The organism is Gordonia phosphorivorans, from assembly GCF_042432625.1.
Taxonomy (GTDB): domain Bacteria; phylum Actinomycetota; class Actinomycetes; order Mycobacteriales; family Mycobacteriaceae; genus Gordonia; species Gordonia phosphorivorans.
In genome coordinates this window covers 1-56,316 of sequence record NZ_JBHLWV010000019.1, presented here as the reverse complement: position 1 = coordinate 56,316, position 56,316 = coordinate 1, and the positions used below count along the sequence as shown (strand labels likewise).

Below are 56,316 nucleotides of genomic sequence, written 5' to 3'. Positions count from 1 at the left end.
ATGCGACCGCCTTCGATCCGCTGCGCGGCTGGCGGGGCCGCACACCCCAGCAACGGCTGCGCGTGCCCATCGGTTACACGGCCGAGGGCACACCCGTCGACCTGGATCTGAAGGAGAGCGCGCACGGCGGCATGGGACCGCACGGGCTGTGCATCGGAGCCACCGGTAGCGGCAAGAGCGAATTCTTGCGGACCCTGGTGCTGGCGTTGATCGCGACGCATTCACCGGACGAGCTGAACCTGGTGCTCGTCGACTTCAAGGGCGGCGCCACGTTTTTGGGTCTGAACACCCGGCATGTGGCGGCGGTGATAACCAACCTCGAACAGGAACTGGCGATGGTCGACCGGATGGCCGACGCACTCTCCGGTGAACTCAACCGGCGCCAGGAATTGCTTAGGGCCGCAGGCAATTTCGCCAATGTCGGCGAGTACGAGCGGGCGCGCGAAGCGGGGGCGGCGCTGGCTCCGCTGCCCGCGCTGTTCATCGTCGTCGACGAGTTCTCCGAACTGCTGGCGCAGAAGCCCGAGTTCGCCGAGCTGTTCGTGGCCATCGGGCGGTTGGGCCGGTCGTTGCACATCCACCTGCTGTTGGCTTCGCAGCGACTGGACGAGGGGCGGCTGCGCGGCCTGGACAGCCACCTGTCGTATCGGATCGGACTGAAGACCTTCTCCGCCAACGAGTCTCGGACCGTGCTCGGCGTCCCGGACGCCTATCACCTGCCCAGCACTCCCGGTGCCGCGTACCTCAAGTGCGACTCCGGCGCGCCCGTCCGCTTCAGCACTTCGTTCGTCTCCGGCCCGTATCTACCGCCGCACAGCGGGCCGGTGGGGGCCGACGGGCTGCCGCGGGCTTCCGGGGAGGTGCTGCGGTTCACCGCCGAACGGGTGCCGTTGCCCGAGTTCGACGACGTCGAGGAGGTCCAGGCGCCGACGGGAACATCATCGCTGTTGGACACGCTGGTCGGGCGGGCCGCGGGTCACGGCAGCCTGCCGCATGCGGTGTGGTTGCCGCCGCTGGAATCGGCGGTGACCCTCGACGCGTTCGTCGCCGGCCACGCGGCGATCGGGGATCTGCGGATCCCGATGGGCGTGGTGGATCGGCCGTACGACCAACGTCGGGAAACCCTCTGGCTGGATCTGAGCGGAGCGGCGGGCAATGCCGCCGTCGTCGGAGGCCCGCAAGCGGGCAAGTCCACCGCCCTGCGCACGCTGATCTGTGCGGCCGCGGCCACGCACACACCGCAGCAGGTGAGCTTCTACTGCCTGGACTTCGGCGGCGGCACCCTGGCGGCCTTGGCCGGCCTGCCGCACGTGGCCGGTGTGGCCACGAAGAGTCGCCGCGACGCCGTGCGGCGCACCCTGGCCGAGGTCCGCGCGATCCTGGCCGCGCGGGAGGAGCTGTTCGCCACGGAGGGGCTGGAGTCGATGCGCGAATACCGGGCGGCGCGGCACGCGGGCCGGTTCGCCGAGGATCCGCACGGCGACGTGTTCCTGGTGATCGACGGGCTGACCACGCTGCGCAGCGATTTCGAGACCGTCGAGGACGACGTCAACACCCTGGTGGGCCAAGGACTTTCGTTCGGGGTGCACGTGATCGTCGCGTCCGCACGGTGGGCGGACATCCGCCCGGCGATGAAGGATCTGCTGGGGACGCGACTGGAGCTGCGGCTGGGTGATCCGCTGGACTCGGAGATGGGGCGAAAAGTGGCCGCCACCGTTCCGACCGGACGCCCCGGGCGCGGTCTCACCGGGGAGGAGCTGCACTTCCTGGTGGCGCTGCCGCGGGCCGACGGCCGTGCGGAGGTCGAGAGCCTCCCGGAGGGCACCGCGGCGTTCGTCGCCGAGACCGCCGGCGTCTACGCCGACTGCCCTGCGCCGCGGGTGCGGCTGCTCGCGGACGACATCGACCTGGCGTCGATCACCGAATCGATGGCCGCGCACGGGGATTCGGCCCGAGAGGGGAAGCCGGTCCTCGGGCTGCGGGAATCGGACCTGGCGCCGGTGGTGATGGATTTCGCCGCGGAGCCGCACCTGTTGGTCTTCGGCGATGTGGAGTCGGGCAAGACCCAGACGCTGCGGACCCTGGTCACCGGTCTGGTGGCCGGCGGCGGCCCGGAGGTTTGCAAGCTGGTGCTCGTCGACTATCGCCGCACGCTGTTGGGAGCGGTCGCCGGGGAGCATCTGGCCGGCTATGCGAGTTCGGCGCAGACGGCGGCGCCGATGATGGCGGCGTTGGCCGACTATCTGCGGGCGCGCTTGCCCGGCGAGGATGTGACGGCCGATCAGTTGGCGTGCGGGGACTGGTGGTCCGGGCCCGTCGTCTATCTGGTGATCGACGACTACGACCTGGTGGCCACCGCGATGGGCAACCCGCTGACGCCGCTGGTGGAGTTGCTCGGGCACGCGCGGGACATCGGTCTGCGGGTGATCCTGGCGCGGCGTTCGGGGGGAATCGGGCGAGGGTTGTTCGATCCGCTGGTCGCCGGTCTGCGCGACCTGTCGTGCGATGTGCTGCTGCTGTCGGGTGACCCGGATGAGGGCTACATCGTCGGCCGGCACCGGATGCAGAAGCTCGGTGCCGGGCGGGGCGAGCTGATCTCCCGGGCCCGGCGCGCGGACATGGTGCAGGTGGCGCGATGACGGCACCGGCGGTGTCCGCAGCGGACCGTGTCCTGCGCATCGCGGCCAGCCACGCCGACGCGGCCGCGGAGACCTGCGTGGTGATCGAAGAACTGCTGGTGCCGGGCGAGCCCGCGGGCTGGGGCCCGCCGCTGTGGCGGGCGCTGGTGCTGAGAAGGCCGCACGGCGTGTGGCAGGTGGTGCGCAGCGCCGCCGATGAGCTGGGCACCGAGCTTCCCGAAGAGCTGTGCGAGCTGGGTCGGACCGCGGACCTGGTGCTGGTCGACGGTCCGCAGCCGACGGAGCTGACGGCGCAACTGGCGCGAGCGCTGCCGGGGCGGCGGGTGGCACAGGTCGATCCGGTGCTGGTGGCGCGGCACGGCGACCGCTACGTGCCGCGGACGAGTCTGGACTTCGGCTTCCCGCCGCCCCCGGAGCCGTCTCGGCGGCGAGGTCCGCGGCTGCTGGTGGCAGCGGTGGTCGTCGTCGTCGTGGCACTGGGGTTGGTGGGTGTGGTGGCGCGCTGGCCGCGGCAGGCCGCCGCCGACGTCGCCGCGGCCCGAGTCGGTCCGGTGGAGGTGACGGTGCCCGGGGGTTGGCGACGCACCGAACTGTCCGGCGATCGCCCCGATGACGGGCGGGGCCTGCGCGCGGTGTTCGCCGCTGGCGAGGACGGGCGACGCCTCATCGTGGTGGTGACGGCGCTGCGGGCCGGATCGGACCGGGCGGCAGTGGCTGCCAGCCTGGCCCACCGGATCGCCCAGCGCGGCGACGAGGTGGTGGTGGAGTTCGCGGCGTCGAGCACCTACGGCGGGCGGCAGGTGATCAGCTACCGCGAGGCGCCGGTGTCCGGGGCGGCGGTGCGCTGGTACGTGGTGGTCGACGGTGGATTGCAGATCAGTGTGGGTTGTCAGGAGGGGACCGGTGGCCACCGGATCGACGAAGCCTGCCGTCGTGCGGTGGGCAGTGCGCGCATCGTCGGCGGGTGATGGTGTCAGAATCAGAGGCGTTACCCCCACCAGAGGAGCGCGATGTCAGATCAAAGTGAGCAGCCCACTGGACTTTTCTGTCTCGAAGGCGAGTGGAGTGACTCTCTAACAGACGCAAAATCCGTGCGTCCATTGCTGGACCTGCTAGCGAGCACCGGCTCTGCTAGGTATATCCACCGCCGCATCGCTACGAGTACGGAGTTCTTCCATCAGCTCGACAAGTGGTTGGAGGGCGGGTGTGAAGGGGATCTCGACGACTACCTGACACTGATGATCGCCGCGCACGGGCTGGTCGGAGAAGTGGAGTTCGATGATAGGTCTGTCAGCCTGGAGGACCTGGGCAAGCACTTCGACGGCCGCGCTGGGGACTGTTTCGTCTATTTCGGCTCGTGCGCCACGCTGTCCGCGCCGGATTCGGAGCTGCTTCGGTTTCGTGCTCGTACCGGTGCGCGTGCGGTCTTCGGCTATACGCACGATGTGGACTGGCTGACGTCTGCCGCGTTCGAGGCGCTGCTCATCCACGAGATGACAAACAGTGCGAATGGTGCGCAGGTGTTCAGTCGCTTACATGCTCGGTACGGCAGCATGGTGGAAGAACTCGGCTTGACCGTCGTGACAAGCTCTGGGGTGCGGCGCGCCCATGCATAGGTCGATGCTGTAGAACTCCCCGTGCTCGGCGAACACGGAGGCCCACTGAGCGGACTCGCGGACGTCGAGCGTCACGGCCTGCGGGCGGCCGCCAGCCGTGGAGTGGTGTCGCCCTCCCGGTCGGGCAGGGTGAGCCGATAGAAGCGGAAGACCGAGAAGTCCCCGATGGGCAGCTGTTCGACCGCAGCGAATCCAGCCTGGATCGCGTAGCGCTCCAACACGGCCGGACGCATCACCGTGCCCGTCGCGGCCGACCCCGGCGTCGCCATGCTGTCCGGCAGACAGAGGAAGAGGCTGTAGGCGTACATGAGCCGCTCCAGCAGCTTCTCGTCGGGCGAGCCTGCTTCCGGATCGAAGGTCGCGGCCACCGCTTCGTCCATCACGACCACCGCGCCGTCGGGCTTCACCATGGTGCGCGCGGCACTGAGCACCTGAACCGGAAACGGCATGTCGTGCAACGCTTCGAAGATGAATACCGCGTCCTGGCTGTGCGCCGTGACGGGGTCGGCCCCGTCGGCGACGTAGAACTCGACGTTCGCGCTTGGGCCCCGGGCGTCGGCGTTGCCCCGCTCCGCCACGATGGACGGTTCATCGATGTCGATGCCCGTCACCTGCGACTGGGGGTAGGCGCGGGCAAGAGCCAGAGTGGACCACCCGAAGCCGCATGCCACGTCGGTGATGCGCGCACCCGGTCGCGACAGAACGCTGTGCAGTGACTCCACGGAGGCGAGCGCCTGCGGCAACTGTTCCAGGAACCAGGGCCGGTTTCCCTCGGCTTGCGCCTGCCTCGCTTCATCGCCGACCTGATCCCACGTGACACCCCCGCCGTGCTTGTACGCCTCCAGGAGCTCGGGCATGCCGGCAACCCCGGCCCGCAGCATCCGCACCATCGGCAGGAGTGCCGTCGTGGTACCGCGATGGACCAGAACCTCTGCGGCGCCGGCGGGGAGCCGGAAGCGCCGGGCGCCAGCGCCAGACGGCGCTGACGCCACGACCTCCACGAGACCGGCCATCGTCTGTTGTTCCAGCCACTCCTGGGCGTAGCGCGATTGCGTATCGGTGGCCAGCGCCAGGTCCGAGGCGGTGCGCCCGGCCTCTCCGGCAGCCGCGAGCTCCGCATACCAGCCGAGTCCGTCGCCCAGGACGATGCTCGCCGTTTCAGCGAATCCGAGGACGGCCTGAGTCACCCTGTCGCTATACGCCTCAACGGCTTCCCGCGTGCTTGCGTGAAACTCGCTGGTCATGCCGCCGTTGTCCGCGTGCGTCGAACGGAAAAGCAGGCACGACACCAGAAGTACGTGATTCTGCAATGCGCCCTCGACATGGCAGACGGTACGGCTCGTCGACGTGGACTAGAAGTTGCCCTTCGCGGCCCAGCCCCCGTCGACGGGGTAGATCTCGCCGGTGAGGAAGTCGCCCTCGCGCATGAGGTAGGCGACCATTGAGGCGATCTCGGAGGGCAGGCCGAGGCGACGGACGATGTGCGCGTTGGCGTTGGCCTGGCGCATCTCGTCGGTGATGTCGGCCAGAATCGGGGTGTCGATGGTGCCCGGTGCGATGGCGTTGATCAGTACGTTGTGCGGACCGTACTCGTAGGCGGCCTGTTTGGTGAGGCCCACGACGCCACCCTTGGCCGCCGAATAGGACGCCAGGTTGGGCAGGCCGCGCAGAGCCGCCATCGAGGAGATGTTGACGATGCGGCCGCCGCCGTTGTCGATCATGGACGAGATCACCGCCTGCATGCCGAGCCACACGCCCTTGAGGTCGGTGCCGATCACCTGGTCCCAGGCTTCCTCGGTGAGTCCGACCACCGAGTCCTCGCTGATCATGTTGACCACTCCGGCGATGTTCGCCAGGGCGTCGACGCGGCCGTGCTCGGCGAGCACCGGCTCCTACACGCTCTGGGATGTGCCGACGGCCGTCGACGAGCTGACCGCCCTGATCTCGGCCACCCCGCAGATCAAGGACGTGCACTTCTGGGCGCAGCTGCCGGGCGAGTGGGTGGAGAGCGGCAGCACGCGGATCCGGGTCCTCGCCGACCAGGTGGTGCCGGCAGTGCGCGAGCGACTGGCGGCCTGAGGTCGTCGCCGGTTGACGCTGTCGCTTTCCGTTCGCGCTGTCGGTCCAGACCGACAGCGCGAACGGAGTCGGGAGGCTTGTGGACGAAGCAGTGCCGGTTCGCCCGCGTCGCGGTCTATGGGGCGGGTGCGGTGGCCGAGATGGTCAGGCGCACGTCGTCGGCCACCTTCACCGTGCCCATCAGCAGTGAGAACTGTTTGATCTTGTAGTCGGTCTGGGTGATCGTCGTTTCGCACGAGAATCCGGTGCCGTCCCGTCGCACGGTGACCGGGTGGGGGCGGGTGACCCCGTGCAGGGTCAGCTCGCCGTCGACGGAGTAGACGTCGCCGTCGCGCACCACCCCGGTCGAGGCGTAGGTGATCGTCGGGTACTTCTTCACCTCCAACGACTTGAGGGCGTTGCTGCGGGCGATCCCCGGTTCGGCCCCGGTCCACGGGGCGATGCCGCCCTCGCCCTTGAGGACGGTGAGAGAATCGACGTCGACGGTCAGGGTCACCGCAACCGGATGGCCGTCGTCGACGGTTACCTGAGCGGTCCACCCCTTCATCTCGATGGTGAGCTTGTGGCCGGTGCGTGCGGCCCGGCCGGCGGTCCCGGTGTGCAGGAGGAGTTCACCGTCGTCGCCGGTCAGCGTCCATGAGTCGGTCATGCCACCACTGTGGCATCCGGCCCGTGCGGTCGCCGGGTTGTTGGACGGTTTTGACCCGCGGTGGCCGAGTCCAGTAAATTGGACCGCTGGTGCATGACCTCGTCGTCAGCCCCGGGTCTCTACCGGTCGCCGGGAATCAGCTGTGTCTATGCGCTTCGACCGGCAGAAGTACAACAACAGTGAGGACTACTGTGTCTACCTACAGCCCGAAGGCCGGTGACATCACGCGCACGTGGCATGTCATCGACGCCAGCGATGTGGTGCTCGGCCGCCTCGCCGTGGCGAGCGCGACCCTGCTCCGCGGCAAGCACAAGCCGACGTACGCCCCCCATATGGACACCGGCGACTACGTCATCATCATCAACGCCGAAAAGGTCGCGCTCAGCGGCAACAAGGCGGACAACAAGCGGATCTACCACCACTCGGGTCACCCGGGCGGCCTGAAGTCCCGCACCATGGGTGAGGTCCTCGCGACCCGTCCGGATCGTCTGGTGGAGAAGGCCGTCAAGGGCATGCTCCCGAAGAACAAGCTCGGCGATCAGATCGCCTCGAAGCTGAAGGTCTACGCAGGCCCGAACCACCCCCACGCGGCGCAGCACCCCGCCCCCTTCGAGATCAAGCAGGTGTCCCAGTGACCAACGAAGACGTGAACAACGAGGTCGAGGTCGTGGACGAGGAAATCGTCCTGGAAGACGGCGCCTACACCACTGAGTCCGACGACGTCGAGGCCACCGAGGTCGTTTCGCGCGGCCCGGTCGTCTTCGATCGCGCAGTGCAGACCGTCGGTCGCCGCAAGGAGGCCGTCGTCCGCGTGCGTGTCCTCCCCGGCAACGGTGAGTTCAAGCTCAACGGCCGCACCCTGGAGGAGTACTTCCCCAACAAGGTGCACCAGCAGCTGGTCAAGTCCCCGCTGGTGGCCGTCGAGCGCCCCGATGTCTTCGACATCCAGGCCAACCTCGTCGGCGGTGGCCCCTCGGGCCAGGCCGGCGCCATGCGTCTGGCGATCGCCCGCGCACTGATCGAGGTCAGCCCCGAGGATCGTCCGATCCTGAAGAAGGCCGGCTACCTCACGCGTGACCCGCGTGCTGTCGAGCGTAAGAAGTACGGCCTCAAGAAGGCCCGTAAGGCTTCGCAGTACAGCAAGCGCTAAGTGGCACGTCTTTTCGGCACCGACGGCGTCCGGGGCCGGGCCAACGATCAGCTCACTGCAGAGCTGGCGTTGGGCCTGGCCTCGGCCGCCGTTTGCGTTCTCGGTGCAGATGCCCTCGCTTCGCCCGATGCGCGTCGACCCCGCGTGGTGGTCGGTCGCGATCCGCGCGCGTCCGGGGAGTTCCTGGAAGCCGCTCTGTGCGCGGGTCTTGCCGCCGCCGGAGCCGACGCGATCCGGGTCGGCGTGGTGCCGACGCCCGCGGTCGCCTTCCTGACCGCCGACTATGCGGCGGACTTCGGCGTGATGATCTCCGCCTCCCACAATCCGATGCCCGATAACGGCATCAAGTTCTTCGGTGCCGGTGGGCACAAGCTCGGCGACGACGTCGAGGACGCCATCGAGGCGGCGATGGCCGCCGAGCAGCCGCGTCCCGTCGGCGCCGGCGTCGGCCGGTTGATCGACGCGCCGGACGCCGTCGACCGATACCTGGAGCACTTGGCCGCCTCCGGCGGTCGTCACCTCGACGGACTGACCCTCGTGGTGGACTGCGCCAACGGCGCCGCGGCGCGCGTGGGGCCGATGGCCTACGAAGCGGCCGGTGCGCGCGTCATCGCGATTCATGCCGAGCCCGACGGTCTCAACATCAACGACGGCTGCGGCTCCACCCACATGGAGAACCTGCAGCGCGCGGTCCTCGAGCACGGCGCCGACCTGGGCCTGGCGCACGACGGCGACGCCGACCGCTGCCTGGCCGTGGACTCCACCGGCGCGGTGGTCGACGGCGATCAGATCATGGCGATCCTGGCGTTGGCCATGCACGAGCGTGACGAACTCACCGACGGTGTGCTGGTCGCGACGGTGATGAGCAACCTGGGCCTGCATCTGGCGATGACGGAGGCCGGTATCGGTCTCAAGATCACCGGTGTGGGCGACCGCTACGTCCTGGAGGAACTGCGCGCCGGGGGCTATGCCCTGGGCGGCGAACAGTCCGGTCACATCGTGATTCCGTCGGCAGGAACCACCGGCGACGGTGTGCTCACCGGCCTGCTGCTGGCCCGCCGGGTGGCCGAGACCGGCCGCCGACTGGCCGATCTCGCCTCGGTGATGACGATCCTTCCGCAGGTGCTGATCAACGTGCCGGTGACCGACAAGCATCGCGTCGCCGTGGATCGGGCCGTCGAAGTGGCGGTGGCCGAGGCCGAGCTGGAACTGGAAGGCAACGGCCGAATCCTGCTGCGCCCGTCCGGTACCGAGCAGTTGGTGCGCGTCATGGTGGAGGCCACGACGGCCGACGCCGCGCAAGCCATCGCCGAACGCGTCGCGGACGTCGTCGCCACCGTCTGACCCACGATCTCCTCCCGGCGGGGCGTCTGTCGGCGTGTCGAGGGAACCGGAGCGTCCCCGCGCGCGTCTAACCAGACATGAGCGAAGATGTGCGGCTCGACGCCGCCGGCCTGGATCGACTCGTCGCACGGCAGCTGGCCGTGGCCGACGCCCTCACCGCGTGCGCGCAGCGGCTCACGCTGCCGCACGACTGGGTGCGGTCGCCGGCGCACCGGGAGGCCGCGGCGGCGCTGGATGCGCGGCTGGCGCATCTCTCCGAGCGGTTGACGGCGGCGGGTGCCGGGGTGGCCGGGCTCGCCGAGCGAATCGGCAGGCAAGCGGCCTCGGTGGTGGAGGCGGACCGAGAGTCGGCCGGTGAACGCGATTGAGATGTTTCTGGCGCTGCTGCGCCAGTGGCGCGACCGCGGCGCGGTGGCCTTCGACGACGACGACGTAGCCGCCCCACACGCGGCCGTGAACGCCTTCGATCTGGACTCCTTCGGGCGGATGGCCGACTCCCTGCGCGTTCAGTCCAGCGTGCTCGACGACGCCCTGGGCTCGCTGACCTCGGTGGGTGCGGACGTGCCGCAGAGCTGGAGCGGATCGGCGGCCGCTGCCCTGCAGACGGCGGCGGGCCGATTGGCCGTCGACCTGATTCCGGCCGCCGAGGCGCTGTCCCGCCACGCCGACTCGGCGGTCGCCGCCCGCGACGTCCTCGGCGAGGTGCTCGACGACTACCGGTCGACGATGGCGCAGGCCACCGATCCGCTGGCGGCCGGCCTCGCGCTGCCGGAGGCGAGCGTCGAACTGAGCGCCCGCCTGGAATTGGCGGCCGCCGCCGGTCGTGCGGCCTCGGCGGCGGTGGACGACGGCATCGCCGCGCTGGCCGACGAGTGGCGCTCGGCCGGCGAACTGGTGCTGGCCGGTGACCGGTGAGCACCCGCGCCCGGCTGGAACAGATCGGCGCCCGCGCCCGCGCGGAACTCGCGGCCGCCCGGGGCGCCTATCGCCGTGCCGTCCCGCCCGTCGCGGTCGTCGCCGACGAACCCGAATCCCTACCGCGCCTGATGGTGCCGGTGGAACTGGATAGGGTAGGACCGTGTTCGGGAAGAAGAAGGTCGTAGCGCCCCCGCCGGACGAGCTGATGAAGCTGCTGGCTCGCCGCGGACCGCACAAGGTCGATCGTGGCGATCTGGGCATCGTCGGGCTGTCCGGCCAGGTCTTCGCGCCCAGGGAAGGCAAGAACTTGCCCGCCGTCGCCTTCGGGCACGGCTGGTTGCGCAGTTCGCGCGCCTACCGTGACCTCCTGTTCCACCTGGCCTCGTGGGGCATCGTGGTGGCCGCGCCGGACTCCGAACGGGGACCGCTGGCCTCCGACATCGAGCTGGCCACCGATCTGCGGGCCGCGCTGACGGTGTGCGCGGGCGTGCAGCTGGGTGCCCCCGGCCGGCTCTCCGTCGACGCCGACCGCTTGGGCCTGGTGGGTCACGGGTTCGGGGCCGCAGCCGCCGTGCGCGCCGCCGCCGACCGCACCCTCCTGGGGCGCCCGCAGATTCCGGTGCGTGCCCTGGTGACGCTGTTCCCGGCGCCCACCGCCGCGGATCTGCGCGACGACGCCGCCAAGGTGACCGCTCCCGCGTTGATCCTGGCCGCGCCCACCGAGCTGGATTCGATGACCGGCAACGCCGTGACGTTGACCGAACTTCTCGGCGGCGAGGTGGTGTTGCGCACACTGGCCGGGGCCAGTGCGGGCGATCTCCTGGAGAACCCGACGGTGCGCGGCTTCCTCGGCGTCAACGGTGCCGAGCGCAAGGTGCACGCGGCGGTTCGCGCCCAGGTCACCGGGTATTTGCTTCATCGCTTGGCGGGTCGGGAGGAATACGCGGCCTTCGCCGAGCCGGAAACCACGATGGGGGCGGCGACCGTCGTCGCTGCGCCGGACATCCGGCGCGCCGACGCCGATCATTTGTCTCAGCTGCTGGGTAACCCGGCATACCGGGTCGACGACGAGAAGCGGAAGAAGAGGCTGCCCGCTCTCGGAAGGTAAACTCGCCCACCATGTGCGGAATCGTCGGATATGTGGGGCAGCGTCAGGCACTGGACATCGTGGTCGAGGCCCTGCGACGGATGGAGTACCGGGGCTACGATTCCGCGGGCGTGGCCATCGTCGACGGTGGGGGACACCTGGCGGTGGAGAAGAAGGCCGGTCGTCTGGAGAACCTCGAGAAGCTGATCGCCGAGGTGGGTCCGGAGAACCTGACCGGGACCACCGGCATGGGCCACACCCGCTGGGCCACGCACGGTAAGCCCACCGATCGCAACGCCCACCCGCACTGCAGCCTGGACGAGAAGTTCGCGGTGGTGCACAACGGAATCATCGAGAACTACGCGCCCCTGCGGGCCGAACTCGAAGAGGGCGGCGTCGAATTCGATTCCGACACCGACACCGAGACTGCGGTGCATCTGCTGCGCCGCGAATACACCTCCGGGCAGCACGCCGGCGATTTCGTGGCCAGCGCCTACGCCGCGCTGCGCCGCTTGGACGGCGCGTTCACCGTGGTCTTCGCCTCCGCGGACAACCCGGGTGTTCTGGTGGCCGCCCGCCGGTCGACCCCGCTGGTGGTCGGCGTGGGCGACGGCGAGATGTTCCTCGCCTCGGACGTAACGGCGTTCATCGAGCACACGCGCGAGGCGGTGGAACTGGGCCAGGACGAGGTGGTGGTGATCACCGCGGATTCGTACGAGGTGACCGACTTCGACGGCAATCCGACCGGCGGTACGCCCTTCCACATCGACTGGGATCTGGCCGCCGCCGAGAAGGGCGGCTACGAGTACTTCATGCTCAAGGAGATCGCCGAGCAGCCGGAGGCCCTGGCCAACACCCTGCTGGGTCACCTGGAGAACGGGCGGATCGTGCTCGACGAGCAGCGCCTGTCCGACCAGGATCTGCGCGACGTGGACAAGGTCTTCGTCGTCGCCTGCGGCACCGCCTACAACGCGGGGATGATCGCCAAGTACGCCATCGAGCACTGGACCCGTCTGCCCGTCGAGGTGGAGCTGGCCAGCGAGTTCCGCTACCGCGACCCGGTGCTGGACCGCTCGACGCTGGTGGTGGCGATCAGCCAGTCCGGCGAGACCGCCGACACCCTGGAGGCGGTCCGGCACGCCAAGGACCAGAAGGCCCGCGTGCTGGCCATCTGCAACACCAACGGCGCCCAGATTCCCCGTGAGTCCGATGCCGTGCTGTACACGCACGCCGGACCGGAGATCGGCGTCGCCTCGACCAAGTGTTTCCTCGCGCAGATCGCCGCCGCCTACATGGTGGGCCTGGCCCTGGCGCAGGCCGTCGGCACCAAGTACCCGGACGAGGTGGTCCGCGAGTTCCGCGCCCTCGAGGAGATTCCGGCGGCCGTCGAGAAGGTCCTCGAGCAGATGGAACCGGTGCGCGACCTGGCTCGCCAGTACGCGGGCAGCAACACCGTGCTGTTCCTGGGCCGGCACGTCGGCTACCCGGTGGCCCTGGAGGGCGCGCTCAAGCTCAAGGAACTGGCTTACATCCACGCGGAGGGCTTCGCCGCCGGCGAGCTCAAGCACGGGCCGATCGCGCTCATTGAGGACGGCCTGCCGGTGATCGTCGTGATGCCCTCGCCCGAGGGGCGCGCGGTGCTGCACTCCAAGATGATCAGCAATGTGCGCGAGATCCAGGCGCGCGGCGCCCGCACCATCATGATCGCCGAGCCCGGCGACGAGGCCTCCGCCGCCATCGCCGACCACTTCATCCCCATTCCGCACACCCCGACGCTGCTGCAACCGCTGGTGTCGACGGTGCCGCTGCAGGTCTTCGCGGCGACGGTGGCGCAGGAGCGCGGCTACGACGTCGACAAGCCGCGCAACCTCGCCAAATCCGTCACGGTGGAGTAGTCCCGTGCCGGTCTACTACTGCACCGCCGACGAGGTTCGGGAGGCCGAACGCGCGACCGGGGACCTGCTGACCTCCGGCACGCTGATGGCGCGCGCGGCGCACGGCGTGGCGCGCGCGGTACTCGGCGAGCTCACCCGTACCGGCGGGACCTACGGCCGGTCGGTGGGTCTGGTGATCGGTGCGGGCAACAACGGCGGCGACGCGCTGTACGCCGGGGCCGAACTCCGACGCCGGGGCGTCGCGGTCAGCGCGGTGCTGTTGGCCCCGGAGCAGACCCATGCCGCCGGGCTCGCCGCCCTGACCCGAGCGGGCGGCCGCATCGCCGACGAACTTCCGGTCGGCCTGGACGTGGTGGTCGACGGTGTGGTCGGGATCGGCGGCCGCGGTCCGCTGCGTCCGGCCGCCGCCGCGGCCTTCGCGGCGCTGTCGCCGCACACCACCGTGGTGGCCGTCGATCTGCCCTCCGGGGTGGACGCCGACACCGGCGCGGTCGGAGAGCCTGCGGTGCGGGCCGATGTCACGGTGACCTTCGGGGTGCGGCGTCGTGCCCATCTGCTGGCCGCCGAGCAGTGCGGCCGCGTGGACCTGGTCGACATCGGGCTCGGTGCCGCGGGGGACCGGACGGTGGCCGCGCTCACCGACGCCGAGGTGGCCGCGCACTGGCCGGTGCCCGGCCCGCACGACGACAAGTACACCCAGGGCGTGGTCGGCATCGTGGCCGGCTCCCCGCGGTACCCGGGCGCGGCGGTGCTGTGCACCGGCGGTGCGATCGCCGCGACCTCCGGCATGACCCGCTTCGTCGGCGCCGCGGCGCCGCAGGTGGTGGCGCACCGCCCCGAAGTGGTCGCCACCGAGGAATTCGACGACGCCGGCCGCGTGCAGGCCTGGGTGGTGGGCCCGGGCCTGGGCACCGACGCGCAGGCGGAGGCTCGGGTGGAACGGGTCCTCGCCGACGAGGTGCCGGTCCTGGTCGACGCCGACGGACTCACCGTGCTCGCGCGCCGACCCGACCTGTTGACCGGCCGGGCGGCGCCGGTGCTGCTGACCCCGCACGCGGGCGAGTTCGCTCGGCTGGCCGGCCATCCGGTCGGGCCCGACCGACTGGCCGCCACCCGGGCGCTGGCCGCGGACCTGGGGGTCACCGTGCTCCTCAAGGGGCGCATCACGCTGGTCGCCGATCCGCAGGGCCGGGTGTACGGGAACGACGCGGGCTCGTCGTGGGCGGCCACCGCCGGTGCCGGCGACGTGCTGTCGGGCATCGCCGGCGCCCTGCTGGCGGCGGGACGTTCGCCGCTGTGGGCGGGGGCGGCCGCGGCCCGCGTGCATGCGCGCGCGGCGCGCCTGGCCTCCGGCGGCGCCCCGATCGGAGCATCCGACCTGCTGGAAGCCGTGCCGAGCGCCCTGCGTGGATGGGGAGAGCTGGGACAGATGGGAGCCGAACAGAGATGACGACCGCTGACATGCCCGCGCTGGCCGCGACCGTGGACCTGGGGGCGATCGGGCACAACGTCCGCGTGGTGACCGAGCGCGCCGGTGCCCCGGTGATCGCGGTGGTCAAGGCCGACGGCTACGGACACGGTGCGGCGCCGGTGGCCCGCGCCGCGCTGGCCGCCGGAGCGGCCGAACTCGGCGTCGCGCACCTCACCGAGGCCCTGGCGCTGCGGTCCGCCGGAATCGACGCGCACATCACCTCGTGGCTGCACACGCCGAGCACCGACTTCGCGGCGGGAATCGCCGCCGACATCGACCTGGCCGTCTCCTCGCCGCGTCAGCTGGCCGCGGTGGTGGCCGCCGCCCGCGCGGCCGGGGTCACCGCCACCGTGACCGCCAAGGTCGACACCGGTCTCAACCGCAGCGGGATCGCCGCCGACGAGTGGGAGCACACCGCGCACCAGCTCGCCCAGGCGCAGGCCGAGGGCGCGGTGCGGCTGCGCGCGATGATGTGCCACCTGGCGTTCGGTGACGAACCGGACCATCCGATGAACTCGCAGCAGGCCGCGCACCTGGACTCGGCGGCCGCCGACCTGAAGCGGCGGGGCGTGATTCCGCAGGTGCTGCACCTGGCCAACTCGCCCGCCGCCCTCACCCGACCGGACCTGGCCCGCGACCTGGTGCGCCCCGGCCTGGCGCTGTACGGCTGCTCGCCGATTCCGTCGCGCGGGGACTTCGGCCTCATTCCTGCGATGACGCTCAGTGCCGAAGTGGCGCTGGTGAAGAAAGTCGCTGCCGGACAAGGGGTTTCGTACAACCACCGGTGGGTCGCTCCGAACGACACGATGGTCGCCGTGTTGCCTGCGGGCTACGCCGACGGCGTCCCCCGCCTGCTGTCCGAACGGTTCGAGGTCTCGATCAACGGTCGCCGGTTCCCCGGCGTGGGCCGCATCTGCATGGACCAGCTGGTGGTGAACCTGGGCCCCGACGGCGGCGGCGTGCGTGAAGGCGACCGCGCGGTGCTGTTCGGCGCGAACACCCCGGGTGAGCCCGCGGTGCCCAAGGCCGTCGACTGGGCCGACAGCGTCGACACCATCGACTACGAGATCATTTCCGGCATTCACGGACGTGCGCAGCGCCGCTACGTCGGTGACCCGGGCGGGGAGGTGCGATGAGCCGGTCCGAAGCAGACGATGTGCAGCCGGCGGCGCCGGCCGCCGGGAGCGGCAAGTCGGGGTGGGCCTCCGGTCTGCGCGACGTCGGGTCGCTCGGAGCGACCCTCGGTGGCAATGTGCGCCGCACTCGTCGCCGGAAGAAGTCCGGAACCGCCGTCGATCCGTACGCGGACGTCGACTTCAAGAGCATCTACACCGACGAATCGTCGACGGTGATCGCCGACGACGGGGTGGCGCTGGCCGTGCGCACCCACATCACCGGTCCCGCCGGTGACCTCGCGCCCGAACTGACCGTCATCTTTGTGCACGGCTTCACGCTGCGGATGGCGGGATGGCACTTCCAGCGCTACCAGCTGGCCGAACGCTGGGCGCAGCGCCGGGTGCGGATGGTGTTCTACGACCAGCGCGGACACGGGCGCAGCGACCCGGCCTCGGCGGCGAGTTCGTCGATCGCCCAGCTCGGGGAGGACCTGGCCTCGGTGATCCGGGCGACGGCCCCGACCGGACCGGTGGTGCTGGTGGGTCATTCCATGGGCGGGATGACGATCATGGCGCTCGCGCGCGCCCACCCCGACCTGTTCGGCTACAAGGGCCGGGTCACCGGGGTGGCCCTGGTGTCCACCGCGGCCCGCGGTATCACCGAGGCCGGTTTGGGCGGGGGCCTGAACAACCCGGTCGTCGACGCCCTACGCATCTCGGTCCGCTACTTCCCGCGGTTGGTGCAGGCCGGGCGCGGCATCACCCGGCAGGCAGTGGAACCGGTGCTGGTGGCGGCCAGTTTCGGCCCCGACTTCTACAGTCCCGCGGCCGGGCACGCGGTGGAGTCGATGATTCAGAACACGTCCATCTCGACGATGGTGAACTTTCTGCACGCGCTGGAGAGCCACGACGAGTCCACCGCGCTGCCGGTGCTGGCACAGGTGCCGTCGGTGGTGATGTGCGGCGACATCGACCGGCTGACGCCGCTGCCGAACTCGCTGCGCATGTTCACCGAACTCGGCGACGATTCGCGGCTGCGGATCGGGGAGGGGTGTGGCCACATGCTGCCGATGGAGATGCCGGAGCTGGTGACCGAGGGTATCGACAATCTGGTGCAGCGTTCCCGCCGGGCGCACGCGCGGCCCAAGATGCGCTGGTACTGGGGTGCGCGATGAACGTGGGAGAGCGGGGCGCAGCCGGTAGCTGCGAACTGCCCGAGGTGGACGACACCGAAGCCTTCGGGACGGCGCTGGCGGCGCTGCTGCGCGCCGGCGACCTGGTGATCCTGGACGGACCGCTCGGGGCGGGCAAGACCGCGCTGACGCGCGGGCTGGCGGCCGGGCTGGGCGTGGGCGGCCGGGTGTCCTCGCCCACCTTCATCATGGCGCGCGCGCATCCGCCCGGAGGTCCGGGTCGCCCCGGGCTGATTCACGTCGACGCCTACCGGCTCGGCGGCCTCGACGACCTCGACGCCCTCGACCTGGACACCGACCTGACCGACTCGGTGGTCGTGGTGGAATGGGGCGAGGGGATGGCCGAGCGACTGGTCGACGAGTATCTGCTGGTACGCCTGCGCCGCGAAGATCTGAGCGATGTACGACAGGTGAGCTGGGAATGGGTGCGCAATGACTGAGCCGGACAGACTGGTACTGGCGTTGGACACCGCCACCCCCGCCGTGGTGGTCGGCGTGGTGGCCGTAACCGCCGAAGGCCCGGTGACCCTGGCCGAGCAGGTGGTGCACGATCACCGTCGCCACGCCGAGATGCTCACCACCCTGATGAAGCAGGTACTCGCCGAAAGCGGTTGCCGCGGTGAGCAACTCACCGACGTGGTGGTGGGTTGCGGCCCGGGACCGTTCACCGGGCTGCGGGTCGGGATGGCCACGGCGGCGGCCTACGCCGACGCCCTCGCCATCCCCGCGTACGGCGTCTGCTCCCTGGACGCCATCGCCGACGCGGCCGCCCGGGAGGGCGCGCGGGGCGAGGTGCTGGTGGTGACCGACGCCCGACGCCGCGAGGTGTACTGGGCGCGTTATCGCGACGGCGTGCGGCTGATCGGTCCCGAGGTGACCGCCCCCGACGAGGTGCAGGTGGGTGCGGCGACCGTCGTCGCCGGAACACCCGGCTTCATTGACCGCTACGGAGCGGCGCTGTCGGCGGCGACGGTGCCGACCGCGTCCGCGCTGGTGTCCGTCGCCGAGCTCGGGGCGCCCCCGGCGGCGTTGACGCCGCTGTACCTGCGGCGTCCGGACGCCGTCGAACTGAAGGACCAGCGGCGCAAGTCGCTGCTGGGATGATCGTCGACGCGCTGACGCCGCGCGATCTGCCGCGATGCGCCGAACTGGAAGCCGAGCTGTTCGCCGGTGATTCGCCGTGGCCGCTGAGCGGCTTCGTCAACGAACTGGCCGCCGCGCACAACCACTACTTCGCGTTGCGGCAGCACGAAGGCGGCCCGGTGCTCGGCTACGCCGGCCTCGCGGTGCTGGGGTCGCCCGGCGGGTACGAGTGCGAGGTGCACACCATCGCCGTCGATCCCGAGTACCGCGGGCAGGGGTCCGGTCGGGCCCTGCTGGACGCGCTGCTGCGAGTTGCCGACGCGGTGGCCGCGCCGGTATTCCTGGAGGTGCGCACCGACAACGCCGTGGCCGTCTCGCTGTACGAACGCAGCGGCTTCGCCGTGGCCGGCGTGCGCCGCAACTACTATCAGCCCTCCGGCGCCGACGCCTTCACCATGGTGCGGCCCGCGGCTGCGGAGGTGAACCAGTCGTGATCGTGATGGGCATCGAGAGCTCCTGCGACGAGACCGGCGTCGGCATCGTCTCCTGGGACGGGCAGTCGGCCACCCTGCTGGCCGACGAGGTGGCTTCCAGTCAGGCCGAGCACGCCCGATACGGCGGCGTGGTCCCGGAGGTCGCCTCGCGGGCGCACCTGGAGGCCATGGTGCCGACGATGACCCGGGCGCGGGAAGCGGCGGGCATCGATCGCCCGGATGCGATCGCGGTGACCATCGGACCGGGCCTGGCCGGCGCGCTCCTGGTGGGGGTGGCCGCGGCCAAGGCGTACGCGTTGGCCTGGGACGTCCCGCTGTACGCCGTGAACCATCTGGGCGGGCACGTCGCCGTCGACACCCTCGAGCACGGGCCGATGCCGTCGGCGGTGGCGCTGCTGGTGTCCGGCGGGCACACCCACCTGCTCGGCATCGACGAGCTGGCCAAGCCGATCGACGAACTCGGCACCACGATCGACGACGCGGCCGGCGAGGCCTTCGACAAGGTGGCCCGGCTCCTCGACATGGGCTACCCGGGCGGGCCCGCGATCGACATCGCGGCGCGCGAGGGCGACCCCACCGCCATCGCGTTCCCGCGCGGGCTCACCGGCCCACGCGATGCGCCCTACGACTTCTCCTTCAGCGGCCTCAAGACCGCCGTGGCCCGCTACGTGGAGGGCGAGGTGCGCGCGGGACGATCGGTGAGTGTTCCCGACGTCGCCGCGTCGTTCCAGGAGGCGGTGGCCGACGTGCTCACCGCGAAGGCGATGCGCGCCGTCGCCGAGCGGGGCGTGGACACCCTGGTGCTCGGGGGCGGGGCGACCGCGAACTCGCGGATCCGCTCGCTGGCGCGGGAACGCGCCGACGCCGCGGGCGTGCAGCTGCGCGTGCCCGCCCCGCGTCTGTGCACCGACAACGGCGTCATGGTCGCCACCCTCGGAGCGCACGTCATCGGCGGGGGAGCGTCGCCGTCGCCGCTGACGGTGGCCACCGACCCGGGGATGTCGGTGCAGATCAGCAAGCTCTGATCGCGAGTCGGGACGCGAGGACGCCAGGAGGGTTGAAGCGCTGGCACTCTCATGGGTAGAGTGCTAGTCGGTACCGGATCACCGCCGCGGCACCCGCGACGACGCGGCAACCGATCCGGCCGAACAATCTTCCGCAGTAAGACGAGACGAGAAGGACTGACATCGTGGCAGGCGTGAACATCAAGCCGCTTGAGGACAAGATCCTTATTCAGGCCATCGAGGCCGAGACGACCACCCCTTCGGGCCTGGTCATCCCGGATTCGGCGAAGGAGAAGCCCCAGGAGGGCAAGGTCATCGCAGTGGGCCCCGGCCGCTGGGACGAAGACGGCGACAAGCGTATCCCGCTCGACGTCGCTGAGGGTGACACCGTCATCTACAGCAAGTACGGCGGCACCGAGATCAGCTACAACGGTCAGGCCTACCTGATCCTGTCGGCGCGCGACATCCTCGCCGTCGTCAGCTGAGACTGACTCGCAGAAACCAACACCGCCCCGGCGGCCTCGCGGCCGCCGGGGCGGTGTTTTTCGTGGGCCGGTTCTCAGGAGGCCAGGTAGCGGGCGGGTTCGCGGCGGCGGATCAGGTTGCGTTCGTGCTCGGACAGCCCGCCCCAGATCCCGTAGATCTCGTCGACGGCCAAGGCGTGTGAACGGCACTGCTGGATCACCGGGCAGGCGGCGCAGATCTTCTTGGCCTGTCGTTCGCGCTGCAGTCGGGCATGGCCGCGCTCGCCTTCCGGATGGAAGAACACCGACGAGTCGAGGCCTCGGCACCCGCCTTCGCGCTGCCAATCCCAGAAGTCGGCGTTGGGCCCGGGCAGTCGGTCTGCGGTGATGGTCACGGCATTTCCTTCTCTCGAAGTGACTAGGTGCATCGCCCACGCTAGGGCGGCCGATTCCGGCCCGTCAAACCGCCGATAAACCCTGGATGAGCTGCATTTTTGCGATCAGGTGAACATCCGGTGCCGCTCCTGGGCTTTCGTCGCCGAGCGGTAACACCGGGTAAACATGACGTGGCATCGCGCCCGGGTTCGACGACCAGAAGTCACCGAGTGTTACCCGTGGAGAAACTGACGAGATGAGGATCATGAGACCCGAGCCGACCCCCGCACCGACTGGAGTGCAGGAGTGGCAACGTGCCGTCGATCTCGGGGCGCAGGGGCGTGCCGCGGCGGCGCGGCGGGTGCTGTCGACGCTCACCGCGGACCCGGCCGTCTCACCCTCGGTGGCCTCCCTGGCCCACAGCACCCGTGCCTCGCTGCTCCGGCAGGCCGGCGGTCACGGCCCGGCCCGCGTCGGTGACGGACGGGCCTGCCTGCTCGCCGTCGGCGCGACGCGGACATGCTCCGGAGCCGACGGCGCCGCGGACGCCGGATGGTTGTCCGCGGCCTGGCTCGACGGACTCGTCGGGTTGGCTGCGGACAATCTGGGGCTCGGGGACTTCGCGGCCTCCCGGCGCCTCCTCGACCGCGCGGCCGAGCACGCCGCGGCGTGCGCGGCGCTCGACTCGGCCGACTGGCGCACCGCGGCGCGGACGCGGCTGCGGCTGTCCTGGGTGCGCAGCGAATGGGGCCTCTACTCCGGCGATCTCGATACCGCGCGTGCGGCCGCGGCCGCATCGGCGGAGCTGGTGGACGCAGTGCCCTCGGACCGGCACCGCATCAAGACCGACCTGATCGGCGCCGCCGTCGCCGCGGCGAGCGGGGAGACCGAGGCGGCGGTCGCGGCCGGGCGCGGGGTCTTCGAGCGAGCCGCGGCGGGCGGTCTGCTGCCGCTCCAGTGGGCGGCCGCCGCGCTGCTCTCCGGGGTGGACAGTGCCGCCGAATATGCCTCGGACGTGGTGTTTCTCCGCGATCGTCTGGCTCGGCGAGGAATGCCCCTCGCGCCCCTGTCCCCGCTGGAACGGCACGGCCGATAGGGTGACTTGGTGACCTGTCGACCCGTGCTACCCGCGACCGCGCGGCGGGCACGGATCGACGATGTAACACTTCGAGCACAACATGACGATGAAACTGACAGGTGAGGCGCTGGACCGCAAGGTCCGTGAAGCGGTGGCTGGGGACCGCGCGGCGCTGAGCTCAGTGCTCGAAAGCGTGCGGGATCCGGTCCTGCGCTACTGCCGGGCACGGGTGGGTGCCGGCGAACGGCACCTATTCTCCGCTGACGACGTTGCGCAGGAGGTGTTGATGGCAGTCATGACCGCGGTGCCCAAGTATGAGGACCAGGGCCGGCCCTTCATGGCCTTCGTCTACGGCATCGCCTCGCACAAGGTGGCCGATGCCATGCGCTCGGCCGCACGCGTCAAAGCCGATCCCGTCGACGTCATTCCCGAGGTGGTGGACTTCTCCACCGGACCCGAGCAGCAGGCCGTCGACAACGACGCCAGCCGCCGGATGGCCGAACTCCTCGAGCAGCTCCCCGAGAAGCAGCGCGAGATCCTCGTGCTGCGTCTGGTGGTGGGCCTGTCCGCAGAGGAGACCGCCGACATGGTCGGCAGCACGCCCGGCGCCGTGCGCGTGGCCCAGCATCGGGCCTTGACCAAGTTGAAGAAGCTCATAGCTGCAGGAGGTGGCCGATGAACGAGCAGGACCCATCGGTCGATATCGGGGCCGTTCACCACGACGACGAGTTCCTCCAGGCCCTCGCCGACGGCACCGCGTTGCCGTCCGGCGACGGCCCGGTGGACCCGGCAGAGGCCGAACTCGGCGCGCTGCTGTTCGCCTGGCGCACCGAGGCGCTCGCCGCGCCCGCACCGACCTCGCCCACCCTCGAAGAGGTGGAGCGGGCCATCGTCGCGGCCGACTCCGACCGCAAACGCCAGGCGATGTCGCGCCACCTGCGGATGATCTCCGGCGCCGCCGCGATCACCGCGGTCGCAGCGGCCGGACTGCTGGTGCTGTCGGAGAATTCGCAGCCAGGCGATCCCCTGTGGAACGTGAAGAAGGTCGTCTTCGCCGAGGAGGCGCAGCAGACGCAGTCCACCTACGACGTGCAGAACGGTCTGGAACGGGCCGAAACCGCGCTGTCGGAGGGGGAGACCGCGCGTGCGGCCGCGCTCCTCGACCGCGCCGAACGCGAACTCGAGCCGGTCCAGGATGCCGATACCCAGCAGCGCATGCGGCAGTGGATCGCTCGTCTGCGCAGCAGCGAGGCCCTGGCCAAGGATCCGACCACCTCGCCGGTGCCGTCCGTCTCGAGCAGCGACCCGGCAACGCCACCGGCGGAGGCTTCGGATTCGATGTCGGTGACCGTCACGGTGACCCCGTCGGTGCCGCCGACCTCATCGGTGCCGCCGACCTCCTCGCAGGCCCCGTCGACGACGCCGTCGGCATCCGGTTCCTCGTCGACGTCCGAGAAGTCGAGCTCGTCGAGTAGCAGTAGCAGCAGCCAGTCTGCCGCCCCGGAGAACTGACGGGCGCGCAGAACTGACGGGCCCCGAGAACTGACGGGCCCGGGCACTCGAGGAAGCGGGCCTAGCGGCCGTCGCGGAAGATGGCGTGCGCGTCGGCGAAGCCGCGGCAGTAGTCCCAGGTGACGTAATCCTCCGGGCGCGGATCCAGCGCGGGTTCGTGCGGACGCACCGAACCGTCGAGCAGTAATTGGTGCAGGCTGGCGCGCAGCATGTCCCAGTCGTGGAAGTGATCTTCGCGACAGTCCTCGCAGATCACCACGAGGCCGCGGATGCCGCGGGGAGCGAGAAGTCGTTCGTAGATTTCCAGGTCGACCAGATCCTCGCGGACCGCCTCGCGCTCGTGATCATCAAGCGGTACACCGGGTTCGAGCGCGTCGAGCGCTGCGGCCGGGTCGCTTGGGTCATCGGCGAACGGGTCCGGCGGCATGCCGGGAGGGAAGTGGTCGTGCACGCCTCCACCGTAGCCGATCGCGACCGGTCGGTGCTCCTTCCGTGGTGTCCCCGGTCACCGGCGGGCGCCGGATTCGGTGCGGGTCGATACGATAGAGCGATGACGCCCGTACGCACTGGTGGAGATGATCCCAACAAGGTCGCGATGCTCGGCCTGACCTTCGACGATGTCCTGTTGTTGCCTGCCGCTTCGGACGTGGTCCCGAACAAGGTCGACACGTCCTCGAAACTCACCCGCGAGATCACGCTGCGCGTGCCGCTGGTCAGTTCGGCCATGGACACCGTGACCGAGTCGCGGATGGCCATCGCGATGGCCCGCGCCGGCGGCATGGGCGTCCTGCACCGCAACCTGTCGATCGAGGCGCAGGCAGCCTCGGTGGAGACGGTCAAGCGGTCGGAGGCGGGCATGGTGACCGATCCGGTGACCTGCAGTCCCGACAACACCCTCGCCGAGGTGGACGCCATGTGCGCGCGGTTCCGGATCTCCGGACTGCCCGTGGTCGACGACGCCGGTGCGCTGATCGGCATCATCACCAACCGGGACATGCGCTTCGAGCACGATCAGTCGCGCCCGGTGTCCGAGGTGATGACCCCCGCGCCGCTGGTGACCGCGCAGGAAGGCGTGTCAGCCGAGGCGGCACTGGGCCTGCTGCGCCGCCACAAGATCGAGAAGCTGCCGATCGTCGACGGCAACGGCCGCCTCACCGGTCTGATCACGGTCAAGGACTTCGTCAAGACCGAGCAGCACCCGAACGCCACCAAGGACGCCGACGGCCGCCTGCTGGTCGGCGCCGCGGTGGGTGCCGGCGACGAGGCGTGGACGCGTGCCATGGCCCTCGCCGACGCCGGCGTGGACGTGCTCGTGGTCGACAGCGCGCACGGCCATTCGCGCGGTGTGCTGGACATGATCGGCAAGCTCAAGGCCGAGATCGGCAGCCGAGTGCAGCTGATCGGCGGCAACGTCGCCACCCGCGGCGGCGCCCAGGCGTTGATCGACGCCGGGGTGGACGCGGTCAAGGTGGGTGTCGGACCGGGTTCGATCTGCACCACGCGCGTGGTCGCCGGTGTGGGCGCCCCGCAGATCACCGCGATCCTCGAGGCGTGCGCGGCGGCCAACGCCGCCGGTGTGCCGGTGGTGGCCGACGGCGGCCTGCAGTACTCCGGCGACGTCGCCAAGGCCCTCGCCGCCGGCGCGTCGACCGCCATGCTCGGATCGCTGCTGGCGGGCACCGCCGAGTCGCCGGGCGAGATGGTCCTGGTGAACGGCAAGCAGTTCAAGAGCTACCGCGGCATGGGCTCGCTCGGGGCCATGCAGGGCCGTGGCCAGGGCAAGTCGTACTCGAAGGACCGCTACTTCCAAGACGACGTGTTGGCCGAAGACAAGCTGGTGCCCGAGGGCATCGAGGGCCGGGTGCCCTTCCGCGGCCCGCTGAACCAGGTGATCCACCAGCTGACCGGCGGCCTGCGTGCGGCCATGGGCTACACCGGTGCTCAGACCATCGCCGAGTTGCAGCAGGCACAGTTCGTTCAAATCACCGCGGCCGGACTCAAGGAGTCCCACCCGCACGACATCACCCTCACGGCCGAAGCGCCGAATTACTACACTCGCTAAGCAGCGAAGAGAAAGGCGCCACTCGTGCGTGACCTCGTGGAATTCGGCATGGGCCGGACAGCTCGTCGGACTTATGAACTCGACGACATCTCGATCGTGCCCTCGCGGCGGACCCGTTCGTCCAAGGACGTGTCCACCGCGTGGCAGATCGATGCCTACCGGTTCGACATGCCGATCCTCAACCATCCGACCGACGCCATCGGCTCACCGGAGACGGTGATCGCGCTGGGTCGTCTCGGCGCGCTGGGCGTGCTCAACGGCGAGGGCCTGTGGGCCCGGCACGACGATGTCGACGCCAAGATCGCCGAGCTGCTGGAGATCGCCGATCGCAGCGACGACCCGTCGGCCGCGGTGGCCTTCCTGCAGGAGCTGCACCGGGCGCCGGTGCGGCAGGAGCTGCTCGCCGCCGCCGTCGCGCAGGTGCGTGCCGCCGGTGTCACCACCGCGGTCCGCGTCAGCCCGCAGCATGCGCCCGAGGTGACCCCGGCGCTGCTGGAGGCCGGAGTGGAGATCCTCGTGGTGCACGGCACCATCATCTCCGCCGAGCACGTGACGCTGGTCGATCGCGGCGCGGAGGAGGGGCTGGTGGCCGAGCCGCTGAACCTCAAGACCTTCATCTCCGACCTGGACATCCCGGTGATCGCCGGCGGCGTGCAGGACCACCGCACGGCGCTGCACCTGATGCGGACCGGTGCCGCCGGCGTGATCGTCGGCTACGGTTCCGCCGAGGGTGCGACGACCACCAACGAGGTGCTCGGCATCGGGGTGCCGATGGCCACCGCGATCGCCGACGCTGCCGCGGCGCGTCGGGACTATCTCGACGAGACCGGCGGGCGGTACGTGCACGTGATCGCCGACGGCGACCTGCACACCTCCGGCGACGTCGCGAAGGCCCTGGCCTGCGGCGCGGACGCGGTCTCGCTGGGCACCCCGTTGGCCGCGGCCGACGAGGCACCCGGCAAGGGCTGGTACTGGCCGTCGGCCGCCGCCCACCCGGACACCCCGCGCGGCGCGCTGCTGCAGGTGGCTCCGCCGGAAGACCGGGCGAGCCTGGAGCGCGTGCTCACCGGTCCGTCCGACGATCCGGACGGCCTGCTCAACGTGATCGGCGCGCTGCGTCGGTCGATGGCCAAGGCCGGCTACAGCGACCTGAAGGAATTCCAGAAGGTCGGGCTCTCCGTTCGCGGCTGATCCCACGCGCCCAGACCCCGCGGGGCACCCGCCCGCGGCTACAGTGAGCGCGTGGAAGAAGTGATGGACGACGTCTTTTCCGCCGTCGCCATGGGTTTCGAGATCCTCGGAGCCCTGGCGATGGTGGTCGGCACGCTTGTGGCGATCGTGCTGGGCCTGCGGGCCGCACAGCGCCGCGTCCCCGGTGAACAGGTCTTCGGGGTGGTGCGGCGCACGCTGGGCGGCGCGATCCTGCTCGGCCTGGAGGTGCTCGTGGCCGCCGATCTGGTCCGCACCATCACCTCCAAGCCGTCGATGGAGGACGCGCTGATCCTGGGCATCATCGTCCTGATCCGGACCGTGCTGTCGATCTCCATTCAGATCGAGATCGAGGGGACGCTGCCGTGGCGACGGGCGCTGCTGTCCAGCGGGGCCGGCGTCGTCGCCGCCGAAGTACGCCGCGACCGGGCCGCGGAAGCGACCCCTACCGACAAGTAAGGGCAGGCTTGCTACCTGAAATGTGACAACGGTCATTAGAATCGTGCACATGGCGAGCAGTGACTACGACGTCCTCATCATCGGTTCCGGATTCGGCGGCAGCGTCAGCGCGTTGCGGCTCGTGGAGAAGGGGTACCGGGTCGGCGTGATCGAAGCCGGTCGACGCTTCGAAGACGAGCAGTTCGCGAAGACCAGCTGGCGACTGCACAAGTGGCTGTGGGCGCCTCGCCTGGGCCTGTACGGCATCCAGCGCATCCACGCCCTCAAGGACGTGATGATCCTGGCCGGTGCCGGCGTCGGCGGCGGTTCGCTGAACTACGCCAACACCCTGTACAAGCCGCCGACCCCGTTCTTCACCGACCCGCAGTGGGCGCACATCACCGACTGGGAAGACGAGCTCACGCCGCACTACGAGCAGGCCCGCCGCATGCTCGGTGTGGTCACCAACCCGACCTTCACCAACTCCGACCGGGTGATAAAGCAGGTCGCCGAGGACATGGGGGTGGGGCACACCTTCGGTTCCACCCCGGTCGGGGTGTTCTTCGGCGCCAAGACCGGCGGTGAAGGCGCGCCGGGGCAGACCGTCGACGATCCCTACTTCGGCGGGGCCGGGCCGCGTCGTACCGCCTGCACCGAGTGCGGGGCGTGCATGACCGGCTGCCGGGTGGGCGCCAAGAACACCCTGATGAAGAACTACCTGGGACTGGCCGAGGCGAACGGCGCGCAGATCATCGACCGCACCACCGTGGACCGGCTGGAGCAGCGCAGCGACGGCAGCTGGGTGGTCTCCGCGCGAGGCTCGTCGGCGTGGGGCCCGTTCGGTGCGCGCCGCCGGCAGTACACGGCCGATCAGGTGATCATCGCCGCGGGCACCTTCAACACCCAGAAGATCATGTTCAACGCCAAGGACTCCACCCTGCCGAAGGTGTCCGACGCGCTGGGCGTGCTCACCCGGACCAACTCGGAATCGATCCTGGGTGCGCAGGCGGTCAAGGTGGATCCGGCCAGCGACTTCTCCGAGGGCGTGGCGATCACGTCGTCGTTCTACCCGGAAGCCAACACCCACGTCGAGCCGGTGCGGTACGGCAAGGGCAGTAACGCGATCGCCTTCCTGCAGACGTTGATGACGCAGGGCGGCAGTGTGCCGAACCGGGTGGGGCAGTTCCTGCGCCAGGCGATCAAGAATCCGTTCCTGCTGGTGCGCCTGCTGTGGGTGCGCAAGTGGAGCGAGCGGACCGTCATCGCCCTGGTGATGCAGAACTCGAACAACTCGCTGACCACCTTCCTGCGCAAGCGCGGCCCGCTGAAGTACGTCACCAGCAAGCAGGGCCACGGCGAGCCCAACCCCACCTGGATTCCCAAGGGCAACGAGGCCAATCAGCGGGCGGCCGACCTCCTGCCCGGCGGCCTGGCCGGCGGTACCTGGGGCGACATCTTCAACATGCCGCTGACCGCGCACTACCTGGGCGGATGTGTGATCTCCGACGATCCCGCCACCGGCGTCATCGATCCGTACCACCGGGTGTGGAACTACCCGACGCTGCACATCACCGACGGTGCGTCGATTTCGGCGAACCTGGGCGTGAACCCGTCGCTGTCGATCTGCGCGCAGGCCGAGCGTGCCGCGTCGCTGTGGCCCAACAAGGGCGAGCAGGATGCGCGCCCGGCGCAGGGTGACGGCTATGCCCGGATGGCGCCGGTGTCTCCGGTGGCACCGGTGGTGCCCGCCGAGGCGCCGGGGGCGCTGCGGCTGTCGATCACCCCGGTGCAGGCCACACGGGACTCGCAGCCGGAGGCGGTCCTCGACCAGAGCTAGCAAGCCTCATACGCAGGGCTGTCCACGCATCGTCGACGCGACAATGTGGACAGCCCTGCGACGTTTTGAGACGTAATGGGGCGGGTGCGACCGGCAACAGAGCACACGGCCGATCTGGCCGATACGGTGCACCCGAGTCCCATGCGCACTGACCTCACCGCTCTCGCACCGAGAGGGGTGGTGCCGACTCCTGGCCGGTGAGGACTAACCGCAGTGGCAGTGTTCGAAGTCGTCGTACAGATTCTGTTGTTCCTGCTGCCACTGGTGGTAGGCGCGAAGTACGGCCCGATGGCCCTCATCGGCGCCTCGGGCCTGTCGGTGTTCATCATGGTCGAGGTGATGCGGCTGGTGCCCGGGCAGCCGCCGATCTCGGCGATCTTCATCGTCCTGGCGGTGATCAGTGCGACGGCGGCGATGACCGCAGCGGGCGGCATGGCCTGGCTGGTGCAGAAGGCAGAGAGCGCGCTGCGCAAACACCCCGGCCGAATCCCGCTGGTCGGCCCGCTGCTGGTGTGGCTGTTCGCGATAATGTCGGGCACCGGCAACATCACTTTCGCACTGGTCCCGGTCCTGTACGAGGTCTCCTACGGCGCCAAGATCCGTCCCGAACGGGTGCTGGCCACCGCCAACGCGGTGTCCCAGCTGGCCCTGATGGCCAGTCCGGTGGCCGCCGTGACCTACGTCTTCATCAATCTGACCGAGACTGACGGCAATACGCTTGGCAAAACCCTCGCGGTGACCGTGCCGGCGTCGTTGATCGCCACCGTGCTGGCCTCGCTCGTCATGTCTCGCTACGGCAAGGAACTCGACGACGACCCCGAATACCAGCGACGGTTGGCAGCGGGCGAGATCGCGCCGCCCGCGCCGACGTCGGCCAGCGGTGAGCCGGTCGAACTGCGTCCGCGCGCGGCATGGAGCGTCTACTTCTTCTTGGCCGGAGTGGTGATCGGCTGCGTGCTCGGCCTGTTCCAGCGGCTTCGCCCGACCTATCCCAAGCTGCTGCCCGACGGCACGTATGCCGACGTCGCGGTATCGATGTCGTTCATGATCCCGATCGTGATGTTCGCCGTCACCGGAGCCATCATGATCTTCTGCCGCCTCAAGACCGCCGCGGTGATCTCCGAACCGATCATCGGCACCGGTCTGATCGCCGCGCTGCTGCTGCTGGCCGTGCCGGTCCTGGCAGGCACCATTCTCAATGCGCACATGGAGGCGGTCACCTCGTTCGTCGGCAGTGCGATCGGCGTGACGGTGATGCTGTTCGCACTGCTGCTGTTCCTGCTGGCCTCGCTCATTCAGAGTCAGGTGGCGTCGCTGACCATCCTGGTGCCGGCCGCGGCGGCCGCGGGGCTGGGTGCGGGTCCGATGACCGGCATGCTGGGCGCGGCCAGCGGCAACAACCTGCTGGCGTCGATGGGCGGTCTCGGTCAGGCGTGCATCATGACCGACAAGACCGGCTCCACCAAGCAGGGCTCGATTCTGATCAACGGCTCGTTCCTGGTGCCCATGTTGCTGTGCTCGGGATTCGCGATCGCGATTGGCCTGGGCCTGCAGTTGCTCGTTTACTGACTCGTCCGACGCGTCCTGCTCTGTCCTCGTTCGCCCTCGTCTCGATAGGAAACCGGCCTGCCATGTCTGCTCTCGCCGAGATCTACCTCGACCTGCATCAGCACCCCGAGCTCTCGGGTGCCGAAGTCCGAACCGCCGGTATCGCAGCGGCGGCGCTGGCCGAGGCCGGCTACACAGTCACTGAACGCGTCGGCGGCCACGGCGTCGTCGGCGTCCTGGTCAACGGCGACGGCCCCACCGTGTGGCTGCGGGCCGACATGGACGCCCTGCCGGTCCTGGAGGAGACCGGGCTGGACTACGCCAGCACCGTGACCGCCGTCGACGCCGACGGCGAGACCGTGCCGGTGGCACACGCCTGCGGACACGACATGCACACCACGGCCCTGATCGGGGCGGCGCAGCAGCTGGCGGCGACGACCGCCGACTGGGCAGGCACCGTCGTCGCGGTGTTCCAGCCCGCCGAGGAGGACCTCTCCGGTGCGCGCGCGATGGTCGACGACGGTCTGCTCGACCGAGTCCCGCACCCCACCGTGATCCTCGGCCAGCATGTGGCGCCGGGCCCGGCGGGCATGCTCTTCTACCATCCCGAATACACGCTGGCCGCCAGCGATGCCCTGGAGATCACGCTGTTCGGCCGGGGCGGGCACGGTTCGCGTCCGGAAGCCACCGTGGACCCGATCGTGATGGCCGCCGCGGTGATCCTGCGATTGCAGACCATCGTCGGTCGCGAGGTGGCCGCCACCGATCAGGCCGTGGTGACCGTGGGGGTGGTCGAAGCCGGCACCAAGAACAACATCATTCCGGAGACTGCCACCCTCAAGTTGTCGGTGCGAACCTTCGATCCGGTGGTACGCAGCAAGGTGCTGGCCGCCGTCGAGCGCATAGTGCGCGGTGAGGCGGCGGCCTCCGGGGCTCCGCGGGAGCCGGAGATCGTGACGCTCTACAGCGGTCCGGCCACCCACAACGACGCGGATGCCCTGGCAACGGTGCTGAGTGCATTCCACGCGCGGTTCGGCGGCCAGGTGATGGAGGTGCCCGCGGGCACCGGCTCAGAAGACTTCGGGCAGCTCGGGGCGGCCGCCGGCGCCCCGTCCGTGTACTGGTTTCTGGGCGGCGCCGATCCGCAGCTGTTCGCACCGCCAGCCGACCTGTTCCAGGTGCTCGCCGAGATCCCGTCGAACCATTCGCCCGAGTACGCGCCGGTGATCGAACCGACCCTCAGCATGGGTGTGGACGCACTGGTCACCGCGGCCCGCGCCTGGCTGGACCGGTAGGTCCCGCCGGAAGGCCTCATTCGGCCTGTACGAAGTCCTTGCTGCGGATCAGGGCGAAGGAGGCGAGCCCGCCGACGACGGCGACCACGCCGCTGATCAGCAGCAGGGTGTTGAGGCCGTCGGTGAAGGCGGTGGCGATGGTGTCGCTCGCACCGGCCCGCAGATCGGCGGGCACCTTCTCGACGAGAATCTTCTGGTCGCCCGCGGTGACCGCCTTGGCGATCTCCGGAACGTCGTCGCGCAGGCGGGTGTCGTCCAACGACTGCTCGAGGCTGCCGACGATCTTCGAGGAGAACAGGGTGCCGTACACGGCGATACCGACCGCGATGCCGACCTGGCGGAAGGTGTTGTTGATGCCCGACGCCATGCCGGAGCGGTCGACGCTCACCACGCCGACGGCAGTGGAGGCCAGCGGGGGATTGACCATACCGGCGCCGAGGCCGGCCACGATGAAGCCGGGGATCAGGTGGGTCCAGCTGCTCTGGGCGTCCAGGCCCATCATGGCGAACAGACCGATGCCGACCAGGAGGAGGCCGGGGCCGATCATCCAGCGGACGGGCACGCGCTCGGTGAGGCGGCCGGCGATGGTCGCGGCGACCATGGTCACCGCCGAGAACACCAGCAGACGCAGACCGGCCTCGAAGGCGTTGTAGCCCAACTGGTCCTGCAGGTACAGCACGAAGTACAGCAGCATGGCGAACATGGAGCCGTTCATGCAGAACGCGGCGATGGACCCGCCGAGGAACGTCGGGACGCGGAACAGATCCAGGTCGAACATCGGCTCGCGGAGCCGCCATTCGATGATGCCGAAGGCGATGAGGGCCGCCGCAGCGGCGCCGAAACACCACAGGACCGTGGTGTTGGTCCACGAGGTCTCACCGGCCTCGGTGAAGGCGTAGACGAGGGCGAACAGGCCGCCGGTGAAGGTGATCATGCCCGCCCAGTCGATCCGTCGGGCGTACGGTGCCTTCGACTCGCTCATCAGGATGAAGGTGAGGACGAGCGCGATCGCGCCGATGGGGACGTTGACGTAGAAGATACCGCGCCAATCGAGCCCGGTGGTGATGGCGCCGCCGAGGATCGGCCCCAGCGCGGTGGCGATACCGGTGACCGCGCCCCACACACCGAAGGCGATGCCGCGGTCCTTGCCGACGAAGGTGGCGGCGAGGATCGCCAGGGACGTCGCGAACAGCATGGCGCCGCCGATGCCCTGACCGGCGCGCGAGAGGATCAGCATCTCGGGGCTGGTGGCCGCGCCGCACAGGGCCGAGCCCGCGGTGAAGATGCCCAGGCCGATCGCGAAGATGAGGCGTCGCCCGAAGCGGTCCGACAGCGAGCCCGCGGTCAGCAGGAGCGCTGCCAGGGAGAGAGCGTAGGCGTCGGTGACCCACTGGAGCTGGGAGAACGAGGCGCCCAGGTCGCGCTCCATGTCGGGCAGCGCCACCATCACGATCGTGACGTCGAGCAACAGCATGAAGGTGCCGAGGCAGACGATCACCAGCGTCCACCACTTGTTTTTCGGCGTACTGTGCACCCGTTCTCCTTAGATTCGTGATCTCACCGAGCAGGCAATCACAGGCCAGCACTCCGCCCGCCGGGCTCGCCGGGATGTCGGCGAACCCCGGCGGGCGGGAGTCGGTCGGTCAGATGTACAGCGCGGGTTCGGCGTACGGGTCGATCACGTCCGGTCCCGGACGCGACTTCGCCGCCACGCCGATCGCGACGTAACCGTCGGGGACGTCGTGGACCACCACGGCGTTGGCGCCGATCTTCACGTCGTCGCCGAGCGTGATGGGGCCGAGGATCTTGGCGCCGGCGCCGATGAGGACGCGGTCGCCCACGGTCGGGTGGCGCTTGCCCTTGCTCATGCTGGTGCCACCGAGGGTGGAGCCGTGGAACATGAGGACGTCCTCGCCGATCTCGGAGGTCTCACCGATCACCACGCCCATGCCGTGGTCGATGAAGAAGCGCCGCCCGATCACCGCGGCCGGGTGGATCTCCACGCCGGTCATGAAGCGGGCGAACTGCGACAGCAGCCGGGCGGGCACCCGCAGCAGGCGATTCTTGTTCCACAGGGCGTGCGCGATGCGGTAGAGCCACAGCGCGTGGACGCCCGGGTACGCGATCGCCACGAGGAACCGGGAGGTGGCCGCGGGATCGCGGTCCCGAGCCACCTGCAGGTCCTCGCGGAGAACGGAGAGGAGGCCCGGATGATCGGGACGTGCCGGGCGCTCGGGCGTCACTAGTCCACGAGTCCTTCGAAGAGCGCCGTCGACAGGTAACGCTCGCCGAAGTCGGGGAGCACCACGACGATGGTCTTGCCGGCGAACTCGGGGCGCTGGGCCACCTGCACGGCGGCGGCCAGCGCGGCGCCGGAGGAGATGCCGACCAGCAGGCCCTCTTCGGTGGCGGCGCGACGAGCCCAGGCCAGCGAGGTCTCGGCGTTGATGTCGATCACCTCGTCGTAGACGTCGGTATCGAGCACCTCGGGCACGAAGTTCGCGCCCAGGCCCTGGATCTTGTGCGGGCCGGGGGCGCCGCCGTTGAGGATGGGCGACTCCTCGGGCTCGACGGCGAAGACCTTCACGTCGGCGTTCTGGCTCTTGAGGTAGCTGCCGGCGCCGGTGACGGTGCCGCCGGTGCCGATACCGGAGACGAGCGCGGCGACGGTGCCGTCGGTGTCGTTCCAGATCTCCGGCCCGGTGGTGGCGCGGTGGACCGCGGCGTTGGCCGGGTTGGCGAACTGGCGGGCCAGCACGGCGCCGGGGCGCTCGGCGGCGATCTCCTCGGAGCGGCGCACGGCACCGGCCATGCCCTCGGCACCCGGGGTCAGGATGAGTTCGGCGCCGAACGCGCGCAGCAGGGCGCGACGTTCCTTCGACATGGTCTCCGGCATGGCCAGCACCACGTTGTAGCCGCGGGCCGCGCCGACCATCGCCAGGGCGATGCCGGTGTTGCCGCTGGTGGCCTCGACGATGGTGCCGCCGGCGGGCAGCGTGCCGTCGGCTTCGGCGGCGTCGATGATGGCGACGGCGATGCGGTCCTTCACCGAGTTGGCGGGGTTGTAGTACTCGAGCTTGGCGAGCACGGTGGCACCGGCGCCGTCGGTGATCCGGTTGAGGCGGACGAGCGGGGTGCGACCGACCGCAGCGGTCACATCATCGAAGACATTCGACACAAGAATTCCTTTGACGTCGGGTGGGTAATGCGTCTGTAATCGAGACTAGTCCAGCCCGCGGGCGGCCAGAGTGTCGGCGAATCCGTCCGCGGTGTCCAGCGTCGCCAAGATGGCCGGCACGAAGAGTACGCGGGGCCCGGGCCGCAGGCCACGGGCTCGGCGGGCCTGATCGACCTGGGTGAAGACTTCCGCGATGAGCGGTATGGACCGAATTGTCAAGGCTAAAGCCATGGCAATTAAATCCGTCCGCACGCCGAAACGCTCGAGTGGCCGCAGGGCGCCGACGATGGTCGCGAGCAGGTCGGACGTGCGCGTGGTCAGCGTGACGACGGCCGCCAAGCCGATCGACGCCAGCAGGATCGCGGACACCACCACGGCCCGCTGCCAGTCGGTGATAAAGAGCTGGAAGCCGAAGATCAGGGCGACGACGAATAGCGGCCCGCGCATGAGCGGCCACGCGCGTACCGGTCCGATGCCGGCCGCCGCGAAGACCAGGACCGTGGCGCCGACGGCGACCGCCGCCCCGGTCGTCGTGGTGACCAGCACGCTCATCGCGATGATCGCGCCGATCAGTGCCAGCAGTTTGAACCCGGCGGGCAACCGGTGGATGGGGGAACGCCCGGGCACATAGGTGCCGAGCATGCTCACGGCGGCGTCACTGTTTCGCGTGTTCGACGTCGACCATCCAGCTCACGCCGAAACGGTCGACGCACATGCCGAAGCCCGCGGACCAGAACGTCGCGGTGACCGGCATAGACACCGTTCCGCCGTCGGCGAGCGCCGCGTGGACGGTGCGGGCCGCCTCGATGTCGGGGGTGCTGGTGGAGACGGCGAAGCCGGTCTTGGGGCCGTCGTCGCCGGTCGGGTCGTCCGAGCCGAGCAGCAGGCCGCCGTCGGGCAGGGTGAGCGACGCGTGCATCACGAAGTCGCCGCCGCCGGGCATCCGGTCGGCCTCCGGGACGTCGGAGTTGCGCATGATCTGCAGCTCGCCGCCGAAGATCTCGCGGTAGCGCTCGAACGCCTCGGTGCAGTTGCCGCTGAAGAAGAGGTAGGGGGTCACAGCCATGATCGATCACCGTTCCTGTTGTGCGTGTTCTGCGGACACTTCAGTATCTACCCGCTTGCGAGCGGTGACTACTCCATCAGCCCGCGGTAGTACGCGATGGCCGGGGCCGGGGCGTCGTCGGCGACGACGCGGCCGCCGTCGAGCACCAGCACGCGGTCGTAGTTCTCCAGCATGTCGAGGTGGTGGGTCAGGACGATGAGCTGTTCGTCGAGCCCGGCGAGGACCTCGCGCAGCATGTTGGCGTTGCGCAGGTCGAGCATGGTGGTGGGTTCGTCGGCGATCAGGATCGACGGCCCGATCACCATGATCGCGGCCAATGCGAGGAGCTGCTTCTGCCCGCCGGAGAGGGTGTGCGACGGCTGGTCGGCGTGGTCGGCGAGGCCGAACTTGGCGAGCGTGGCCATTGCCTGCTCGTGACGCTCGCGCTTGTCCTTGGTGACGCGGGTCAGGGAGAGGTCGATGTCTTCCAGGACCGTCGGCATGATGATCTGCCGGTCCGGGTCGGAGAAGATGAAACCAACCTGCTTGCGGACCTTGCGCTGATTCTTGGCGACGTTGAGGCCGTTGACGGTGACCGTGCCGGTGTCCGGGCGGACCAGGCCGTTCATCATGCGGGCCAGCGTCGACTTGCCGCTGCCGTTGGCGCCGATGATTCCGATGCGGTGTTCGGTGAGCGTGAGGTTGACGCCGGTGAGAACGGGACGGTCGCCGAAAGAGCGGCTGACGTCGTCGAACTCGATGGAGGTCATGGCCGGATCATTCCGCGGTCTGGGTGAACTGGCTGCGCCGGATGCGGAGGGGATGGATCAGGCCCGGGCGACCGCGGTGCACGGCGGCCGCGACCAGGGCCGCGAGCACGGCCTTGATGACGTCGCCGGCGACGAAGACGCCGTTCGAGGTGACCGCCGCGGTGAAGGAGATGTCGGTGCGCAGCATGAGGCCGGCGACGCCGCACGCGTAGATCACCAGCACGCCGCCGAGCAGGTTGATTCCGATGCCCAGCCACAGGTTGTAGCGCGGCATCATGAACGCGGTCAGCACGCCGATCACGATCACGCCGGGCAGGAAGCCCACGAAGTAGCCGGCGGTCGGGGAGCTCAGCGCCATGGTGCCGGTGCGGAAGCCGGCCAGGATCGGTAGGCCCGCGATCGCCAGCACCATGAAGAGGACCACGGCGGCGGTGCCCTTCTTGGGGCCCAGGATGGCGCCGGCCATCATCACGCCCATGGTCTGCAGGGTGATCGGGACGCCGCCGGCGAGGTTGAACTGACCGGGCAGGCCGAGGACCACGATCAGTGCGGCGAAGACCGCGGCCTGCGTGAGGTCGTTGATGGAGAACTTGAGGAAGCCTGGCACGTGAACAGGGTAAGTCGTGCGGTGGTGCCCCGGGCCGGTGGCCCTGCGGGTTCGTGCCAGACTGGGCCGGTGAAACTCGATTCGCGCCTTCCGCATCCGGGTCCCCGAGTTCCGCTGTTGGGGGACGTCTTCGGTGTCGACCGGAACAATCCGACGCAGCACGAGATGACTCTCGCGGAGCGCCTCGGGCCGATTTTCGAGCGCAAGCTGCTCGACGTCCGGCTGGTGCTGGTGGCCGGCGGCGAGCTCGCCGGGCAGTGCAACGACGAGGACAACTGGGCGCGGGCGCTGGCCGGACCCACGTTGAAGTTCCGCGGGATCACCGGTTCCGGGCTGTTCACCGCGAAGACCTCGGATCCGCTGTGGGGCCAGGCGCGGCGGGTGCTGGAGCCGGGCTTCGCGCAGTCGGCGTTGCGGACCTATCACGCGGCCATGCAGTCGGTGGCCGACGATCTTATCGAGTACTGGTCCGGCCGCGAGGTGGTCGACGTGCACACGGCGATGACCAACGCAACGCTGGAAGTGATTGCGCGCGCGGGCTTTTCGCGCAACCTCGGGTTGTTCACGCAGGAGGGCGCCGATCCGCAGGCGCAGACGCTGCTGGTGGCGCTCGACCAGGTGCTGACGTGGGCGTCGGAGTCGACCAACGATCTTCCCGTCGTGGGCCAGGTGCGCGGGCTGTTTCAGGAGCGGGCCTTCCAGGCGAACCTGGAGAAGACGCGGGCGTTCATCGACGGCATCGTCGCCGACCGGGTGAGCGGGAAGGAGCCCGCCAGCGACGACCTGCTCGGGCTGATGCTCGACACCGTCGACCCGGACACCGGCGAGAAGCTGCCGCACCAGAACGTGCGCGACCAGGTGCTGACCTTCCTCGTCGCCGGACACGAGACCACGGCGGCGCTGCTGGAGGTGACGCTCTGGTACCTCGCGGCCCGGCCCGGCCTCGCGCAGCAGGTGACCGACGAGGCGCGAACCCGCGGCTTCGACTACTCCGGGGTGGCCGGCATGCGGACCACCCGCAACATCCTGAACGAGTCGCTGCGGCTGTGGCCGCCGGTGCCCGGGATCTTCCGGGTCTCGCGCAAGGACCAGCAGTTGGGCGGGTACGACATCCCCGCAGGCTACGCGGTGTTCGTCCTGACGCTGGCCGCGCAGCGGGACCCCGAGGTGTGGGGTCCGACCGCCGCGGCCTTCGATCCGGAGCGTTGGGAGGCGAAGGCGCTGCGCGAGTACCCCGACCGCTACTTCACGCCGTTCGGCACCGGGCCGCGCAGCTGCATCGGCCGGGCCTTCGCCATGCAGGAGTCGGCGCTGCTGGTGTCGCGGATCTGCGACGCGTTCGAGCTGTCGTTGGCCGAGCCGGCCGCCGGGTCGGATCCGGAGATGACCGAGCGCGGCACCCTGCGCCCGGTCCCGTTCTCGGTGAAGCTCTCCGCCCGCGCTGCCGTGTAGTTCCTCGCGGGGTATTTCTTGTTCACCCGGCCGATGAAGTAGCGCTGCCGCGAGACTGTTGCGCTCGGTGTGCTGTGACCATCAAGTGCGTCGGTCTCGCGACCGCCCCCGTCAGGTGAACAGGGCAGTGGCCGCGGCGGAGTCGGCGGCGGCCTGCTGCACGCGGGCGCTCTCGTGGCGGTCGACCTCGGTCTCGACCATCTGCTCGAGGTCGTCGGAGGATTCCAGGCGAGCGCGGTAGCGCTGGTCGCGATGCATGGCCTGCACGCGGTCGACCATCTCCGCGAAGGAAGCCAGCGCGCTGACACGCTCGAGGAGCTGGTCGACGGCCTCGTCGATGAGGTCCGCCTTGCGGACGTAGAGGTCCACCACGTCGGGGTCTTCGCGGAGGTCGCCGCTCGGCGCGGGGCCGAGTTGGGCCTGCTGCGCGTTGAGTGCGCGAGCGCGGGCGCCGATGGCGGTCAGCTCGTCGACCAGGTCGAGGCGGACGGCGTGCTCGTCGAAGAAGTCGTGCTCCCACACCGGTCGCCCGGCGATCCGGTGGACGATCTGCGCCGCCACCCACGGGAACTGCCCGAGGCTGTGGTTCTGCAGCCGGCGCAGCGCGGTCTTGTCCTCGTCGGCGAGGACGTAGTCGTGCGCCAGGCGTGCGGGCAGGGAGTCGTCGGCCGGTCCGTCCTGACTGCTGAACCAGCCGGACGAGCGCACCGGGCGATCGGCGAACTCATTGCTGGTCCACTGATCCCACGCCAGCACCAGATAGCCGTGGGCCTTCTGGGGAGTGTCCTCGCGCGTCCACCGCCGGGCGCGGACGTCGGCAAGCAACTCGTCGCACTGTGCCTGCCGGTCGATGCGTCCGGCGCGGCGGCGGCGCTCCAACTGCGCCAGCGGGTGGGCGTCCTCGGCCCGGCGCCGTCGCCGCGCGATCCGCTGCTGTCGGCGCGCGGTTCCGTGCTGGAACGGAGCGAGGATCAGCGCAGCGAGCATGGCGCACAACGACCACAGGAGCGTCGCGGCAGCGGACACCGCGAAGACGCCCGCGACGAGGACGACGAGGATCAGTCCGAGCTTGACCATGGCGTCAGGAAAGCACGGGCCTACGACATGGCCAACGGATTATGAGTCCGCTGCGCCGCGCAGTCCGCGCCGCCGGCGTCGGGAACGCTCAGAGGTGGTTGGCGCGGAGTTCCTCGGGGGAGAGCGGGGAGAGGAGACCGGGGGCGATGTCGTACACGGTCTTGGCGCCGATGTCGCCGGCCTTGTTCAGGCGCGCGGCGGCGCGGGCGTAGGCCACGAGCACGCTGGCGGTGAACTCCGGATTGGACTCCAGGGTGAGGCTGTACTCGATGACCTGCTTGGTGCCCTCGGAGGTGGTGCCGCTGCGAATTACGAAGCCGCCGTGCGGCATTCCCTGGTGGTCGCGTTCCAGCTCCTCGGCGGTGATGAACTCGACGGTGGTGTCATAGGGCTCGAAGTAGTTCGGCATGTTCACGATCGCCGCGCGCACCGTGTCGGCGTCGGCGCCGTCGGCCAGCACCACGAAGCACTGGCGGGTGTGGCGCTCGCGCGTGGACAGCTCGGGGTTCTCGCCGGCGCGGACGCGCTCGATCGCGGTCTCCGACGGCAGCGTGTACTGCACGCCGCCGGCCACGCCGGGTACGCGGCGCAGCGCGTCGGAATGACCCTGGCTGAGGCCGCGGCCCCAGAACGTGTAGGTGCTGCCCTGGGCGAGCAGTGCCTCGCCGAATACGCGGTTCAGCGAGAACAGGCCCGGATCCCAGCCGGTGGAGATCACGGCGGTGGTGCCGGCCGGGCGGGCCGCGGCGTCGACCGCGGCGAAGTGCTCGGGGATCTTCGCGTGGTTGTCGTAGCTGTCGACGATGCAGTACTTGGCCGCGAGCGCCGGGCTCTGCTCGGGCAGGTCGGTGGCCGAGCCGCCGCACAGGACGAGGACGTCGATGTCGTCGCGCCCGGCCTCCAGGTCGCTCATCGCGAAGACCGGCGTCGAATCGCCAACCGTCGCAACGGTTTCCGGGGCGCGGCGGGTGAAGACGCCGACCAGGCTCATGTCCGGGTTGAGTCCGATGGCGGTCTCCACGCCGCGGCCGAGGTTGCCGTAGCCGACGATGCCGACCCGAATCTGCGTAGTCACTGCCTGGACCTCTCGTCGTACTACCCGCCGGACAAACCGGCATAACGGCGTCGAGTCTAGCGGCCGGACTCGACGCCGCCGATCACCGCATCGGCCGGTCAGGCCTCGGTGATCTCCGTTTCGAGGACGAACTCGGCGTTCATCGAATTGGCCACCAGGCACGACGTCTCGGTCTTGGCCAGGAGTTCCTCGAGCTTGGCGCGGTCGGCGCCGGTCGGGACCACCAGGTAAGCCTTTTGGACGACCTTGGTGAAGCGGGTGACACGCTCGACGCGATCCAGTTCGCCGGTGACGTCGACGCGCATGTCGATCCACTCGACACCGTTGTGCGCGGCGATGGCCCGCCACGTGAGGATGAAGCAGTTCGCGACCGCGCCCATCATCAGGGTCTCCGGCGACCACATCCCCTCCGGTCCGCCGAACTCGGGCGGCGTCTCGGTGGTGAGGGCGTCGAGACCGGGCGAGGAGACGGTGATCGCCTCGCCCGGCTCGCTGAGGGCGCAGGCGTCGTAGTGATGCGGTAGTTTCTGCATGCCTCTCACTATACCCCTAGGGGTATTAATCCCGGGTGGGATCGACGACGCCGTCCGCGGTCAGAGCGCCGACGCCACCGGCCAGGCGGTGTGAATGGCGCCCTGGATGTAGTCGACGGCACCGGCGTCGCCCACCACGTGCACCTCGGGGACCAGCGGTCGCAGCTGGTCGGCGAGGGGCGCGGCGGCTGAGACGCCGGAGGCCATGATGACCATCGCGGCGGGCGCGCTCATCGTCTTGGTCTCGGTCACCGTGCCGCGGCGGTCCACCACGTCCATCTCGAAGTCGACGGTGTCGCGGGTGATCCGCGTGACCCGGGTGTTCCGGTGGATGGTGACGCCGGCTTCCTTGGCGTGGCGCACCGCGGTCCACCGGCGGGGCAGCGCCATCGGCAGGCCGAGCTGCTGACCGTCGTGCAAGAGCGTCACGTGGCGGCCGCGTTCGCCGAGGAACTCGGCCAACTCCAGTCCCACCAGCGAGCCGCCGATCACCACCACGTTGCGGCCCACCGGCAGGATGGTGCGGGTGAGCTTGGCGATGCGCGCCGGGGTCTTGGTGAGCCCGGTCAGCTTGCCGAGCCGACCGGCGGCGCGCAGGTACCAGGCCTGACCGGAGGTGTCGCCGACGCCGGTCATCAGGGCGCGCATGGTGTCGCCGGTGTGCACGTGCGACAGGTCGCCGCCGGGCACCGTCGGCCGGTCGCGGACGGCGCCGGTGGCGATCACCACGGCGTCGGGCTTGAGCGCCGTGATCGACGACGCCGTCGCCTCGGTGTTCAGTCGGATGTCGACGCCCAGGCGCGCCGTCTCACCGGAAAGCCATTCCAGCAGTGGGTAATTCGCGGGGGTGGTGAGCGACGAGAACCACAGCGTGCCGCCGAGACGGTCCACCTTGTCGAGCACGGTGACGCGGTGGCCGCGCTGCGCCGCGACGCGCGCGGTCTCCAGCCCGGCGGGGCCGGCGCCGACCACCACGACGTGCTTGGACACGGCGGCTCGGACGCGGGTGAGCGGAGTCTTGTCCTCGTCGCCCAGGGCCGGGTTCACCGCGCAGATCGGGGTGTCGTCCCAGAAGTTCTCCTGCACGCAGACGTAGCAGTTGATGCACGGACGGACGCGCTCGGGCGTGCCGGCGGCGAGCTTGTTCACCAGGTCGGGGTCGGCCAGCAGCTGGCGGCCCATCGCGACGAAATCGGCCTTCCCCTCGGCGAGCGCGCGCTCGCCGACCTCGGGGAGCACCCGGCCGACGGTCATCACCGGAATGGTCACGGCGGCCTTCACCGCGGCGGCGGTGTCGACGAAGGCGCCGATCTTGTCCGGCAGCGGGCCGTCGGTGAAGTTGGAGAACGGATTGCGGCCCCAGCCGGTCACGTCGATCGCGTCGGCGCCGGCGGCCTCGAACAGTTTCGCGGCCATCGTCGCCTCGGGGGTGGTGAGGCAACCCTCCTCGCCGTATTCGCTGCCGGAGACGCGGACCAGGATCGCGAGGTCGTTCCCGACCACGTTCCGAACCGCGGTGATCACCTCGCAGGCGAAGCGGGCCCGATTCTCCATGGAGCCGCCGTACTGGTCGGTGCGGCGGTTGTCGGTGCGGGTGAGGAAGCCGCTGAGGAGATAGCCGTGGGCGCAGTGGATCTCCACGGCATCGGCGCCGGCATCGCGCACACGCCGGGCCGCGTCGGCGAACTGCGCGGTGATCTCGGCGATGTCGTCGAGCGTCACCGCGTGATAGCTGGGCGCCTTGCCGCCGGTCACCGCCGCCATCTTGGCGAGCTCGTCGGGGGTGTTGTCGGCGAGGGCGCTCAGGTCGTATTGGTCGCGGGGTTCGGAGACCACCTGCAGCGGACGGTCCTGAATGGTGTCGATGCGGGCGACCTTGCCGTGGTGCACCATCTGCACGCACAGCTTGGAGCCGGCCGCGTGCACACCGTCGGCCAACGCCTTCAACCCCGGGATGAAGTGGTCCGACGAGAGGCCGGGTTCCTTGGTGCTGGTGCTGCCCGCCGGATAGCCCACCGAGCAGCAGCCGGTGATGATCATGCCGGTGCCGCCGGCCGCGCGAGCGACGAAGTGGTCGACGTCGCCGGGTTCGATCACGCCGTCGGTGGACAGGTTCATGTCCATCGCCGACATGACGACGCGGTTGCTCAGCGTCATCGGGCCGATCTTGCCGGGGGCGAGCAGATGTGAATAAGAGTTAGTGGTGGGGGCCATGAGTCCACTGTATGTCCGGCGGCGGGACGTCGACCCGGGTTCTGCGGCGGATCGGCGTGGGCCATGCTGGAGGTATGACGCACACCGTTTCGGCCGACCTCGTCGCCACGCCGGCTCAGGATTCCTGCAGCGCGCCGACGTGGTTCATCGACTCCGACGATCCGCGGATCGTCGACTTCGCGACCGCCACGATCGCCGCCGCGGGCGCGCAGACCGACCGGGAGAAGGCGGTGGCGCTGTTCGAGGCCGTGCGCGACGGCTGGCGCTACGACCCGTACAGCGTGAACGACGACCCGGCGGCCTTCCGCGCCTCCGCGGTACTGGCCGGCGGCGCCAACTGGTGCGTTCCGAAGTCGGTTCTGCTGACCGCGGCCTGTCGTGCAGTGGGGATCCCCGCCGGACTCGGTTTCGCCGACGTGCGCAACCACCTGCAGAGCGAGAAGCTGCGCGCCCTGATGGGCACCGACCTGTTCGTCTACCACGGCTACAGCACCATCTGGATCGACGGCGAATGGCGCAAGGCGAGCCCCGCGTTCAACCGCGAGATGTGCGAGCGGTTCGGCACCAAGAGGCTCGAGTTCGACGGCCGGTCGGACGCGCTGATGCACTCGTACGACGTCGCCGGTCACCGGCACATGGAGTACCTGCGCGACCACGGCCAGTACACCGACCTGCCGTTCGACCAGATGTTGACGGCGATCCTCGCGGCCTACGGTCCGGCGATGACCGGCGGCGTCGACGCGATGTCCGACGTGGTGGACGAGGCTTTCCACGACTAGAAGTACTGCGAACCGCCGTCGACGCTGAGGTGTTCGGAGGTCATGAACTTGGAGTCGTCGGAGGCCAGGAAGGCCGCGACCGCGGCGATCTCCTCCGGTTCGGCGTAGGTCTGCTCGGTGAAGGTGGTGGCCATCAGGTTGAGCTTCGGATTGCTGGCGCCGGTGCGTTCGAGTTCGGCCACCATGTCACCGCCACCCATCGGGGTGGCGACGCCGCCGGGGTGAATGCTGTTGACGCGCACGTTGTACTGCCCGAGCTCGGCGGCGAAGGCGCGGGTCATGCCGGTGACCGCGTGCTTGCTGGTGGTGTACGGAACCATGAACGGCTGGACCTTCTTACCGGCGTACGAGCTGATCAGGATGATCGAGCCGCCGCCCGAGTCGATCACGTGCTGCGCTGAAGCCATCACCGTGTTCCAGACGCCGCGGACGTTCACGCCGATCACGTCGTCGAACAATTGCGGCGAGGTCTGGTCCCAGATCACCGGAATGCAGATGCCGGCATTGGCGATGACCGCCGTGAGTTTGCCGAGCTGGGCGACGCCGTCGTCGACGATGGCGCGCAGGGCGTCGAGGTCGCGGACGTCGGCCTGCGCGGTGATGATGGTGCGGCCGGTCTCTTCGACGAGGCGGCGGGTTTCGGCGAGGTCGTCGGGGGTGGCCGATTCGTAGGGGACCGCGTCGGGGAGCGGTGCGGCCAGGTCGACGGCGATGATGTCGGCGCCTTCGGAAGCCATGCGCAGGCAGTGCGCGCGTCCCTGTCCGCGTGCCGCACCGGTGACCAGTGCTACCTGTCCGTCGAGTCGTCCACCCATGATCTGCTCCTCAATCTCGTTGCGTACGTATCGCTTTGCAGTCAATCGCTGTTCGACGACGCTGTCCGGCGAATCGGACATGCGGGGACATTGGTCCTGATCGATGTCGGATGCGCCTGCGACTATGCACGTAGAGCGGTCCGCAAGGGGGCCTGCGTAGGAGGGGAGCGACGATGGTTGATTTCAAGAAGTGGCAGTTCTGGCGGATGCTCGACACCGACGGCAGCCTCGCGTGGGTCGCGGTGTCCCGGCCGGACGCGCACGCCCGGATCGACCGCGTGAAGTTCTGGACCCTGCTGCCCGGGCAGGAACGACTGATCGCCAACTGGTTCATCTCCGCCGACCACCAGCTGCCCGAGGGCGAGCGGCAGTGGGAGCACGACTCGATCGACGCCTGGGACTTCTGCGACGCCGCCGCCGCGGTGCCCGAGCCGTCGAAGGACGACGTCGCGTGGATCACCCGCCCCGAGCAGGTGCTGACCTTCGACCAGATCGACAGCATTCCGCTCGTCAAGGTCACCGGCAAGCGGGACCTGGAGAAGATCCTGCGCGCCCGCGCGAGCCGGTGACGTCGGGCAGCCGGCACGTCAGGTCGGGGCGAGGCCTGCCGCGGTGAGGCGGTCGAGAACGTAGGGCCACGGGATGCGTTCCTGCTCCAAACGGAGGGACGCGGCGCGGACGTCCGCCAGCGCCTGCTGTTCGGTAGCGGTCAGGATCGTCGGTGCTTCGGTCGCCGGCGCGGGCTCAGGAATCGCCAGGTGTGTCCACCGGTGGAACGTCGCCGGGTCCATCAGCAGGCTGCGCACGTGCGGGAGCCGGCGGCGCAGCCGATCCAAGATGACGAAGCCGTGCGTGTCGAGGTCACCCCAGTAGACGACGTCGGCGTCGGCGAGCCAGCCGAAGTGCGCCATGGACGTGACCGCGTTGCCGCCGCCGTGCAGCGCGATGGTGTCGGCGATGGGTGGCAGCGCGTGCACGCCCTCGCGGTTCTCCAAGATCACGACCCGCGACGGGGCCACCGGCAAGGCGGCGAGACTGTCGATGGTGGCGGCGAACACACGGGGCATGCCGGGCAGGATCGCGTCGTCGAGCAGCGCGATCTCGTAGAACGACGGAAGCGTGCGAATACCGAGGCCGGTGGATCCGGTGGCACCGAGGACCAGGCTGTCGACGAGGCCACGATGCGCGGCGAGCCATTTGGTGTCGACGCCTTCGATCGGCAACTGGCGGATCAACAGCCCCGACTCAGGGTGGGCGAGAAGCCAGGACGCCGTCGCGAGAAGTCTCGTGAAGTCGGTGTCGGACAACGACTCCCAACGCTTGACGTTCTTCGCGACGACGGCGGGGAAGTCCTCGGGTGCCGCCAGCGCGGCCAGCGCATCGCGCCGGGTCCGCAGCCGCTGCCAGCGCGCGCCCGCGCCCGCGGAGCGGCAGATCTCCTCGACGCCGGTCAGCCGCAGTCGCACGGGAACGTCCTGGGTGCCGAAGCTCGGCCAGCGTCGGGGCTCCCAGTCGACGACGCCGGGCCCGGTGTAGTTCTGCCACAACCGGACCCACGCGCGGGCGGCATCCGGGTCGACGGCGACGAGTCGTTCTGTCGGCGGGTGCAAGCCGATGCTGACCGAATCCGTCTGTGCCGCAATCGGATCGGTCAGCCACTGGCGGAGTCGGGACCGCACGGCAGTGCCGGCGCGGTCCGCGGTCTGGGCCGGGCTGAGCTGGCGACCCTCGGTGTTAGCCATCGGTCGACCATTCGACGAGGTCGATCTGGGAGTGCTTGCTGTCGCGAATGCTGATGGTGGCGGCGCCGCCGATGTAGTCCTCCAACGTCTGCAGCAGCTTCAGCGGAGTGGCCAGCACCAGGTGGAAGCCGAACTGGTCGAAGACGTCGAGAGCGCGCCGGGTGTAGGTGGCGTCGGCGCGGTCGAAGGCCTCATCCAGGATCACCGTTCCGTAGCGCGGGACGCCGCTGCCGTCAGGGCTCAGCTGGTAGCGCAGGGCGGCGGCCAGACAGAAGAACACGAGCTTCTGGGCCTGGCCGCCGGACAGCCCGGCCGAGGAATCGTGATAGTTGCGGATCTCGCCGTCGTCGTCGAACTCCTCACCGATGAAGCCGACGTGCAGGCGGGTGTCGAGGACCTGGAGCCGCCAGCGTCGGTCAGCGGGTTCCGAGGAACCGAGGCGGTCGAGCAGTTCGGACATCCGGAGGAAACGGGCCTCGGCGTCGGCCTTCGACTCCTGTGCCCAGGAGCCCGTCGAGGTGGCGGTCAGGGCGTCGAGGAACTCGGCGGCCCGCTGCGATCGGCGTTCGCGGACCTGGATGCGCAGCCAGCGGTCGGTGTCGAACGGGGAGGCGCGCAGGGAGTCGTTGACCGGATCGATCCGGTCGCGAATCTCGCCCGGTGCCCGTCGGATGGTCAGCGCGAGCCGACCGAGATTCTGTGTGGACTGCTCCTTGAGCATCTCGAAGAAGCGGTTCTCGTAGTTGGGCAGACCTTCGGCGCGCAGCCGATTCAGCACGGCCAGCGCGTCGTCGGCGAAGTCCGGTTCGGCGCGCAGTTCGCCGGTTCTGGCGGACCATTCACTGAGGTACTTCGCCAGGACGCGGACGATGCCGTCGTTGGCGCGACTGAGCTCTCGGCTCGCGCGCTGCTGCTCCGCGGTGATCGCCTTGCTCACCGTGTGCAACGCGGAATCGACGTTGCCGCTGGTGATGCGGCGGGCGACGGCCCGGTACCGCTCGTCGAGCCGGAAGGCGATCGCGTCGGGCACCGGCTCGTGGTCGGTGGCCGCACCCTTGGCGAGCAGGTCGGTGCGGCGCGTGATCTCGGCGTGGTGTGCCCGCTCCGCAGAGACGGCCGCGACGAGGGCAGCCGCGGACTGTTCGGCGACGGCGGCGGCCTCCTCGTAGCGATGGGTCAGCGCGGAGTGCTCGGGGTTCTCCTGCTGCCACTGCGCGATCCGGGTGTCGAGCGTGTCGAGCTCGGCCTGCGCGCTAGCGAGGTCGATCTCCGGCCACTGGGCGTCGAGCACGGTCTGCGCGGCACGATTTTGGGCCGCGATCTGCTGGTCGGCGCGATCGAGCTGATCCAACCGCGCGGTGAGGGTGGCGGCCTCGGCGTCCAGCTCGTCGATCCGACTGCGCAGGTCGTTCAGCTTGTCCTCGTTGTCGAAGCCGAGTACCCAGCGTCGTCGGTCATCGATGGCACGCCGGTCGTCCTTCTCGTGCCGTTCGACGGAGTGCTTGACCTGCCCGGCGCGGGTCACGGCGCGGTCGTGGGCGCCGAAGTCCCGGGAGTCGTCGATGCACGCGTAGTCGTACCGGTCGGCGAGGTGCTGTTGGAGCCATTCGGCCATCGGTCCGGGGGCGACGTCGACCTTCCGCACCAGCGAGGCGGGACCGGTTCGGCGCGGTGCCCGGTTGGTGTGCCGCGGGAGTCGTCGATAGACGAGGCGTGCGCCCATCCGGTTCTGGTCCACGGCGGCGGCGACTGCGCGATAGTGCTCGTCGGGCACCAGCAGCGTGCGCCCGAGCGGGCCCAGCACTCGCTCGATGGGGCCGATCCATTCGGACTGGTCGCTCTGGACCTGCAGCAGCTCACCGGCGAACGGGAGCAGATCTTCGGTCAACGATGTTGCTGCGCACAGGATCTCGCGTGCACGCAACAGTTCCGGGTCGAGGTTGGAGCGTCGCCGGGCGAGTGCTTCGCGGTCGGCGACGAGCGTGCGCGACTTCTCCTGCGCCTGAGCGCGTCGCGCGGAGAGTTCGTACAGCTCGCGGTGCCGGTCTTCGTGGCCGCGCGCGGAGTCGGTGAGCTGGTCTTCGAGCTGGCCCTGCAGGCGGGTGAAGGCCTCGATGTCGGACGGGACGCTACCGCCCCACGCGGTCACGGCGCGCTCGAGCTGGGTGCGCCGAGCCGTCACTCGGCGGACCGCCTCCTGCTGCTGCTCGCGCTGATTGTTCAGCACCGTCAAGCGGCCGCTGCCGAGCTGCTCGACGGCGACCTTCGCGTCGAGCACCGCGTCGCGGGCCTGCGTGTCGTCGGCGCGGGCCGCGGCGGTGGCTTCTTCGATGAGCGGGGTCTGCGAGGCGAGCTCGGTGAGTTCACCCCGCAGGATCTCGGCGGTGCGTTGCGCGTGGGCCGCGTCGAGCCAGGTGGCTTCCTCCTCGGTGGCGGTCGCCACGGCCAGCGACTCCTCCCGAGTGCGGGCCAGATCGGTGAGCGGGGCCAAGGCCTCGACTTGACGGCGGGCATCAACTACGACGCGGTGCGCCTCGCGCAGGTCTTGGAATTGCTCGACGGCCCGGTCGGCGAGGCCGAAGGTCTCCGGCGGGTCGAGCATGTAGTCGCGGAACAGCTGGTCGAGGCTGGCCAGGCTCTTGGCCGACAGGGTGCGGTGCAGAAGTCGCTGCGCGGACTCGGTGGAGATGCCGAGCCGGGACCGGAACTTGCGGGCGAACGGGGCGTAGGACGGATTGACGTCGGCTTCCGGCCAGCGCTTGCGGATGGCGCGGCGGTCGATCCCGTCGCTCATGAAGGGGAGGATGTCGGTGAGGTCGAGTTCGTCGTCGATCACGATGTGCAGGTGTGAGACGTCGGCGTTGGTGTTCTTCGCGCGGCCCAGATGCATCAGTTTGAGCAGGGTGACCGGCGGCTGGTCGTCGGCGGTTCGATAGGTGAGGGCGACGGCGCTGCGGGTGGCACCGGTGCGGAGGTAGCTGCTGACCAGCACGTCCGATTCGGCGTCGGTGTCCCGACGCCAGGCGCCGCGGATGTAGCTGACGAGGGTGCGGCCGGAGCGGTCGGATTCCTGCGCAGCGGCGTTGAACTGGACGCGGTCTCCGGACATCAGGACGGCGGAGATCGCGTCGAGCAGGGTCGACTTGCCGGAGCCGGAATTGCCGGTGATCAGGTAGCCGTCCCGGGAGATCGGGATCTGGTGGTAGCCGTCGAAGGTTCCCCAGTTGTGGATCTGGACGCGGGCCAGGCGGCGCTGGTCGGGCGCGGCGGTCATGACTGCTCCTGCTCGTCGTCGGTCGCGGCGAGAATGCGGTCGAACTCGGCGCCGACGAGTGCGACCTGCTCGGCGTCGAACAGTTGGCGGAGTACGGGGGAGATCTCCATGCGGTCTTCCGAGGTGGTCTTGTTCAGCAGGGAGTATTTGGTGAGCTTGCTCCACGACGAGTCGATCCGCTTGCGGTAGCCGGCCGGGTCGGTGTTGGTGTGGCGGCGGTACACCTCGAGCTGGTCGGCGATCTCGTCGCGATCGATGATCACGCGTTCGCCGGGTTGGGCGCGCAGCAGCAACTGGCGGAGCGCGAGCAGCATCACGGTGTCCATGAAGGTGAGTCGTTCGGTGCGCAGCACGCTCGGGGCGTCGACGGTCTCGCCGGTGTCGGCCGGCCGGGTGAAGGCGATCTCGTTCTCCTCGTCGATCACCAAGTCGAGGAAGACGTCCGCGAGGCGGGACCGGAGGAGGCGTTGATCGCTGATCACGGTGCGCCAGATCTCGGCGTGCTTCGTCGACGTGATCAGCGGGCCTTTGAGGAGCTGGATCAGGGCGCGACGGCTCGGCAGGGCCAGTTCGCCGGTGTCACCGGGGTAGCGCGCCGTCGTTGCGAGATCATCGGCCGAGGCGTCGTGGTCGGCGTCGGACGCAGGATCGTAGGGGCTCATCGTTGCAGCTCCGGGGCAGTCGGGTCGTATTGATGGCGGGCGATGACCGCCGAGCGCGGGGTGCCGCGGACCGACGTCCAGGTGATGTGTTCGGTGCCGTCGACGCGATGTCCGTGCCGGGTGGCCAGGACCAGGAGCCCGACGACGCTGGCCAGGCCCTGCGTCGCGGGGTGGTCGGCGAGCACGTCACCGACGGTAGCCTGGGCCTTGGTGGCGAGAATGTCGGCGACGTCGGCGGTGAGTTCGTCGAAGTCGATCTCGGATTCGCGGACCAGCGCGCGGAGATCGGCGAGGTCGGCCACCCCCGACTCGTGCACCACCACCTCGTCGGTGACGCGGTCGTCGGCCGGATTGTGCATGCGCAGCGAGGTGATCGATTCGATCGCCATGCCCACCCGGACCAGGTCGAGGTCGAGGACGTCGAACGGTCGCCGAACCTCAGCGACGGCGGTGGCCTTCTGCTGCGCCGATCGGATCAGCTGCTGAATGCGGCGGTGCTCCTCGTAGGCGCGGGACTGCACGAAGTGGCGCAGTGAGCGGGACAGCGACGTCATGATCTCGTGGACCTCGCCGGCGGCGACCTCCATGTCGGTGAGCAGTCGGCGCAGCTTGCGACGCTGGTCGGCGTCGAGCTCGGCGGCGAACGGTCGGTCCAGGACGGCGGTGATCGCATCGTCGATCTCGGCGGAGCGGGCCGGATCGAGGATGGTGTCGTAGAACGCGGCGAAGCTGCGGCCGGAGTCAGACTCGGCGATCAGGTCGACACCGCGGAAGACGTCGCCGAGGGTGTCGCCGCGGTCGTTCTCGTCGTCGAGAATCCGCGCGCGCAGACTGCGGTTCAGTTCGTCGAAATCGGTGCGGACCCGCGCGAAGTCGGCGGGCACCTCGGAAGCGAGGGCGAGGATCTCGCGGGTGCGTTCGAGCGCGCGGGCCCCGCTGAGGACCGGGAAGTCGCCGGATTCGACGGCGGCGATCCGGCGGTCGAGCGCGTCGCGCTCGGCGCGGAGTCGGGCGAGCCGGGACTCGGTGTCCGGATCGGAGTCCCGGGCCAGGGCGCTCAGCTGCGTCGACAGCGTCGACAAGCGGGACTCGGTGACCGATGTAACCGGTGTGCGCAGGGAGCCGACGAAGTCGAGGGCGGCGAAGGCGCCGTCGGTCGGCTCCAGCGATTCTTCGCGGGCGGCGGCGGAGGAGCGTCGCAGGAGGAATCCGGAGCGGACCCACTCGGCGCAGTAGCCCTGGCCGGTATTGGGCAGGTCTGCTCCGCTGTCACGGAGTTCTTCGAGGTCGGTGTCGAGGAGGGCGAATAATTCGGGGGCGGGGAGTCGTCGGACGCCGTCGCTGAAGTGCCGGCCGAGGAGCGCGAGGATCACCGGTGCGTTCTTTGCGCGCAGCAGGGCCCACGCTGCATCGTCGGAACGTAAAGCCGAGATGCGGTACACGTCGCCCACCACGGACATGACTTCCCCTCCGCTCTACCGGTCGACACCGGTTCTGAAGCTATGGAATCACGAGGCTCCGACAGTGGTTCGGAGACCGGCAGCATGGGGGCCTGTGGTGAGCAGGCCTGGTCTTGCGGCTTCCGCAAGGCCCAGCCGCCGTGCGGCAACGTAGGGTCGACGCGGAAAGATCGACGCGCACGACGCGAGTAGCTGAGGGGGACACGTGGCGACGAGGAGGACGAGCCCAGATTCGGCGCCGCCTACCGAATCGGTGCGGGGAGTTCTCGCCACGGACGGCGAACGTGTGCAGTGTCACGAGTGCGGCGGCTGGTATCGCTCGTTGTCGAGCCACCTGCCCGTGCACGACCTCACGTCCGAGCAGTACCGACACGAGTGGGATCTGCCGGCCACCATCCCGCTGGCGGCGGACGCCCATCGGAATCTGGCGCGGGCCAACGCTTTGCAGCGGATCGACCAGGCCGGCGAGATGGAGCTGCCGCGGTTTGTTGCCGCCACCTATCCCGACCGCGGTCCGGTGGGCGCCGAGTACGAGGTGCTGGCGGAGGAACTGTGGTCGAGGAGGCTCGCCGACGCGGGCTGGTCGTCGTGGCAGGCCGCCGTCGACTGGGCCATCGAGCACGACAAGGGGTGGGCGGATATCGCCCGCAAGCTGGACATCACCCACCAGCAGGCGCGTGCGGTCGGGTTGGCCGACGGCGTGGTGCTGCCGCCGCTGTGGAAGCGTCGGGCGCGTGCGGCGGCCGAGCACGCCGAGCGGCACGGCAGTCTGCTGAACACCCGGGGAGCGTTGTCGAGCTGGCTCACCCAGCTGCGCTACGAGAAGGCGGCCGGCAAGTTGCCGCGGCGGGCCGTCGCCGAGTTGGATCGGTTGGATCCGGACTGGTCGCTGGACCGGTCCGCCCGCAGCGCCGCCGCCCGCGAACGGAACATCGCTCGTGGCAAACAGCTGTCGTCGTTCGAGGACATGGCCGCGCGGGCGCGCGTGGCGGGTTTCACCGATCCCACCGACCTGCTGGCGCACGGCATCGTCGAACATCTGACGTCGACGGAGCTGGCTGAGCTGGTGCATATCCGTCGCGACACCCTCCTCAAGCGGATCAGCGTGGCCAACCCGCAGGACCCGTTCGCTGCCACCGCGCACTTGCGCACCAGCGTCACCGGGACGCTGGCCGATGACGGGCACCGGGTGCAGTGCCACGAATGCGGACTGTGGTTCGGGTCGTTGACGAGACACCTGACCGGGCACGTCGACGACGACGGTGACCGCCTGACCGAGGACGGGTATCGCACGCGCCACGGGCTTTCGGCGGAGCTGTCGCTGCGTAGTCGGGGCAATGTGCGCCGCGCCAAGGAGGACCTGTGGGGACCGCGGCTGGCTCAGGCCGGATATGCCTCGTGGGAGGAGGCGATCATCGCTGCGGCGGTTGAGCACTTCGGGTTGGCGGAGCTCGGTGAACAGTTGGGTGTGCGCAGCGATGCGTTGCCGACGGTGATCGCGAAATCGATCTCCGGCGACCCGTGGGCGGCCAACAAGCCGTACCGATTGAGCAGGCCCGGAGTACTCGCGCGGGACGAGGACTACTCGCAGTGCCATGAGTGCGGCCTGTGGTTCAGGCGGATGACGAAGCACATTCCGTCGCACATGGCGGACGGCCGGAAGCTGACGGTGCAGGCCTATCGCGAGCGGCACGGTCTGTCCGACGACCTGTGGGCGGCGGCCACGGCGCGGCCGACCGACCGCGAGCCCAAGAATCTGTGGACCGAGCGGTTGGCGGCGCACGGATACGGATCGTGGGAGGACGCGCTGGCGGATCTGGCGGCGCGGCACCTGAATCTGCGTGACTTCGCCGATCACATCGGCGTGAAGGATTCGGCTGTGATGACCGAGCTGCTGCGCATGCGCCCGGACGACACCTGGGCACCGACCGCGCCGTTCCGGCTGAGCCGGTACGGGGAGCTGTTCGACGACGGTGATCGTTCCCAGTGTCACGAATGCGGGCTGTGGTTCGCCAGCCTCGGACGGCACGCTCCCGCCCACCGCGCCGACGACGGCAGCCAACTGTCGTGGGCGCAGTATCAGGAGCGGCACGGCACTACCCGGCCGGCGAACTGGCGCAGGACGTAGTTCGGTGCCTCGGGCCGACCCGAATGGGTGATGCGGGCATGGCTCGTCGACCGGGGGAGGCCGAGCGCTCTCACGGTGCGGGGCCTCCCCGGATTTCTCCGGTTGTCGATATGAACTTCTCAAAGAACGCGCACCCTCCCTCGTGGAGGGGGAGAGCAGGCAGGGCTGTCGCCCTACTTACAGAGTAGGGCCATAATTCATGGGAACACATGTACGATTCTGCAAAGTTTCGATGGCATCTTTGTAGGGTTTTGAGGGAACCGTTTCGGGCCGACGCCAGGGCCGGAACGCACCCCGGCACCCAGGGTTCAACGGTTAACACCGCTTGACGGTGTCTTCTTCCACCCAGGTGATTTGGCCGTCGTCTTCGGCGACGAGGAATTGGAACTTGCCGAACGGGGCGTTGGCCTCCTCGATGAGGAGTTCTCCCTCCACGACGCGGTCCTGATCCTCGCCGGGCGGGACGGCTCCGGCGACGTCGTTGTGCCGGCCGTCGAAGTTCCACAGTCTTGCGCGGACCCGCCCGTTGCTGCCAAGTCGTCGTGGGGTCACCGGATTGCCGTCGTCGTCGATTGCCCACTCATAGCCGCAGCTACTGCACGCTCGGTCGGCCATGACCTCGGGGAGACAGCACCCTCCGAACGACACCCACGCAGGGCTGTTCTCGTAGGTCGCCTGGGTGGGCATGCCCCAGAAGAAGTGGGTCACTTCGCCGCTTCCGCACTTCGGGCAGGTGCCGCGTGGCTCGTCGTAGGCGAAGGGGTCGGAGGATTGGTTGGCGGGGTCTGGCGGCAGCATCATGCGAGGAGTGTGTCACCTGCCTACGACAATTCCGGTAGCTGGCGTTGGTCAGAATACGCAAACTACTCGCAGGCTAGACCAACGCGGAATGCCTTTGCTGTTGCCGCTGTAGTTATGAACGGCGAAGAGATCGGCGATCGTGATCTTGGCGCCGCCCATCGGCGTCGATGCTCGGAACGATTCTCAGACCTCAACTCCTCCGAGCATGAGGCAAGGGGTGGAACTTTGGCGGTCCATCGACCGGAAGTGAGTCGGGCTGACTGCCGGTTACAACTGCGAGCCATGACTCTTTCCGATCAGGATTGAAGTCGCCCGCAAATCCGAGTTCCTTGCGGACTGCTGATCGAAGTTCATCGATTGAGCCAGCGGTCCGCTCATCCGGCCCAAAACCAACGCAAGTCCTGAACGCGAACGCCACCTGCCGGCTCTTACAGGTCACGAGGAGCCTCGAATGTACACGGCGAACGTCTGCGGTGCAGGGAGGGGTCTGCCATTGCGGCTGGACCGTCTTTCCATCTGCGATGAAATCGATGTTGGCGAAAATTCCATCGACAACGTCCAACGCTTGAAGGCATGCATCACGGGTCTCTTTCCGCCGATCAATTTACTGGGCCTTGGTGATGTCTATCTTAAGTGAAATAAGCGCTGCGACACCGGTAGACCCGGCAAGTGAAGCTATGAGTGATACCAGAATCGTTTGCCAGGGTGTCACTATTCTCTTTCTGGGTCGGTTGGGGGGTGTGCGATTGGGGAAATGGCTGGCGACCGATTTCGGTAATACCGGTCCCGGCGCGAGCCCGATTCGGCGGGCGGAGACGGTGCCAGCAATGTGCGAGGAGTGGCTACCTGTGTACGACAATTCCTGGCCGCTCCCGGTCGCTCCCGGGGGCGAATCGGAGGACCTATCCGCAGGTCAGGTCCATGCGGAGTGCCTCGGCAATGGTCGGGGGCAGTGTCATCCGCTTCTCGACTCGGTCGGTCGTGAGCTCGTCGTCGACCACCTTTGCGCCCATCACGATGTCGAACCAGGAGGCTCGGTCCTTGACGGGCTCTTCGTATTTCAGAGTGCGTTGACTCGTTCGGTGAGCTGACCCGAGTGCAGTAGGGACCGCAAGATGTAGTGGTCGAGGTTGCGGAAGCCTTGCGCGA

55 protein-coding genes (1 of these 55 only partly in view) are annotated in these 56,316 nt (G+C 69.4%); 33 read left to right on the top strand and 22 right to left on the bottom strand.

Annotation, left to right across the window (positions count from 1 at the left end; genetic code table 11):
* The 3 genes in view from eccCa to ACFFJD_RS08715 are tightly spaced (at most 42 nt apart) and all read left to right on the top strand, a layout consistent with a single transcriptional unit that may run on beyond the window.
* Positions 1–2,639, top strand: the 3' portion of a protein-coding gene (eccCa, locus tag ACFFJD_RS08725; protein ID WP_382363174.1) for a type VII secretion protein EccCa. The gene continues 1,300 nt to the left of window position 1, outside the view; only the last 2,639 of its 3,939 coding nucleotides appear in the window; the start codon falls outside the window, past its left edge; it ends in the stop codon at positions 2,637–2,639.
* A complete protein-coding gene (locus ACFFJD_RS08720) occupies positions 2,636–3,607 on the top strand; it encodes a type VII secretion-associated protein (RefSeq protein ID WP_382363172.1) in 972 nt (323 codons plus the stop codon). The genes eccCa and ACFFJD_RS08720 overlap by 4 nt, the downstream gene beginning before the upstream one ends.
* Before the next feature lie 42 nt (positions 3,608–3,649).
* Positions 3,650–4,255, top strand: coding sequence for a DUF6642 family protein (locus ACFFJD_RS08715; RefSeq protein WP_382363170.1), 606 nt, complete (start codon positions 3,650–3,652; stop codon positions 4,253–4,255).
* A 71-nt stretch (positions 4,256–4,326) separates the two neighbouring features.
* Here ACFFJD_RS08715 and ACFFJD_RS08710 read toward each other — a convergent pair whose 3' ends face one another.
* Both ACFFJD_RS08710 and ACFFJD_RS08705 read right to left on the bottom strand, forming a co-directional pair.
* A complete protein-coding gene (locus ACFFJD_RS08710; RefSeq protein WP_382363168.1) occupies positions 4,327–5,499 on the bottom strand; it encodes a class I SAM-dependent methyltransferase in 1,173 nt (390 codons plus the stop codon).
* A 108-nt stretch (positions 5,500–5,607) separates the two neighbouring features.
* Positions 5,608–6,141 (bottom strand): SDR family NAD(P)-dependent oxidoreductase, encoded by a 534-nt coding sequence (locus ACFFJD_RS08705; protein ID WP_382363166.1) that lies wholly within the window; start codon positions 6,139–6,141, stop codon positions 5,608–5,610.
* A gap of 22 nt (positions 6,142–6,163) precedes the next feature.
* On the opposite strand from ACFFJD_RS08705, the gene ACFFJD_RS08700 reads away from it, so the two are divergent.
* Entirely contained in the window at positions 6,164–6,334 is a 171-nt protein-coding gene (locus ACFFJD_RS08700; RefSeq protein ID WP_382363164.1) for a hypothetical protein, read from the top strand.
* Between the two features lie 115 nt (positions 6,335–6,449).
* Here ACFFJD_RS08700 and ACFFJD_RS08695 read toward each other — a convergent pair whose 3' ends face one another.
* Positions 6,450–6,983: a YceI family protein gene (locus ACFFJD_RS08695; protein WP_382363162.1), complete on the bottom strand. Its 534-nt coding sequence runs from the start codon at positions 6,981–6,983 to the stop codon at positions 6,450–6,452.
* Between the two features lie 191 nt (positions 6,984–7,174).
* On the opposite strand from ACFFJD_RS08695, the gene rplM reads away from it, so the two are divergent.
* The 15 genes from rplM (at position 7,175) to groES (ending at position 20,222) form a co-directional block, all read left to right on the top strand.
* Positions 7,175–7,618 (top strand): 50S ribosomal protein L13, encoded by a 444-nt coding sequence (gene rplM, locus ACFFJD_RS08690; protein ID WP_382363160.1) that lies wholly within the window; start codon positions 7,175–7,177, stop codon positions 7,616–7,618.
* On the top strand, positions 7,615–8,133 hold the full coding sequence (gene rpsI, locus ACFFJD_RS08685; protein ID WP_382363158.1) for a 30S ribosomal protein S9: 519 nt from the start codon (positions 7,615–7,617) through the stop codon (positions 8,131–8,133). The genes rplM and rpsI overlap by 4 nt, the downstream gene beginning before the upstream one ends.
* Positions 8,134–9,477 (top strand): phosphoglucosamine mutase, encoded by a 1,344-nt coding sequence (glmM, locus tag ACFFJD_RS08680; protein ID WP_382363156.1) that lies wholly within the window; start codon positions 8,134–8,136, stop codon positions 9,475–9,477.
* Between the two features lie 77 nt (positions 9,478–9,554).
* Positions 9,555–9,845, top strand: coding sequence for a hypothetical protein (locus ACFFJD_RS08675; RefSeq protein WP_382363154.1), 291 nt, complete (start codon positions 9,555–9,557; stop codon positions 9,843–9,845).
* Positions 9,832–10,392 carry a hypothetical protein gene (locus tag ACFFJD_RS08670; protein WP_382363152.1) on the top strand — a complete coding sequence of 187 codons (561 nt, stop codon included), beginning with the start codon at positions 9,832–9,834 and terminating at the stop codon, positions 10,390–10,392. The genes ACFFJD_RS08675 and ACFFJD_RS08670 overlap by 14 nt, the downstream gene beginning before the upstream one ends.
* A 163-nt stretch (positions 10,393–10,555) precedes the next feature.
* The gene (locus ACFFJD_RS08665; RefSeq protein ID WP_382363149.1) at positions 10,556–11,503 is read left to right on the top strand and encodes a dienelactone hydrolase family protein; all 948 of its coding nucleotides are present in this window, start codon (positions 10,556–10,558) and stop codon (positions 11,501–11,503) included.
* Between the two features lie 11 nt (positions 11,504–11,514).
* On the top strand, positions 11,515–13,377 hold the full coding sequence (gene glmS, locus ACFFJD_RS08660) for a glutamine--fructose-6-phosphate transaminase (isomerizing) (RefSeq protein ID WP_382363146.1): 1,863 nt from the start codon (positions 11,515–11,517) through the stop codon (positions 13,375–13,377).
* Between the two features lie 4 nt (positions 13,378–13,381).
* Positions 13,382–14,827, top strand: a complete 1,446-nt coding sequence (locus tag ACFFJD_RS08655; RefSeq protein ID WP_382363144.1) for an NAD(P)H-hydrate dehydratase — start codon at positions 13,382–13,384, stop codon at positions 14,825–14,827.
* On the top strand, positions 14,824–15,984 hold the full coding sequence (alr, locus tag ACFFJD_RS08650) for an alanine racemase (RefSeq protein WP_382363142.1): 1,161 nt from the start codon (positions 14,824–14,826) through the stop codon (positions 15,982–15,984). Before ACFFJD_RS08655 ends, alr begins: the two co-directional genes overlap by 4 nt.
* Positions 15,981–17,138, top strand: coding sequence for an alpha/beta fold hydrolase (locus ACFFJD_RS08645; RefSeq protein ID WP_382363140.1), 1,158 nt, complete (start codon positions 15,981–15,983; stop codon positions 17,136–17,138). Before alr ends, ACFFJD_RS08645 begins: the two co-directional genes overlap by 4 nt.
* On the top strand, positions 17,135–17,596 hold the full coding sequence (gene tsaE / locus ACFFJD_RS08640; protein WP_382363138.1) for a tRNA (adenosine(37)-N6)-threonylcarbamoyltransferase complex ATPase subunit type 1 TsaE: 462 nt from the start codon (positions 17,135–17,137) through the stop codon (positions 17,594–17,596). Before ACFFJD_RS08645 ends, tsaE begins: the two co-directional genes overlap by 4 nt.
* Positions 17,589–18,260: a tRNA (adenosine(37)-N6)-threonylcarbamoyltransferase complex dimerization subunit type 1 TsaB gene (gene tsaB / locus ACFFJD_RS08635; RefSeq protein WP_382363136.1), complete on the top strand. Its 672-nt coding sequence runs from the start codon at positions 17,589–17,591 to the stop codon at positions 18,258–18,260. Before tsaE ends, tsaB begins: the two co-directional genes overlap by 8 nt.
* A complete protein-coding gene (rimI, locus tag ACFFJD_RS08630) occupies positions 18,257–18,733 on the top strand; it encodes a ribosomal protein S18-alanine N-acetyltransferase (RefSeq protein ID WP_382363134.1) in 477 nt (158 codons plus the stop codon). Before tsaB ends, rimI begins: the two co-directional genes overlap by 4 nt.
* Complete coding sequence (gene tsaD, locus ACFFJD_RS08625) at positions 18,730–19,758, top strand: tRNA (adenosine(37)-N6)-threonylcarbamoyltransferase complex transferase subunit TsaD (RefSeq protein WP_382363132.1); 1,029 nt, start codon at positions 18,730–18,732, stop codon at positions 19,756–19,758. The genes rimI and tsaD overlap by 4 nt, the downstream gene beginning before the upstream one ends.
* 164 nt (positions 19,759–19,922) lie before the next feature.
* Positions 19,923–20,222 (top strand): co-chaperone GroES, encoded by a 300-nt coding sequence (gene groES, locus ACFFJD_RS08620; protein WP_345314241.1) that lies wholly within the window; start codon positions 19,923–19,925, stop codon positions 20,220–20,222.
* 74 nt (positions 20,223–20,296) lie between these two features.
* Here groES and ACFFJD_RS08615 read toward each other — a convergent pair whose 3' ends face one another.
* The gene (locus tag ACFFJD_RS08615) at positions 20,297–20,596 is read right to left on the bottom strand and encodes a WhiB family transcriptional regulator (RefSeq protein WP_382363130.1); all 300 of its coding nucleotides are present in this window, start codon (positions 20,594–20,596) and stop codon (positions 20,297–20,299) included.
* 236 nt (positions 20,597–20,832) lie between these two features.
* Between ACFFJD_RS08615 and ACFFJD_RS08610 the strand changes: the two genes are divergently transcribed.
* The 3 genes from ACFFJD_RS08610 (at position 20,833) to ACFFJD_RS08600 (ending at position 23,166) form a co-directional block, all read left to right on the top strand.
* Positions 20,833–21,672: a hypothetical protein gene (locus tag ACFFJD_RS08610; RefSeq protein ID WP_382363128.1), complete on the top strand. Its 840-nt coding sequence runs from the start codon at positions 20,833–20,835 to the stop codon at positions 21,670–21,672.
* Between the two features lie 88 nt (positions 21,673–21,760).
* Positions 21,761–22,333: a sigma-70 family RNA polymerase sigma factor gene (locus ACFFJD_RS08605; RefSeq protein ID WP_382363126.1), complete on the top strand. Its 573-nt coding sequence runs from the start codon at positions 21,761–21,763 to the stop codon at positions 22,331–22,333.
* The gene (locus ACFFJD_RS08600; RefSeq protein ID WP_382363124.1) at positions 22,330–23,166 is read left to right on the top strand and encodes an anti-sigma-D factor RsdA; all 837 of its coding nucleotides are present in this window, start codon (positions 22,330–22,332) and stop codon (positions 23,164–23,166) included. The genes ACFFJD_RS08605 and ACFFJD_RS08600 overlap by 4 nt, the downstream gene beginning before the upstream one ends.
* A 61-nt stretch (positions 23,167–23,227) precedes the next feature.
* Here ACFFJD_RS08600 and ACFFJD_RS08595 read toward each other — a convergent pair whose 3' ends face one another.
* Positions 23,228–23,617 carry a DUF5319 domain-containing protein gene (locus tag ACFFJD_RS08595; RefSeq protein ID WP_382363122.1) on the bottom strand — a complete coding sequence of 130 codons (390 nt, stop codon included), beginning with the start codon at positions 23,615–23,617 and terminating at the stop codon, positions 23,228–23,230.
* 99 nt (positions 23,618–23,716) lie between these two features.
* On the opposite strand from ACFFJD_RS08595, the gene guaB reads away from it, so the two are divergent.
* The 6 genes from guaB to ACFFJD_RS08565 all read left to right on the top strand — a co-directional run bounded on the left by guaB (position 23,717) and on the right by ACFFJD_RS08565 (position 31,555).
* Positions 23,717–25,228 carry an IMP dehydrogenase gene (gene guaB, locus ACFFJD_RS08590; RefSeq protein ID WP_382363120.1) on the top strand — a complete coding sequence of 504 codons (1,512 nt, stop codon included), beginning with the start codon at positions 23,717–23,719 and terminating at the stop codon, positions 25,226–25,228.
* A gap of 24 nt (positions 25,229–25,252) precedes the next feature.
* Positions 25,253–26,419, top strand: a complete 1,167-nt coding sequence (locus ACFFJD_RS08585) for a GuaB3 family IMP dehydrogenase-related protein (protein ID WP_382363118.1) — start codon at positions 25,253–25,255, stop codon at positions 26,417–26,419.
* 63 nt (positions 26,420–26,482) lie between these two features.
* On the top strand, positions 26,483–26,896 hold the full coding sequence (locus tag ACFFJD_RS08580) for a DUF1622 domain-containing protein (protein ID WP_382363374.1): 414 nt from the start codon (positions 26,483–26,485) through the stop codon (positions 26,894–26,896).
* Positions 26,897–26,945: 49 nt separating this feature from the next.
* Entirely contained in the window at positions 26,946–28,712 is a 1,767-nt protein-coding gene (locus ACFFJD_RS08575) for a GMC family oxidoreductase N-terminal domain-containing protein (RefSeq protein ID WP_382363116.1), read from the top strand.
* 213 nt (positions 28,713–28,925) lie between these two features.
* Positions 28,926–30,281 carry an anaerobic C4-dicarboxylate transporter family protein gene (locus tag ACFFJD_RS08570; protein WP_382363114.1) on the top strand — a complete coding sequence of 452 codons (1,356 nt, stop codon included), beginning with the start codon at positions 28,926–28,928 and terminating at the stop codon, positions 30,279–30,281.
* 62 nt (positions 30,282–30,343) lie between these two features.
* A complete protein-coding gene (locus ACFFJD_RS08565; protein WP_382363112.1) occupies positions 30,344–31,555 on the top strand; it encodes an amidohydrolase in 1,212 nt (403 codons plus the stop codon).
* A gap of 16 nt (positions 31,556–31,571) precedes the next feature.
* Here ACFFJD_RS08565 and ACFFJD_RS08560 read toward each other — a convergent pair whose 3' ends face one another.
* From ACFFJD_RS08560 to ACFFJD_RS08530, 7 genes are all read right to left on the bottom strand, one after another.
* Entirely contained in the window at positions 31,572–33,029 is a 1,458-nt protein-coding gene (locus ACFFJD_RS08560) for an MFS transporter (protein WP_382363372.1), read from the bottom strand.
* A 169-nt stretch (positions 33,030–33,198) separates the two neighbouring features.
* Positions 33,199–33,798, bottom strand: coding sequence for a serine O-acetyltransferase (cysE, locus tag ACFFJD_RS08555; RefSeq protein WP_382363110.1), 600 nt, complete (start codon positions 33,796–33,798; stop codon positions 33,199–33,201).
* Positions 33,798–34,733 (bottom strand): cysteine synthase A, encoded by a 936-nt coding sequence (gene cysK / locus ACFFJD_RS08550; protein WP_382363108.1) that lies wholly within the window; start codon positions 34,731–34,733, stop codon positions 33,798–33,800. Before cysK ends, cysE begins: the two co-directional genes overlap by 1 nt.
* Positions 34,734–34,778: 45 nt before the next feature.
* On the bottom strand, positions 34,779–35,381 hold the full coding sequence (locus ACFFJD_RS08545; protein WP_345314232.1) for an energy-coupling factor transporter transmembrane component T family protein: 603 nt from the start codon (positions 35,379–35,381) through the stop codon (positions 34,779–34,781).
* Positions 35,382–35,388: 7 nt separating this feature from the next.
* Positions 35,389–35,799: a VOC family protein gene (locus tag ACFFJD_RS08540; protein WP_382363106.1), complete on the bottom strand. Its 411-nt coding sequence runs from the start codon at positions 35,797–35,799 to the stop codon at positions 35,389–35,391.
* Positions 35,800–35,867: 68 nt separating this feature from the next.
* A complete protein-coding gene (locus tag ACFFJD_RS08535; protein ID WP_382363104.1) occupies positions 35,868–36,548 on the bottom strand; it encodes an energy-coupling factor ABC transporter ATP-binding protein in 681 nt (226 codons plus the stop codon).
* A 7-nt stretch (positions 36,549–36,555) separates the two neighbouring features.
* Positions 36,556–37,155: a biotin transporter BioY gene (locus ACFFJD_RS08530; protein WP_382363102.1), complete on the bottom strand. Its 600-nt coding sequence runs from the start codon at positions 37,153–37,155 to the stop codon at positions 36,556–36,558.
* Between the two features lie 69 nt (positions 37,156–37,224).
* On the opposite strand from ACFFJD_RS08530, the gene ACFFJD_RS08525 reads away from it, so the two are divergent.
* Entirely contained in the window at positions 37,225–38,607 is a 1,383-nt protein-coding gene (locus ACFFJD_RS08525) for a cytochrome P450 (RefSeq protein WP_382363100.1), read from the top strand.
* 111 nt (positions 38,608–38,718) lie between these two features.
* On the opposite strand, the gene ACFFJD_RS08520 is transcribed toward ACFFJD_RS08525, so the two are convergent.
* The 4 genes from ACFFJD_RS08520 to ACFFJD_RS08505 form a co-directional block, all read right to left on the bottom strand.
* Positions 38,719–39,684, bottom strand: coding sequence for a hypothetical protein (locus ACFFJD_RS08520; protein WP_382363098.1), 966 nt, complete (start codon positions 39,682–39,684; stop codon positions 38,719–38,721).
* Positions 39,685–39,772: 88 nt separating this feature from the next.
* The gene (locus ACFFJD_RS08515; protein WP_382363096.1) at positions 39,773–40,759 is read right to left on the bottom strand and encodes a diaminopimelate dehydrogenase; all 987 of its coding nucleotides are present in this window, start codon (positions 40,757–40,759) and stop codon (positions 39,773–39,775) included.
* Positions 40,760–40,857: 98 nt separating this feature from the next.
* Positions 40,858–41,292: an OsmC family protein gene (locus ACFFJD_RS08510; RefSeq protein ID WP_246994706.1), complete on the bottom strand. Its 435-nt coding sequence runs from the start codon at positions 41,290–41,292 to the stop codon at positions 40,858–40,860.
* Between the two features lie 60 nt (positions 41,293–41,352).
* Entirely contained in the window at positions 41,353–43,506 is a 2,154-nt protein-coding gene (locus tag ACFFJD_RS08505; protein ID WP_382363094.1) for an FAD-dependent oxidoreductase, read from the bottom strand.
* A gap of 74 nt (positions 43,507–43,580) precedes the next feature.
* Here ACFFJD_RS08505 and ACFFJD_RS08500 point away from each other — a divergent pair, with 74 nt between their 5' ends.
* The gene (locus ACFFJD_RS08500; protein ID WP_382363092.1) at positions 43,581–44,285 is read left to right on the top strand and encodes a transglutaminase-like domain-containing protein; all 705 of its coding nucleotides are present in this window, start codon (positions 43,581–43,583) and stop codon (positions 44,283–44,285) included.
* Here the strand turns inward: ACFFJD_RS08500 and ACFFJD_RS08495 are convergent.
* Positions 44,282–45,100, bottom strand: coding sequence for a mycofactocin-coupled SDR family oxidoreductase (locus ACFFJD_RS08495; protein ID WP_382363370.1), 819 nt, complete (start codon positions 45,098–45,100; stop codon positions 44,282–44,284). The genes ACFFJD_RS08500 and ACFFJD_RS08495 overlap by 4 nt on opposite strands.
* Positions 45,101–45,273: 173 nt before the next feature.
* Here ACFFJD_RS08495 and ACFFJD_RS08490 point away from each other — a divergent pair, with 173 nt between their 5' ends.
* Entirely contained in the window at positions 45,274–45,669 is a 396-nt protein-coding gene (locus ACFFJD_RS08490; protein ID WP_382363090.1) for a hypothetical protein, read from the top strand.
* A gap of 18 nt (positions 45,670–45,687) precedes the next feature.
* Here the strand turns inward: ACFFJD_RS08490 and ACFFJD_RS08485 are convergent, their stop codons facing one another.
* Genes ACFFJD_RS08485 through ACFFJD_RS08470 form a run of 4 tightly spaced genes read right to left on the bottom strand, consistent with a single transcriptional unit; the run spans position 45,688 to position 52,238 of the window.
* Positions 45,688–46,842: a Wadjet anti-phage system protein JetD domain-containing protein gene (locus ACFFJD_RS08485; protein WP_382363088.1), complete on the bottom strand. Its 1,155-nt coding sequence runs from the start codon at positions 46,840–46,842 to the stop codon at positions 45,688–45,690.
* Complete coding sequence (locus ACFFJD_RS08480) at positions 46,835–50,116, bottom strand: ATP-binding protein (protein ID WP_382363086.1); 3,282 nt, start codon at positions 50,114–50,116, stop codon at positions 46,835–46,837. The genes ACFFJD_RS08485 and ACFFJD_RS08480 overlap by 8 nt, the downstream gene beginning before the upstream one ends.
* Complete coding sequence (locus ACFFJD_RS08475) at positions 50,113–50,778, bottom strand: DUF4194 domain-containing protein (protein WP_382363084.1); 666 nt, start codon at positions 50,776–50,778, stop codon at positions 50,113–50,115. Before ACFFJD_RS08475 ends, ACFFJD_RS08480 begins: the two co-directional genes overlap by 4 nt.
* The gene (locus ACFFJD_RS08470) at positions 50,775–52,238 is read right to left on the bottom strand and encodes a DUF3375 domain-containing protein (RefSeq protein WP_382363082.1); all 1,464 of its coding nucleotides are present in this window, start codon (positions 52,236–52,238) and stop codon (positions 50,775–50,777) included. Before ACFFJD_RS08470 ends, ACFFJD_RS08475 begins: the two co-directional genes overlap by 4 nt.
* Positions 52,239–52,443: 205 nt before the next feature.
* On the opposite strand from ACFFJD_RS08470, the gene ACFFJD_RS08465 reads away from it, so the two are divergent.
* Positions 52,444–54,366: a MucR family transcriptional regulator gene (locus tag ACFFJD_RS08465; RefSeq protein WP_382363080.1), complete on the top strand. Its 1,923-nt coding sequence runs from the start codon at positions 52,444–52,446 to the stop codon at positions 54,364–54,366.
* A gap of 315 nt (positions 54,367–54,681) precedes the next feature.
* Here ACFFJD_RS08465 and ACFFJD_RS08460 read toward each other — a convergent pair whose 3' ends face one another.
* Positions 54,682–55,167, bottom strand: coding sequence for a hypothetical protein (locus ACFFJD_RS08460; protein ID WP_382363078.1), 486 nt, complete (start codon positions 55,165–55,167; stop codon positions 54,682–54,684).
* 451 nt (positions 55,168–55,618) lie between these two features.
* Between ACFFJD_RS08460 and ACFFJD_RS08455 the strand changes: the two genes are divergently transcribed.
* Positions 55,619–55,804 (top strand): hypothetical protein, encoded by a 186-nt coding sequence (locus ACFFJD_RS08455; protein WP_382363076.1) that lies wholly within the window; start codon positions 55,619–55,621, stop codon positions 55,802–55,804.
* Positions 55,805–56,316 lie beyond the last annotated feature (512 nt).

What these genes read in the sequence shown, in the direction of transcription:
- ACFFJD_RS08600 (WP_382363124.1), top strand. Translation starts at nt 22,330, where the DNA reads ATGAACGAGCAGGACCCATCGGTCGATATCGGGGCCGTTCACCACGAC.
- guaB (WP_382363120.1), top strand. Translation starts at nt 23,717, where the DNA reads ATGACGCCCGTACGCACTGGTGGAGATGATCCCAACAAGGTCGCGATG.
- ACFFJD_RS08560 (WP_382363372.1), bottom strand. Translation starts at nt 33,029, where the DNA reads ATGCTGTTGCTCGACGTCACGATCGTGATGGTGGCGCTGCCCGACATG.
- ACFFJD_RS08565 (WP_382363112.1), top strand. Translation starts at nt 30,344, where the DNA reads ATGTCTGCTCTCGCCGAGATCTACCTCGACCTGCATCAGCACCCCGAG.
- ACFFJD_RS08575 (WP_382363116.1), top strand. Translation starts at nt 26,946, where the DNA reads ATGGCGAGCAGTGACTACGACGTCCTCATCATCGGTTCCGGATTCGGC.
- ACFFJD_RS08610 (WP_382363128.1), top strand. Translation starts at nt 20,833, where the DNA reads ATGAGGATCATGAGACCCGAGCCGACCCCCGCACCGACTGGAGTGCAG.
- ACFFJD_RS08460 (WP_382363078.1), bottom strand. Translation starts at nt 55,167, where the DNA reads ATGATGCTGCCGCCAGACCCCGCCAACCAATCCTCCGACCCCTTCGCC.
- ACFFJD_RS08535 (WP_382363104.1), bottom strand. Translation starts at nt 36,548, where the DNA reads ATGACCTCCATCGAGTTCGACGACGTCAGCCGCTCTTTCGGCGACCGT.
- ACFFJD_RS08485 (WP_382363088.1), bottom strand. Translation starts at nt 46,842, where the DNA reads ATGGCTAACACCGAGGGTCGCCAGCTCAGCCCGGCCCAGACCGCGGAC.
- ACFFJD_RS08475 (WP_382363084.1), bottom strand. Translation starts at nt 50,778, where the DNA reads ATGAGCCCCTACGATCCTGCGTCCGACGCCGACCACGACGCCTCGGCC.
- ACFFJD_RS08605 (WP_382363126.1), top strand. Translation starts at nt 21,761, where the DNA reads ATGAAACTGACAGGTGAGGCGCTGGACCGCAAGGTCCGTGAAGCGGTG.
- ACFFJD_RS08520 (WP_382363098.1), bottom strand. Translation starts at nt 39,684, where the DNA reads ATGGTCAAGCTCGGACTGATCCTCGTCGTCCTCGTCGCGGGCGTCTTC.
- ACFFJD_RS08645 (WP_382363140.1), top strand. Translation starts at nt 15,981, where the DNA reads ATGAGCCGGTCCGAAGCAGACGATGTGCAGCCGGCGGCGCCGGCCGCC.
- ACFFJD_RS08505 (WP_382363094.1), bottom strand. Translation starts at nt 43,506, where the DNA reads ATGGCCCCCACCACTAACTCTTATTCACATCTGCTCGCCCCCGGCAAG.
- ACFFJD_RS08455 (WP_382363076.1), top strand. Translation starts at nt 55,619, where the DNA reads ATGTACACGGCGAACGTCTGCGGTGCAGGGAGGGGTCTGCCATTGCGG.
- ACFFJD_RS08470 (WP_382363082.1), bottom strand. Translation starts at nt 52,238, where the DNA reads ATGTCCGTGGTGGGCGACGTGTACCGCATCTCGGCTTTACGTTCCGAC.
- ACFFJD_RS08490 (WP_382363090.1), top strand. Translation starts at nt 45,274, where the DNA reads ATGGTTGATTTCAAGAAGTGGCAGTTCTGGCGGATGCTCGACACCGAC.
- ACFFJD_RS08715 (WP_382363170.1), top strand. Translation starts at nt 3,650, where the DNA reads ATGTCAGATCAAAGTGAGCAGCCCACTGGACTTTTCTGTCTCGAAGGC.
- ACFFJD_RS08695 (WP_382363162.1), bottom strand. Translation starts at nt 6,983, where the DNA reads ATGACCGACTCATGGACGCTGACCGGCGACGACGGTGAACTCCTCCTG.
- rimI (WP_382363134.1), top strand. Translation starts at nt 18,257, where the DNA reads ATGATCGTCGACGCGCTGACGCCGCGCGATCTGCCGCGATGCGCCGAA.
- ACFFJD_RS08710 (WP_382363168.1), bottom strand. Translation starts at nt 5,499, where the DNA reads ATGACCAGCGAGTTTCACGCAAGCACGCGGGAAGCCGTTGAGGCGTAT.
- glmS (WP_382363146.1), top strand. Translation starts at nt 11,515, where the DNA reads ATGTGCGGAATCGTCGGATATGTGGGGCAGCGTCAGGCACTGGACATC.
- alr (WP_382363142.1), top strand. Translation starts at nt 14,824, where the DNA reads ATGACGACCGCTGACATGCCCGCGCTGGCCGCGACCGTGGACCTGGGG.
- ACFFJD_RS08480 (WP_382363086.1), bottom strand. Translation starts at nt 50,116, where the DNA reads ATGACCGCCGCGCCCGACCAGCGCCGCCTGGCCCGCGTCCAGATCCAC.
- ACFFJD_RS08675 (WP_382363154.1), top strand. Translation starts at nt 9,555, where the DNA reads ATGAGCGAAGATGTGCGGCTCGACGCCGCCGGCCTGGATCGACTCGTC.
- ACFFJD_RS08720 (WP_382363172.1), top strand. Translation starts at nt 2,636, where the DNA reads ATGACGGCACCGGCGGTGTCCGCAGCGGACCGTGTCCTGCGCATCGCG.
- ACFFJD_RS08500 (WP_382363092.1), top strand. Translation starts at nt 43,581, where the DNA reads ATGACGCACACCGTTTCGGCCGACCTCGTCGCCACGCCGGCTCAGGAT.
- ACFFJD_RS08495 (WP_382363370.1), bottom strand. Translation starts at nt 45,100, where the DNA reads ATGGGTGGACGACTCGACGGACAGGTAGCACTGGTCACCGGTGCGGCA.
- tsaB (WP_382363136.1), top strand. Translation starts at nt 17,589, where the DNA reads ATGACTGAGCCGGACAGACTGGTACTGGCGTTGGACACCGCCACCCCC.
- ACFFJD_RS08580 (WP_382363374.1), top strand. Translation starts at nt 26,483, where the DNA reads ATGGACGACGTCTTTTCCGCCGTCGCCATGGGTTTCGAGATCCTCGGA.
- tsaE (WP_382363138.1), top strand. Translation starts at nt 17,135, where the DNA reads ATGAACGTGGGAGAGCGGGGCGCAGCCGGTAGCTGCGAACTGCCCGAG.
- ACFFJD_RS08510 (WP_246994706.1), bottom strand. Translation starts at nt 41,292, where the DNA reads ATGCAGAAACTACCGCATCACTACGACGCCTGCGCCCTCAGCGAGCCG.
- ACFFJD_RS08540 (WP_382363106.1), bottom strand. Translation starts at nt 35,799, where the DNA reads ATGGCTGTGACCCCCTACCTCTTCTTCAGCGGCAACTGCACCGAGGCG.